Origin of the sequence: Pseudoalteromonas sp. OF7H-1 (assembly GCF_022347825.1) — a bacterium.
Classification (GTDB): Bacteria; Pseudomonadota; Gammaproteobacteria; order Enterobacterales; family Alteromonadaceae; genus Pseudoalteromonas; species Pseudoalteromonas maricaloris.
On the sequence record NZ_JAKRFX010000012.1, the window covers coordinates 57,672 to 115,342 of the forward strand.

Annotated in this window: 54 protein-coding genes, 4 pseudogenes and 1 CRISPR repeat array (2 of these 59 cut by a window edge); of the genes and pseudogenes, 27 read left to right on the top strand and 31 right to left on the bottom strand. The window is 42.2% G+C overall.

Features of this window, described 5'->3' with window-relative positions; all coding sequences use genetic code 11:
• Positions 1-257 carry the 5' portion of a DUF2846 domain-containing protein gene (locus tag MHN30_RS15295; RefSeq protein ID WP_130165872.1) on the bottom strand. The gene continues 202 nt to the left of window position 1, outside the view, so the window shows 257 of its 459 coding nt (coding positions 1-257); the start codon lies at positions 255-257; the stop codon falls past the left edge of the window.
• 183 nt (positions 258-440) lie between these two features.
• Positions 441-656 (bottom strand): annotated as a pseudogene (locus MHN30_RS15300) (hypothetical protein).
• Between the two features lie 159 nt (positions 657-815).
• On the opposite strand from MHN30_RS15300, the gene MHN30_RS15305 reads away from it, so the two are divergent.
• The 12 genes from MHN30_RS15305 to MHN30_RS15360 all read left to right on the top strand — a co-directional run bounded on the left by MHN30_RS15305 (position 816) and on the right by MHN30_RS15360 (position 12,517).
• Entirely contained in the window at positions 816-1,265 is a 450-nt protein-coding gene (locus MHN30_RS15305; RefSeq protein WP_099031235.1) for a hypothetical protein, read from the top strand.
• An 85-nt stretch (positions 1,266-1,350) separates the two neighbouring features.
• Positions 1,351-2,181: a DUF692 domain-containing protein gene (locus MHN30_RS15310; RefSeq protein ID WP_239360213.1), complete on the top strand. Its 831-nt coding sequence runs from the start codon at positions 1,351-1,353 to the stop codon at positions 2,179-2,181.
• Positions 2,174-2,959, top strand: coding sequence for a putative DNA-binding domain-containing protein (locus MHN30_RS15315; protein WP_239360215.1), 786 nt, complete (start codon positions 2,174-2,176; stop codon positions 2,957-2,959). Before MHN30_RS15310 ends, MHN30_RS15315 begins: the two co-directional genes overlap by 8 nt.
• 816 nt (positions 2,960-3,775) lie before the next feature.
• Positions 3,776-5,641, top strand: a complete 1,866-nt coding sequence (locus MHN30_RS15320) for a S8 family serine peptidase (protein ID WP_130165869.1) — start codon at positions 3,776-3,778, stop codon at positions 5,639-5,641.
• A 93-nt stretch (positions 5,642-5,734) separates the two neighbouring features.
• Positions 5,735-6,577, top strand: a complete 843-nt coding sequence (locus MHN30_RS15325) for a response regulator transcription factor (RefSeq protein WP_130165868.1) — start codon at positions 5,735-5,737, stop codon at positions 6,575-6,577.
• Positions 6,578-6,642: 65 nt separating this feature from the next.
• Positions 6,643-8,748 carry a TonB-dependent siderophore receptor gene (locus MHN30_RS15330; RefSeq protein ID WP_239360217.1) on the top strand — a complete coding sequence of 702 codons (2,106 nt, stop codon included), beginning with the start codon at positions 6,643-6,645 and terminating at the stop codon, positions 8,746-8,748.
• A 161-nt stretch (positions 8,749-8,909) separates the two neighbouring features.
• Positions 8,910-10,043 (top strand): PepSY-associated TM helix domain-containing protein, encoded by a 1,134-nt coding sequence (locus MHN30_RS15335; protein ID WP_239360219.1) that lies wholly within the window; start codon positions 8,910-8,912, stop codon positions 10,041-10,043.
• Positions 10,044-10,106: 63 nt separating this feature from the next.
• Entirely contained in the window at positions 10,107-10,823 is a 717-nt protein-coding gene (locus tag MHN30_RS15340; protein WP_239360221.1) for an aspartate/glutamate racemase family protein, read from the top strand.
• 110 nt (positions 10,824-10,933) lie between these two features.
• Positions 10,934-11,158, top strand: coding sequence for a DUF4177 domain-containing protein (locus tag MHN30_RS15345; RefSeq protein ID WP_010369821.1), 225 nt, complete (start codon positions 10,934-10,936; stop codon positions 11,156-11,158).
• On the top strand, positions 11,151-11,375 hold the full coding sequence (gene yidD / locus MHN30_RS15350) for a membrane protein insertion efficiency factor YidD (RefSeq protein WP_083229856.1): 225 nt from the start codon (positions 11,151-11,153) through the stop codon (positions 11,373-11,375). Before MHN30_RS15345 ends, yidD begins: the two co-directional genes overlap by 8 nt.
• 19 nt (positions 11,376-11,394) lie before the next feature.
• Positions 11,395-11,781 carry a membrane protein gene (locus MHN30_RS15355; protein WP_045988345.1) on the top strand — a complete coding sequence of 129 codons (387 nt, stop codon included), beginning with the start codon at positions 11,395-11,397 and terminating at the stop codon, positions 11,779-11,781.
• Positions 11,744-12,517: a M48 family metallopeptidase gene (locus MHN30_RS15360; protein ID WP_239360223.1), complete on the top strand. Its 774-nt coding sequence runs from the start codon at positions 11,744-11,746 to the stop codon at positions 12,515-12,517. Before MHN30_RS15355 ends, MHN30_RS15360 begins: the two co-directional genes overlap by 38 nt.
• Positions 12,518-12,597: 80 nt before the next feature.
• Here MHN30_RS15360 and MHN30_RS15365 read toward each other — a convergent pair whose 3' ends face one another.
• The 3 genes from MHN30_RS15365 to MHN30_RS15375 all read right to left on the bottom strand — a co-directional run bounded on the left by MHN30_RS15365 (position 12,598) and on the right by MHN30_RS15375 (position 15,852).
• On the bottom strand, positions 12,598-13,941 hold the full coding sequence (locus tag MHN30_RS15365) for a glycoside hydrolase family 55 protein (protein ID WP_239360225.1): 1,344 nt from the start codon (positions 13,939-13,941) through the stop codon (positions 12,598-12,600).
• A gap of 243 nt (positions 13,942-14,184) precedes the next feature.
• Positions 14,185-14,850: a hypothetical protein gene (locus tag MHN30_RS15370; protein ID WP_239360227.1), complete on the bottom strand. Its 666-nt coding sequence runs from the start codon at positions 14,848-14,850 to the stop codon at positions 14,185-14,187.
• A gap of 9 nt (positions 14,851-14,859) precedes the next feature.
• Positions 14,860-15,852 (bottom strand): RHS repeat-associated core domain-containing protein, encoded by a 993-nt coding sequence (locus tag MHN30_RS15375; protein ID WP_239360229.1) that lies wholly within the window; start codon positions 15,850-15,852, stop codon positions 14,860-14,862.
• A gap of 267 nt (positions 15,853-16,119) precedes the next feature.
• Between MHN30_RS15375 and MHN30_RS15380 the strand changes: the two genes are divergently transcribed.
• The 3 genes and pseudogenes from MHN30_RS15380 to MHN30_RS15390 form a co-directional block, all read left to right on the top strand.
• Positions 16,120-16,590 (top strand): hypothetical protein, encoded by a 471-nt coding sequence (locus tag MHN30_RS15380; protein WP_239360230.1) that lies wholly within the window; start codon positions 16,120-16,122, stop codon positions 16,588-16,590.
• Positions 16,591-16,599: 9 nt separating this feature from the next.
• The gene (locus tag MHN30_RS15385; RefSeq protein ID WP_239360231.1) at positions 16,600-18,039 is read left to right on the top strand and encodes a hypothetical protein; all 1,440 of its coding nucleotides are present in this window, start codon (positions 16,600-16,602) and stop codon (positions 18,037-18,039) included.
• Between the two features lie 234 nt (positions 18,040-18,273).
• Positions 18,274-18,552: pseudogene (locus MHN30_RS15390) on the top strand (integrase core domain-containing protein); the annotation flags it as partial.
• Between the two features lie 123 nt (positions 18,553-18,675).
• Here MHN30_RS15390 and rsgA read toward each other — a convergent pair.
• From rsgA to MHN30_RS15405, 3 genes are all read right to left on the bottom strand, one after another.
• On the bottom strand, positions 18,676-19,719 hold the full coding sequence (rsgA, locus tag MHN30_RS15395; protein ID WP_239360232.1) for a ribosome small subunit-dependent GTPase A: 1,044 nt from the start codon (positions 19,717-19,719) through the stop codon (positions 18,676-18,678).
• Between the two features lie 392 nt (positions 19,720-20,111).
• On the bottom strand, positions 20,112-21,266 hold the full coding sequence (locus tag MHN30_RS15400) for an iron-containing alcohol dehydrogenase (protein ID WP_239360233.1): 1,155 nt from the start codon (positions 21,264-21,266) through the stop codon (positions 20,112-20,114).
• A gap of 10 nt (positions 21,267-21,276) precedes the next feature.
• Positions 21,277-22,140 (bottom strand): type 1 glutamine amidotransferase domain-containing protein, encoded by an 864-nt coding sequence (locus tag MHN30_RS15405; RefSeq protein ID WP_239360234.1) that lies wholly within the window; start codon positions 22,138-22,140, stop codon positions 21,277-21,279.
• A gap of 110 nt (positions 22,141-22,250) precedes the next feature.
• Between MHN30_RS15405 and MHN30_RS15410 the strand changes: the two genes are divergently transcribed.
• Both MHN30_RS15410 and MHN30_RS15415 read left to right on the top strand, forming a co-directional pair.
• Positions 22,251-23,150, top strand: coding sequence for a LysR family transcriptional regulator (locus MHN30_RS15410; protein WP_010369842.1), 900 nt, complete (start codon positions 22,251-22,253; stop codon positions 23,148-23,150).
• An 88-nt stretch (positions 23,151-23,238) separates the two neighbouring features.
• Entirely contained in the window at positions 23,239-23,472 is a 234-nt protein-coding gene (locus tag MHN30_RS15415) for a hypothetical protein (protein ID WP_239360235.1), read from the top strand.
• Between the two features lie 161 nt (positions 23,473-23,633).
• Here MHN30_RS15415 and MHN30_RS15420 read toward each other — a convergent pair whose 3' ends face one another.
• Positions 23,634-24,125, bottom strand: coding sequence for a hypothetical protein (locus tag MHN30_RS15420; RefSeq protein ID WP_239360236.1), 492 nt, complete (start codon positions 24,123-24,125; stop codon positions 23,634-23,636).
• Between the two features lie 231 nt (positions 24,126-24,356).
• Here MHN30_RS15420 and MHN30_RS15425 point away from each other — a divergent pair, with 231 nt between their 5' ends.
• Together MHN30_RS15425 and MHN30_RS15430 are read left to right on the top strand one after the other, a co-directional pair.
• Entirely contained in the window at positions 24,357-24,512 is a 156-nt protein-coding gene (locus MHN30_RS15425) for a hypothetical protein (RefSeq protein WP_017217632.1), read from the top strand.
• 224 nt (positions 24,513-24,736) lie between these two features.
• Positions 24,737-25,087 carry a Fic family protein gene (locus MHN30_RS15430; protein WP_239360314.1) on the top strand — a complete coding sequence of 117 codons (351 nt, stop codon included), beginning with the start codon at positions 24,737-24,739 and terminating at the stop codon, positions 25,085-25,087.
• A 71-nt stretch (positions 25,088-25,158) separates the two neighbouring features.
• Here the strand turns inward: MHN30_RS15430 and MHN30_RS15435 are convergent, their stop codons facing one another.
• The 14 genes and pseudogenes from MHN30_RS15435 to MHN30_RS15500 all read right to left on the bottom strand — a co-directional run bounded on the left by MHN30_RS15435 (position 25,159) and on the right by MHN30_RS15500 (position 41,756).
• Complete coding sequence (locus MHN30_RS15435) at positions 25,159-26,037, bottom strand: helix-turn-helix transcriptional regulator (protein WP_239360237.1); 879 nt, start codon at positions 26,035-26,037, stop codon at positions 25,159-25,161.
• A gap of 57 nt (positions 26,038-26,094) precedes the next feature.
• Complete coding sequence (locus MHN30_RS15440; RefSeq protein WP_239360239.1) at positions 26,095-26,964, bottom strand: helix-turn-helix transcriptional regulator; 870 nt, start codon at positions 26,962-26,964, stop codon at positions 26,095-26,097.
• A gap of 46 nt (positions 26,965-27,010) precedes the next feature.
• Positions 27,011-27,874 (bottom strand): helix-turn-helix transcriptional regulator, encoded by an 864-nt coding sequence (locus MHN30_RS15445; protein WP_239360241.1) that lies wholly within the window; start codon positions 27,872-27,874, stop codon positions 27,011-27,013.
• Between the two features lie 247 nt (positions 27,875-28,121).
• On the bottom strand, positions 28,122-28,742 hold the full coding sequence (locus MHN30_RS15450) for a hypothetical protein (RefSeq protein WP_239360243.1): 621 nt from the start codon (positions 28,740-28,742) through the stop codon (positions 28,122-28,124).
• 154 nt (positions 28,743-28,896) lie between these two features.
• Positions 28,897-29,163: pseudogene (locus MHN30_RS15455) on the bottom strand (helix-turn-helix transcriptional regulator); the annotation flags it as partial.
• 271 nt (positions 29,164-29,434) lie between these two features.
• Positions 29,435-30,310, bottom strand: coding sequence for a helix-turn-helix transcriptional regulator (locus MHN30_RS15460; protein ID WP_239360247.1), 876 nt, complete (start codon positions 30,308-30,310; stop codon positions 29,435-29,437).
• Positions 30,311-30,627: 317 nt separating this feature from the next.
• A CRISPR array of direct repeats spans positions 30,628-33,230; the repeat unit is 32 nt; unit sequence GTTTCAATCCACGCGCCTGCGGGAGGCGCGAC.
• Between the two features lie 176 nt (positions 33,231-33,406).
• Entirely contained in the window at positions 33,407-33,700 is a 294-nt protein-coding gene (cas2, locus tag MHN30_RS15465) for a CRISPR-associated endonuclease Cas2 (protein ID WP_010603689.1), read from the bottom strand.
• Positions 33,701-33,712: 12 nt separating this feature from the next.
• Positions 33,713-34,744 (bottom strand): annotated as a pseudogene (cas1c, locus tag MHN30_RS15470) (type I-C CRISPR-associated endonuclease Cas1c).
• Entirely contained in the window at positions 34,741-35,364 is a 624-nt protein-coding gene (cas4, locus tag MHN30_RS15475) for a CRISPR-associated protein Cas4 (protein WP_239360249.1), read from the bottom strand. Before cas4 ends, cas1c begins: the two are co-directional and overlap by 4 nt.
• 64 nt (positions 35,365-35,428) lie before the next feature.
• Entirely contained in the window at positions 35,429-36,301 is an 873-nt protein-coding gene (gene cas7c / locus MHN30_RS15480) for a type I-C CRISPR-associated protein Cas7/Csd2 (RefSeq protein WP_343224348.1), read from the bottom strand.
• A complete protein-coding gene (gene cas8c / locus MHN30_RS15485) occupies positions 36,298-38,157 on the bottom strand; it encodes a type I-C CRISPR-associated protein Cas8c/Csd1 (protein ID WP_239360251.1) in 1,860 nt (619 codons plus the stop codon). The genes cas7c and cas8c overlap by 4 nt, the downstream gene beginning before the upstream one ends.
• Complete coding sequence (cas5c, locus tag MHN30_RS15490; protein WP_239360253.1) at positions 38,154-38,834, bottom strand: type I-C CRISPR-associated protein Cas5c; 681 nt, start codon at positions 38,832-38,834, stop codon at positions 38,154-38,156. Before cas5c ends, cas8c begins: the two co-directional genes overlap by 4 nt.
• Positions 38,835-39,198: 364 nt before the next feature.
• Entirely contained in the window at positions 39,199-41,469 is a 2,271-nt protein-coding gene (gene cas3, locus MHN30_RS15495; RefSeq protein ID WP_239360255.1) for a CRISPR-associated helicase Cas3', read from the bottom strand.
• A complete protein-coding gene (locus MHN30_RS15500) occupies positions 41,466-41,756 on the bottom strand; it encodes a CRISPR-associated endonuclease Cas3'' (RefSeq protein ID WP_239360257.1) in 291 nt (96 codons plus the stop codon). The genes cas3 and MHN30_RS15500 overlap by 4 nt, the downstream gene beginning before the upstream one ends.
• 241 nt (positions 41,757-41,997) lie before the next feature.
• On the opposite strand from MHN30_RS15500, the gene MHN30_RS15505 reads away from it, so the two are divergent.
• The 4 genes from MHN30_RS15505 to corA all read left to right on the top strand — a co-directional run bounded on the left by MHN30_RS15505 (position 41,998) and on the right by corA (position 45,015).
• Positions 41,998-42,858: an alpha/beta fold hydrolase gene (locus MHN30_RS15505; protein WP_239360259.1), complete on the top strand. Its 861-nt coding sequence runs from the start codon at positions 41,998-42,000 to the stop codon at positions 42,856-42,858.
• Positions 42,859-42,861: 3 nt separating this feature from the next.
• Positions 42,862-43,485, top strand: a complete 624-nt coding sequence (locus MHN30_RS15510; protein WP_045965554.1) for a TetR/AcrR family transcriptional regulator — start codon at positions 42,862-42,864, stop codon at positions 43,483-43,485.
• A complete protein-coding gene (locus MHN30_RS15515; protein ID WP_130165852.1) occupies positions 43,482-43,973 on the top strand; it encodes a GNAT family N-acetyltransferase in 492 nt (163 codons plus the stop codon). The genes MHN30_RS15510 and MHN30_RS15515 overlap by 4 nt, the downstream gene beginning before the upstream one ends.
• 85 nt (positions 43,974-44,058) lie before the next feature.
• The gene (gene corA, locus MHN30_RS15520; protein ID WP_045988330.1) at positions 44,059-45,015 is read left to right on the top strand and encodes a magnesium/cobalt transporter CorA; all 957 of its coding nucleotides are present in this window, start codon (positions 44,059-44,061) and stop codon (positions 45,013-45,015) included.
• A 12-nt stretch (positions 45,016-45,027) separates the two neighbouring features.
• On the opposite strand, the gene MHN30_RS15525 is transcribed toward corA, so the two are convergent.
• Positions 45,028-45,480, bottom strand: a complete 453-nt coding sequence (locus MHN30_RS15525) for a GNAT family N-acetyltransferase (RefSeq protein WP_239360261.1) — start codon at positions 45,478-45,480, stop codon at positions 45,028-45,030.
• 123 nt (positions 45,481-45,603) lie between these two features.
• Positions 45,604-46,956 carry a hypothetical protein gene (locus tag MHN30_RS15530; RefSeq protein ID WP_239360263.1) on the bottom strand — a complete coding sequence of 451 codons (1,353 nt, stop codon included), beginning with the start codon at positions 46,954-46,956 and terminating at the stop codon, positions 45,604-45,606.
• Positions 46,957-47,174: 218 nt separating this feature from the next.
• Here MHN30_RS15530 and MHN30_RS15535 point away from each other — a divergent pair, with 218 nt between their 5' ends.
• Entirely contained in the window at positions 47,175-47,780 is a 606-nt protein-coding gene (locus tag MHN30_RS15535; RefSeq protein ID WP_130165848.1) for a LysE family translocator, read from the top strand.
• Between the two features lie 45 nt (positions 47,781-47,825).
• Here the strand turns inward: MHN30_RS15535 and MHN30_RS15540 are convergent, their stop codons facing one another.
• Positions 47,826-47,984 (bottom strand): YqaE/Pmp3 family membrane protein, encoded by a 159-nt coding sequence (locus MHN30_RS15540; RefSeq protein ID WP_010369885.1) that lies wholly within the window; start codon positions 47,982-47,984, stop codon positions 47,826-47,828.
• Between the two features lie 102 nt (positions 47,985-48,086).
• Here MHN30_RS15540 and MHN30_RS15545 point away from each other — a divergent pair, with 102 nt between their 5' ends.
• A complete protein-coding gene (locus tag MHN30_RS15545) occupies positions 48,087-48,527 on the top strand; it encodes an MgtC/SapB family protein (RefSeq protein WP_239360265.1) in 441 nt (146 codons plus the stop codon).
• A 391-nt stretch (positions 48,528-48,918) separates the two neighbouring features.
• Here the strand turns inward: MHN30_RS15545 and MHN30_RS15550 are convergent, their stop codons facing one another.
• Both MHN30_RS15550 and MHN30_RS15555 read right to left on the bottom strand, forming a co-directional pair.
• The gene (locus MHN30_RS15550; RefSeq protein WP_239360266.1) at positions 48,919-50,625 is read right to left on the bottom strand and encodes an alkaline phosphatase D family protein; all 1,707 of its coding nucleotides are present in this window, start codon (positions 50,623-50,625) and stop codon (positions 48,919-48,921) included.
• 168 nt (positions 50,626-50,793) lie between these two features.
• Positions 50,794-51,696: a LysR substrate-binding domain-containing protein gene (locus MHN30_RS15555; RefSeq protein WP_239360267.1), complete on the bottom strand. Its 903-nt coding sequence runs from the start codon at positions 51,694-51,696 to the stop codon at positions 50,794-50,796.
• A gap of 486 nt (positions 51,697-52,182) precedes the next feature.
• Between MHN30_RS15555 and MHN30_RS15560 the strand changes: the two genes are divergently transcribed.
• Positions 52,183-54,771 (top strand): M1 family metallopeptidase, encoded by a 2,589-nt coding sequence (locus MHN30_RS15560; RefSeq protein WP_239360268.1) that lies wholly within the window; start codon positions 52,183-52,185, stop codon positions 54,769-54,771.
• Positions 54,772-54,833: 62 nt separating this feature from the next.
• Positions 54,834-55,580 carry an alpha/beta hydrolase gene (locus MHN30_RS15565; protein WP_239360269.1) on the top strand — a complete coding sequence of 249 codons (747 nt, stop codon included), beginning with the start codon at positions 54,834-54,836 and terminating at the stop codon, positions 55,578-55,580.
• A gap of 73 nt (positions 55,581-55,653) precedes the next feature.
• Here MHN30_RS15565 and MHN30_RS15570 read toward each other — a convergent pair whose 3' ends face one another.
• The 3 genes from MHN30_RS15570 to MHN30_RS15575 form a co-directional block, all read right to left on the bottom strand.
• Complete coding sequence (locus MHN30_RS15570; protein ID WP_239360270.1) at positions 55,654-56,136, bottom strand: hypothetical protein; 483 nt, start codon at positions 56,134-56,136, stop codon at positions 55,654-55,656.
• A gap of 63 nt (positions 56,137-56,199) precedes the next feature.
• Complete coding sequence (locus MHN30_RS23925) at positions 56,200-56,397, bottom strand: hypothetical protein (RefSeq protein ID WP_010369908.1); 198 nt, start codon at positions 56,395-56,397, stop codon at positions 56,200-56,202.
• A 178-nt stretch (positions 56,398-56,575) separates the two neighbouring features.
• Positions 56,576-57,671, bottom strand: the final stretch of a protein-coding gene (locus MHN30_RS15575) for a methyl-accepting chemotaxis protein (RefSeq protein WP_239360272.1). The gene runs 1,670 nt beyond the window's last position; the window shows 1,096 of its 2,766 coding nt (coding positions 1,671-2,766); its start codon lies off the right edge, out of view — the gene reads right to left on this strand; the stop codon is at positions 56,576-56,578.

The following is a 57,671-nucleotide window of genomic DNA, read 5'->3' on the forward strand; positions in this document are numbered from 1 at the left end:
TTTTTGCCACCTTCCACTTCTTTATAAAAGAAAACTTTGGGTGCAGTTTCACCTACACAATCATCATTAACCCAAACGTCTTTCTTTAGCGCAGCACCAAGCATTGAGTCTCTGTAAATGTATAGACCAGCCATGCCATCTTTCGGTGCATCATACTGCTTTGCTTTATCAGAAAGCTCTTTTGTTTCAAGAGGAACTGAGCTACAACCGGCAAAGAATAACGTTGCGATAATACCCGCGCTTAGTTTTTTGATCATTACTACTCCATTTGATCTTTATCATTTTTTTGGCCGGCAATGATAGTGTGTAAGCTTCATTGACTCAATAACTTCCTCGACACAAACGTAATAAACTGTAAACAGGTTTTTCGTAGATAGAGCATGAAGCATTCCTGAGCAAATTTAATGATCATTTATTCGGTTAGATTGTCATTTTTTCTTCTACACTGAAATGGATCTTGCGGTTACTAGGTCTTTTATAACGTGACTGCGTTTCGATAATCCCAGGGGCTGCTTACCTTTGCTGTTTGATTTTTGTTCTCCTGAGTGAGTTTTGATCGCGGCGCTCGACTTGCCGCATAGTGGGCTAAGCTAAAGTTGAGCAACAAAGAACGAAGCACACTCAGGTGAACCCGAAGGGCAGCGCTTGATTGGCATTTCTACTGTGTTATCGCCAGACTTACATAGAACAACTATGCTACGCTGGCTCTGCCTTGTATAAATGGCAATCAAACTGCTGCAAAAACAAACTTGAAAGATAAGCAGCCCCTTGGCCGAAGCTAAGCACGTTAATAGATAACAAAGAGGATTAAAAACATGAAAGCATTAACGGGCGCTGCGATGGCGATGATGGTAGCGGGTTTAGTGGGTTGTAATAGCACAGAGAACAATTCCACGAGTGCACAAGCTGCGACAGCTGAAACAGATTTAGTGCATTGTTATGATGTCAATGTTTGTGGTGGACATAACGATTGTAAAACAGCGAGTAATGCCTGCTCAGGACAAGCTTCTTGCAAAGGCACTGGCTTTGTTGCCATGCCGAGTAAAGCGTGTAGTGATGTCGGTGGCAATCAAAAAGACGCTTGGGTTGGCAGTGTCGCAAAGGCCGACCTCGTGCACTGCCACGATGTCAACGTTTGCGGAGGCCATAACGATTGTAAAACCGCAAGTAATGCTTGTGCGGGACACGCTTCTTGCAAAGGGACTGGATTTGTCAGCATGCCAGCAAAGGCCTGTGCTGATATTGGTGGCAAAGCGAAAAGCTAATAAGCTTTTACCTCGGCGCGTGTTTATCTATCAAGATTATTATTGCAATAGATAAACACGCACAATGCATTAAAAGAGCGCAATTATGTCAGTACCCTTTCTGGGCTTTGGTCTTGGCCTACGCACGTGTTATTTTGACGCTATTATCGACACCCGACCCCAAGTAGATTGGTTTGAGATTATCTCTGAAAATTACTTTGTCGACGGCGGCAAGCCTTGGTATTACCTCTCGCAGATTAAAGAACACTACCCCATTGTGATGCACGGAGTATCGATGTCGATAGGCAGTACTTCGCCCCTAGATATGAATTACCTTGCGCAACTTAAACGCACCATCGCACGGGTTGAACCCGAATGGGTGTCAGATCACCTCTGCTTTAGCAGCTTAGGCGAGTTTAATAGCCATGATTTATTGCCACTTCCCTACACCGAAGAAGCGCTGATACATCTCACCGCAAGAATCAATCAAGTACAAGATTACCTTGAGCGCCCAATGATCTTCGAAAATGTCTCAAGTTATTTAAACTACAAACAATCTGAACTGACAGAGTGGGCGTTTTTGAGCGAATTGCACCAACGTACCAGATGCCAGTTATTGCTCGACATTAACAATGTATATGTAAGCTCGCGCAATCACAAATTCGACCCAATGACTTACCTAAACGCCATACCAACACAAGCGGTCGCACAAATTCACTTGGCTGGTCATAGCGATTTTGGGACACATATTGTTGATACGCACGACCAACCTATTTGCGAAGAGGTGTGGAGTTTGTATCGCCAATACACTCAAAACAGATCCCCTATTAACACCATGATTGAACGTGATGATAACTTTCCTGAACTCGCGGGATTATTACAAGAGTTGAACTTGGCCAAAGGAATAGCCCCTAGCAGTTGGAGAACATATGGCTGATCTCGCCGCGCTGCAACTCGCCTTTATTGCAATGCTAAAAGGCGATGACAGCCAATTAATAGCTGAAATTGAATATCAAAGCGGCCTAAATGTCGCACAACGCGCACAAATATACACTAATGCTTATCACATCAGATTAAAAAAAGTGTTAGAACAAGATCATGAAATGCTTGGCTTTTATTTGGGTGATGCCCTGTTTGATGAGATGTTTTCTGGCTATCTAGAGCACTTTCCTTCGTGTTCGACCTCATTGCGCCAGTTTGGCGATTCGCTTCCTGAATATTTAAGCCAATTTGAGCCATTTAAGCTCTACCCTATTCTCACTGAAATCGCACAATTTGAACGTACATTACTCAGTGTATTTGACGCAGAAGATGCGCCTCAATTGGGACTTGTGCACCTACAAAAAATTGCAGCAGCACAATTTCCAAACTTGCAGTTTACTTTTCACCCCAGCGTTCATTTATTGGGATTTACACATAATGCGGTTGACTGCTGGCAAGCGTTAAAGAACAGTACAGCGGTCCCTGAAGTGTCGACAAAACCGAACTATTGGATACTCGCCCGAGAGCGCGATATGCGCACTGGGTATCACTCGTTAACGGAAGCCGAATTTGCTTGTCTACAAAGCATGAAGAACGCGCTGCCGTTTAGTTTTGTCTGTGAATACGCGGCTGAGCAAAGTGATGATTTAGCACAAGGCACAGCAATGGTGATGCAGTTACTGCAAAAAGGGCTTAACTTGGGATGGTTTAGTGGCTTTAAAGTTGCTATATAACCTGAGCTGCGGATAATTAATGCCTTTCTAGCAGCCAGTTTTAGCGCTAACTGCGTTGAATTCACTTCCAATAGCCAGCTATTGGTGCGTAAATTCGCCTTGCCTACAGGATGTAGGTACCTTAGCGAGAGCAGGACGCGGAAGCGGTGTTTTCCCTAAAACTCTCTGGCTAGACAAGGAAAAAACTAAGTTATTCTTTAGAAACAATAAGTTGGAACATTCCTTATCCAAACCTCAGGTTATATCACCGCGATATTCAACAAAGCGGCATAGAAAATGAGGATCAAAGAGAAGTTAAAGCTGTATCAACCAAGTTTAATAATAAGCATGGTTTTCACCTTGATTGGCTTTGTCCTTGTTTACAATTCAAAAGTCAAAAACCAAGCTTAAATGTAAAGATAAATTAACAAAAATCACATACCTTATACTCATTTGGAATTTTTCCAGCCTATTTATTCCTCTTACCCTGTCGCGTTACCCCTCTCTAAAATCAAAATTAACCAACTGTATTTATTGATAATATATAAAGAACAAGGATAAACCTCTCGCTTATTTGGTCAGCTAACCTATGCATTAAAAAACACATTGTAAATTTTTTTTGTATTTTTTGTTTATTTTTTAAGCTTTACTTCTATCCTAGTGTAACCAGTCGAAATTATGTGCAATTTTTATTTAGCTGGCGTTGTTCATTATCTCAAAACAAACGCAATCAAGCGTTGAACTTTGGTGAATAACGCGTCTACAGCAGCTAGATAAGTTCATAACCTTGAGATTGGTAAACACAATTAAACAAAACAACATGCAAGGAACAACAAAATGCGTAAATTAAGTGCTATTAGTTTTGCAGTATTAGCGGGTTTGACCTCAGTCAACGCACAAGCCGCTAAAATACTTAGCGTAGAATCAAACAAAGCAATTAAAGATCAATACATTGTTGTATTTAGCACCCCTTCAGTCCTTAACGTTCAAAACAGCAAAGCAATTGCAGCCTTTGCTAATAAGCAAGCAAAAGCATTAGAAAACAAACATAACGTAAGCATTACAAAAGAATTTGGTGGTGTACTAAATGGTGTGGTCATTAATGCATCTGCAAAACAACTAAAAGGTCTGCTTAATAACCCAAATATTGACTATATCGAACAAGACCAAGTGGTTACAGTGACCCCCGCTATCACAGCAAGCGGCGACCAAGCTAACCCTACTTGGGGTCTAGATCGCGTCGATCAACGTAATCTACCGCTAAACTCAAACTACCATTATGATTTTGATGGTACTGGCGTAACGGCTTATGTTATCGATACCGGTGTTCGCATTAGTCACAATGAATTTGGTAACCGTGCATCACATGGTTATGACTTTGTTGATAATGACAATGATGCAACAGACTGTAATGGCCATGGTACCCATGTTGCAGGCACAATTGGTGGCGGTGAATATGGGGTAGCGAAAAACGTCAATATCGTTGGCGTAAGAGTATTGGGTTGTAACGGCTCGGGTTCATATTCAGGCGTTATCTCTGGTATCGATTGGGTTAAAAACAATGCATCAGGCCCATCCGTTGCTAACATGAGTTTGGGTGGTGGCGTTTCTCAAGCGGTTGATGACGCAGTAAATAACGCAGTTGCCTCAGGCGTTAGCTTTGTTGTCGCGGCGGGTAATGACAATAGCAATGCCTGTAATTACTCACCTGCACGTGCAGCCGATGCAATCACTGTGGGTTCAACTACAAGCAGCGATGCCCGTTCTAGTTTCTCAAACTATGGTAACTGTCTAGACATTTATGCGCCAGGTTCAAGTATTACTTCTGCTTGGTATAACTCAGATACATCAACCAATACCATCAGCGGTACTTCGATGGCCGCACCGCACGTTGCGGGTGCTGTTGCGCTATATTTGGATGAAAACCCAAGTCTAAGCCCGTCACAAATTGATAGCTTGCTGAGCCAACGCTCATCAAAAGGTAAAGTCTCTAACCCACAAAGCGGTTCACCTAACGAGCTACTTTATACACTAGCTGATGGCACTGATCCGGACCCAGATCCAGATCCAATCACAGAGCTGGTTAATGGCCAAGGCGTCAGTGCATCTGGTGCATCTGGTCAGCAAACCTTCTATAAGTTGGTTGTTCCAGCAGGCGCTAGCGCGCTGAACTTCTCACTTGCTGGTGGTACTGGCGATGCCGACCTGTATGTACAGCAAGGCACTCAACCAACGCTAAATAGTTACGCTTGTCGCCCGTATCTGGATGGTAACAATGAATCATGCGATTTCACCAATCCAACTGCAGGTGATTGGTATGTGATGCTAAATGGTTACGCTGCGTATGCAAATGCGACCCTCACAGGTACTTACTCATCAGATCCAGGTGGCTGTGGTAGCAACTGCCTAGAAAACGGCATCCCAGTAAGTGGTCTAGCTGGTGCATCTGGCCAAGAGTTGCAATACACCATTGATGTTCCAGCCAATGTAACATTAACAGTTGCAAGCTCTGGTGGTTCTGGCGATGCAGATTTGTATGTTCGTAAAGGTGCGGCTCCTACGACATCAACCTATGACTGTCGTCCGTTCTTAAATGGTAATAATGAATCTTGTAGTTTAAGTTCAGGCCAAGGTGCAACCTATTACATCAAGTTACGTGGCTACTCTAGCTTCTCAGGTGTAACACTTGTTGCAAGCTACTAATTAGCTTAATTACAAATAAATCTCATTTCGTTTGGGGTTTATTGAAAAAACAAGTACAGTGGTGGCTCGTTTGAGCCGCCATTTTTGTTTTTAATGAGTATTGTATTAGATCTCTACAGCCAATTATTACATCAAGGGTTTTATGACCATGTGTCTGACGGTGAACTACACACCGAAGTGCCGCTCATCTGTAGTAGCATCTCGCAAGTAAAGCTCGATGGTATTATTTACCATCGCACTGCGCAAACTGCGGCGATGATGCCTGAAAACTATGGTAGTTTGATCCTTATCACTGAAGGAAATGGTTGGTGGCTGACTGAGCAATCCTTGCAGCGTGCTGATCTAACACAATTAATTTATCTTGAGGCAAATCAAAAACATGTGTTTCACCTTCCGACACAATACCACGCCGTTAGCTTCAACTTTCCAATCAATTGGCTAGCATCTCGAACCGGCAAGCGGCTTTTGCATGGACAAGCACTGACAATTCCCTCTGGTCTATCAACATTATTCAAAAGCGCCTTAACCGCCACAACGCTAAATTTAACAGCGGCAAAATGGCTTGAAGATGAAATTGTACTGCACCTAAGTGCTTGCCAGCCGACCCAATTACCAAGGTCGCCGCTAGCGGAGTTAAAACAGCTCATCTCTACACATGCAAATGATGAAGCATTTTGTATCGACATGCTATGTGACCATTCAGGCTGGTCAAAACGTTATATTCACAAACTATTTGCCGCATCTGATCTGAGTGCCAGTGAATATCTTATCCGCACTAGGCTCACTCATGCTTATTTTGAGTTACTTAATAGCTCTGCATCCTTAAATCAAATTGCTATTGATAGCGGATTTAAAAATCAGGCGCACTTCAGCCGTCGTTTTAAGCAATTATTTTCTCTTTCTCCCAAACAAATTTCACAACGAGTGCACTCTTAGACAAAACTGAACCGTGCAAAATATATATAATAAGAATCACTCTCATTATCCATAGTAGTAGAACAATGAAAATTAACACGCTCTATGCTGCAGTGTGCCTCTCACTGCTTTCTCAAACCACAAGTGCCAATGAAAACCAAAAAGATGAGTTAGAAAGAATAGAAGTTCAGGGCAGCCAATATAAAAGTACCGGAACAAAGTCGTCTTTAGCACCAATCAACGCGCCCTTTTCTATTTCTCATATAGATCAAGATACCCTGCAGCTACGCCAAGCTGACTCGGTCAATGCTGCGTTACGCTATGTTTCTGGTATCACACCAGAAAGCCGCAGCACGGTCACCATTTTTGACCAATACACTATTCGCGGTTTTGAATCTTATCGAAACTATTACGATGGCCTAGAACTGCAATCCAATAACCTTTGGAATTTATATCCTCAAGTTGATGCCTTTGCCACCGACACCATTGAGGTGCTAAAAGGCCCAGCGTCAGTACTTTACGGCTCAGCCCCGCCAGGTGGCATGGTGAATCAAATCGCAAAGCTTGCCAATGGCACTGAGCAAACACAGGTTCGCCTGAGAGTCGGTAGCAGAGCGCTCAAAGAAATCGGCGTTGATCATGGAGGTGTGATCACCGATGAGCTGAGCTATCGTGCCATTGCGCTATCAAGAACAAGTGATGGCCAGCAAAAAACAACTGAAGAAGAACGCACTGTATTTGCACCATCACTGCGCTGGCAACCGAGCCATGATACGGCTTTAACTGCACAGCTTTATTACCAAGACGATCCCAAAGCCATACCGTCCACTCCCTTACATAGCGTTGGTACGCTCACGCGTGCAAGTTACGGTTATCTAGATGCCGATGCATTTGCAGGCGATATCAATTGGTCTAATTTTGATAGAACAACGCTAATGGCAGGGCTAAAGTTGGAACACAATTTGTCCGACAATTGGGCTTTATTTGCCAACTGGCGTTACACCGATGCAGAAGGCCTACAGCAAAATACCTACAACCAAAACTTAATTGCAGATAGCGATACCATACTTGCCCGTGCAGCATATAAAACCGATGAAACGCAACATGGCTATGTTTTAGACAACCAATTGTCTACTCACTTTACGGTTGGCAACTCATCACATCACTTACTCTTGGGTTTTGAATACAAAACCTTAAGCTCAACCGTAGGGTATTGGGATACTCTCGGGACAGGCACACCAAACATTAATCTAGCAGCGCCCAATTATGCAGCGTTTGATGTCAGCGCTTTGCCACTTAACTTCTATACCGAAGCGCACGATATTGAACAGAGTAACCGTGCGTTTTACGTCCAAGACGAAGTGACAATATCAGCGCTAACCCTCTTGGCAGGTCTTAGATACGACAGTTTCACCAGTGATGTTACTGCTGATAAAAACTACGCTGGCACCGAGTGGCAAACGGAATCAACTATTGATGACACCCAACTCACCGGGAGGATTGCCGCACTTTATCAGCTGGACTCTGGTTGGCGACCTTACGTAAGCTATAGTCAGTCATTTGAGTCCGTTGCAGGAGAAGATAGCGTAACTCAACAAGCCTTCAAACCAACTGAAGCAGAACAATGGGAACTTGGCGTTAAATATCAATCTCGCGATACACAGCTAACATTTGCACTATTCGATCTCACCAAGCAGAACGAAATCATTAACAGCAAAGACTTTGTCACGAAAACTCAAGCCGGTGAAATCCAGTCCAAAGGTATTGAGCTTGAGGCTTCTCACACCTTTAACGAACAAGTTGATGTGCAGTTCAATGCCACGCATCTAGACCAGAAAGTCACTAAAAATGAATTAGATCAAGATTTGGTGGGGAAACGCTTAGTGTGGGTGGCTGATAACACCGCTTCGCTTTGGTTAAACTATTACCCAAGCCTGTTGAGTGCACTTAAAGTCAGTGTTGGTGCTCGGTATGTTGGCGAGAGTTATGTTGGTAAATACAACTCAGATACCGTGCCATCCTATACCTTATTCGACATCGCCTTTGATTATGAACTCAGCGAGCAAGCCAGGCTCACCTTTAGCATTAGTAACCTCAGTGACAAGCGTTACGTTGGCGCATGCTATGACGAAAGTAACTGCTGGATGGGGGCAGAGCGCAAAGCCGATGTTGGTCTTCACTACCGCTTTTAGTCACTCATCTAGGAGAATTTACGGAAGGACATAGACTGAAAGATTTAAACGGACACCCACCTTAACGCGCCTGCAAGCATTAAGGTGGGTGTCCTTGTTAATTCAGCCTGTTAATTCATCTCTTTATTCATTCTCATTTAGCTTTAACTCAAAGGAAAACAATGCGTAAAACACTATTTAAATGGCACAGTGCAATGGCATTAATCGCGATACTTCCGCTCGCCGTTATGTCAGTCACAGGTAGCATGTTGGTGTTTAAATTCGAGATAGATAGCCTATTACTCCCAAAGCAAGCGACATTGACTTATCAGGACCAAGGCGTCCAACGTCAGCCCATGAAGGTGCTCGTTAATTATGTCGCAGACACCCATCCAAATTATGAAATTGGTAGCTGGGAAATATTCGATGATGGCTACGAAGCTGATAGAGTCTATTTATTAAAGCATGGTACAGACACATGGTTCAAAACGTATCTAGATCCTTACGCAGGCAAAATGCTAAGCGAGCCTGTGGGTATTCACAGTGACTTTACTGATTTTATTCTTCACCTACATTACACCTTACTACTTGATGATGTGAGTAAAACCTTTCCACACATGGGTGTCGTTATCGGTTTAGCTGTGGCTATACTTTTTACGCTGCTCGGTGTTTCCGGCTTAGTGATATACCGGCGATTTTGGCGACGATTCTTTAGCTTTAGACGACAAGCCCCTCGGCTCGTCATGATGAGCGACCTGCATAAGGTAATTGGCATTTGGAGTGCGCCGGTATTGCTCGCGCTCGGCATTACTGGCGTTTACTTTAATGCAGTGGAGTATTATCACGAGGCTTTTGAACACCAAGAAGATGAGCACCATATTGTCAGCCACGCAATGTTTAATCACTCATTAGATTTTGATGCCATGATGACCCAAAGCCATCGTGCGGTTAACGAACTTAAACCAACCTACTGGCTATTTCCATTTGAGCCAGAGCAAACCAACATTACCATTTTTGGTAGCGTCGCCGATGCCAACCCGTTCATTAGTAACTATGCTGCAACGGTTAGCTTTGACGCGCAATCTGGTATACAAACCTTTGCCTACGATATTCGAACGGCGTCTACTGTAGACAGGGTAATCGACAGTTTTAGAAAACTTCACTTTGGCCACTTTGCAGGGCTTACCAGTAAAATAATTTGGTGCATTATGGGACTCGCCCCCGTATTGCTTGGTTTTACTGGGTTATATTTATGGTGGCAAAGAAAGCGTAAAAAACACAAGAGTAAGAAAAACCGTCAACTCGCCTTAAGCTGACGGTTCAAGTTTCAATCTAGATCCGTTATTGTCGTTATTATCAGCAAATAACGAGCAATCACTATGAAACAACTTGGGCTAATTGGCGGTATGAGTTGGGAGTCAACACAAAGCTACTACCAGCTTATCAATCAAACAGTTAAAGCAAAGCTTGGCGGACTACACAGTGCCAAGCTTTGCTTGTATAGCGTCGACTTTGCCGAAATTGCAGAGCTTCAAGCAGCTGGTGATTGGCAGAAAATGACCACCATTTTGGCAGGCGCTGCTACGTCGTTGAAGCTTGCCGGCTCAGATGCCATTGTGATCTGTACCAACACCATGCATAAAATTTCAGATGAAATTAGCGCAGCGTCAGGATTGCCTGTACTGCATATTGCCGACGCAACCGCGAAGCGACTTAAAAATGACGGCATAAAACGCATCGCGCTGTTAGGTACGAGATTTACGATGCAGCAAGACTTTTATAAAGCACGATTACAAGATCTTCACGGCATTGAGGTCATAACACCTGATGGGGACCAACAAGCTTTAGTTCACAACATAATTTATGACGAATTATGTCGTGGTAAAGTCAACGCAAGCTCAAGGCAAACTTATCTAGACATCATCGATGCACTCTATCAACAAGGGGCTGAAGGGGTTATTTTAGGTTGCACAGAAATCGGTTTGCTCGTTCAGCAAGTGCATACTCAAGTCCCTCTTTATGACACAACCAAACTTCATGCTGAAGCCGTTGTAGAGTGGTCACTCGGGGCTACATCTTGCTTTATTCATGAGTAATATCAAATTTTGTTGTAATTAAAATAATAACAACGAAATCGCTATTGTCGCGATTACTTGGCTACTATAGAATTAAATCTCACTTATTCTAATTAAATCAGGGATGTATTATGACCCAATACGACGAATATAAAGTTATCCATGTAGTTGAAGGTGGCTGCGGCACACTGTTACTTGGCTCAAGTGGATTACCGTTAAAAAAACTTGAAGCAACTTTAAACATGGAAGCGCAAGATGGCTGGCAGCTTGTTTTCCAAGTTATCGAAAACAAACGTTTTATGCTATTTTGGAGCCGCGAAGCCGTGATCTTAACACTTGGTCGTAAACGTGCTTAAACGCTTTGCTCTGTCTGCCATTCGCCGCTATCAAGCGAATGGTGGAGCAAAAGCCCACTTCAATATAAGTTGTAATTTTACGCCGTCATGTTCTGAATATACCTATCAAGCAATCGAAAAATATGGCTTCTTTAAAGGCGTGCGTATCGGTTTTTGTCGGATCAGGCGCTGCAATGATCCAGATTGTATTGAAGTAAAATCAGACCCCCTACCATAATCTAATCCTAGGAGTTTGCATGGACGAAATAGCATTAAGAGAACAAGAAGAAGCATTGAGAAATCAAGTTGCTCAGCTAAGTCCTGAAGCGCGCAAGCAGTACTACCAACTAGAAGAACAGCTAGTAAAAGATCCTGATACTTACGCCGTACTCAATTACTTCTTTGCTGCAGGTTTACATCACTTTTATCTGGGTAAAACTGCACGTGGTGCTATTAATCTAACCTTGATGCTAATAGGGCTTGCGCTTATTCTCTTTTATGGCTGGATACTGCTAATTTTAGTGTGCTTAATTGAGCTACCTCAGTTATTTAATAGCCAAAAAATAGTGAGAAAATACAACATCGATGTGATGCGAGAAGTGCTAGATGAGCTCAAAGATACACAGCAGAATCAAACAATCTAAAGAAACGCAGTGGCTTTGGATTATAGCGGCCACGGTAGTGGTCGTTTTATTTAGTGGTTATCAGTTTTATACCAAAGGCGTGCCTTACTTCGCTGAAGAGATCTCAGCCTCACTACCCAAACAAATCTACCAAATCATCGACGAAGGCAGCTTAAACGAGCTAGATAATTCGGAATTTTCTGAATCAAAATTAAGTGAAATCAAGCAGCAAGAGACTCGAGCTTTATTCGTTTCGTTGCTTGGCGCCAATGCATCGAGTGAACGTGAATTTAAACTTGAGTTTAGGCAGTGGAAAGATAAAGCCAATGCCATGGCACTGGCCAATGGTAGCATTGTGATCACCGATAACATGGTCGAACTGGCATCGACTCAGCAAGAACTTAGCGCAGTGTTACTCCACGAAATTGGCCATGTGGAGCATAATCACGTGATGGAATCCCTTGTAAGCTCGTCTATCGTATTTGTCAGTTTGAGTGTCGTACTGGGTGACATCTCTGCGCTCTCAGATCTTATGATGCAGGGCGCAATGTTAGGTATCAACCAAAATTACTCTCAGCAAGCTGAACTCGAGGCTGATTTGTACGCGCACAACAAGCTAATGGCGCTATATGGTAATAATGATGCGATGATCTCTATGTTCGAAAAACTCGCCAAGGAAAGCGACGAACAGCACAGTTGGTTAAGCACGCACCCAAGCTTTGAGCAACGCATTCAACGATTAAAACAAAAGCCATAACCATGCCCTGAGGTAATGGCTTAAGGGCTATTAATCTATTAAATTTAAGCCCTAACCAGAAAGCGCAAAAGACGAAAAATCTAGTGAATTCGCTCCAGAGTCACTTTACCACTTGAAAGACCACCACCGCCGTTGTAATCCAACTTCGCGTGTAGCTTCCCACCATCAACTTTAAATTTGACGCGACCAATACCAGATGTTTGGTGCACTTTTGCGTATGTGCTTGACCCATTCCAGTTATAAATAGCGTACTCTTCTAACACAGGTTCGTAGCCATCTCGAATACCAGAAACCACAACCTTATAGGCACTATTACCTGAAATACTCATATTGCTAGGTAGTTCTACCCAACTGCTATTCGCTGGTAAACTGATACTCGCAGTAATTTTTCCTGGCAAGTATGCAGAGGAAGAATCCGCGCTTTCTGAACCACCAATTGCAGGTACATTTCCTTTAACTTTGGTGTTTTTTAACACTACATTATGATTCCACCAATCTTGTCCAGTGAATCCATTAACGGTAATGACTCCACCATTGTCAGCATCAATAACTGTATTTGCTCGATTCGAATTTGGGCCGCCTTGCGCGAAAACGCCATTGATATCCAGCGTCCTTGAATTCTTAACCTTAAATACCGTTTTAACTCCTTCAGCATAGAAATTACTAATCTGGTTATTCCAAGTTTTATGATCTGCTGGACCGTAAATTTCCACACCTACTTGAGAGTTTTGCACTGTCGAGTTTGCAATCTCACTACCCATTGCAGCAAGTTTAAGGCCTGTATGTGAACCTTCTACATATATATTGTCAAAAACGTTAACATTATTAAACCAGCCATTAGGCTCGGTGTTCCAATATGCTGGATTTTCTCCGTTACCATGTAAATAAATGCCATAATTAACGTTGGCGATAAACAAGTCCTCGAAGCGGCTCCAAATTACCCATTTGCCGTAAATACCATTATTAAACCCCGAAATGTCTAATTTCGAGAAATTAGACCGATAAGAAGCAAATGGTATATCGATCCCTGTGCCCTGCTTAAAGCTCGCAGTTTGCATCAATGTCAAATCATGTACTTCGACATTATGTGCCACTTTTAACAAACTGATATTAGCATTTGTGGTTAAACGAGACAGGTTGCGTTTTTCACCATATAACTTAACGCGTGAGTTGTGCGCTCCCTTAATGCGCGTCACATCAAGCGTTTGAGATACATTGAATGTACCTGCTGGTATGTAAACGCTCTTATTGTTTTGCACGGCGTAGTCAATCGCAGCTTGTATCTGCGCCGAATCATCTCGGTTATCGTCTGCTATTGCACCAAAGCGAGGATCAGTAATGGAGACACTATCTACATCAAGTGCAAATACCGAAGCGGATGAAGTGAGTAAAAGTACCCCAACAGTGTGTAATGTATATTTCATAATAGTCCTTATCATCTAATTAAAAGCAAAATTAGTATATTTGAAATTTGCGCTGAAACAATGCCTTTCCCTTTACAAAACCAAGATATCATTCACAGAATAGGAGTATCGTGGATTAGCTTAAAAGCAGTTACAGACATAGCGTGGACAGCTATTCAAGTTTGAGTGGGTGTCTTTCAAAATTTCTGTGATGGCGGATGGAAGGCTGCCTCAGAATCCCACCGAGATCATGAGGCGGAATAATTAAACTTTCCACTTCTCAATCAAGGAAAGTAATTTGTTATTCACCTCTAACCACCTTGGGAGATATTTCTTATCGAATGATGCAAATATTCCTCTATTAGATTTACTATCGAGATATTCTAATTTGCATATACTATTCACCGGACCTTCAGTACAGTGAATTAGAACATCATCACCTTGATTATTTTGAGCGTGATATGTCACACCACTTTTGTTTGCATTCTTGTAGGCTGTCAACCCATCAATATCTAAGCTGTCATCTCTGTCTGATAGCCCATACTTTAATGCATTTTTAAGACTATTATTCGCATTTAGTCGACTGCCACCATTAACCATTGTCCAGAATGCTGTAATTTGATTTGGGTTATAAGGCCCAACCGTTGCGATGTTGTCTTTATCACCGAATCCTGAAAAATCTGGAAAAAATAAACTAATTTCAATCATATTTTCTTTTTTGATTTTATCGGGTAGCCCATCATTTGGCGAAAGGTAACTTTTAGGAATTTCAAAAGCTTCCCCTCCCATCAATACCATCGCACTTTTCCGTTCAGACATTCTGATCTCTTCTCCTGCATAACTGTAACTAAAGATGATGATGGTCAGTAATGATAAAATAAGCGCTAGTCTAAATTTTGAAAAATAATCAGTAAAAGCAAAGTTGTTCATAGCGTTCTCCTAAAACTCAATTAAACAGGTACCGCAAGCCCAGTCGGCTTGGAAAGCCCCCATACTACCAAAGGTCCTTGGGCCTTCTTTATACAAACTAGGGTTTGGCCAATGTCTTCCTACAGTTGTTTTAACTGCATGGCTGTAGCTTTGCCTAAATTTGTTTAATTCGTATGGACTGCTTTTTATTAGTTGTCCAACAGTTTCATTATTAGGGCCGTAAGGTAGATTCCAAAAATAGGATGAGCCGCCCCAGCCACCAATAGTCTGCCCACCGTTACTCAGAGCTACTCTAATGTCAGACACAACAAGCTGGTTAAATTGTGGAACACCACCACTTCTTAGCACATCTGATATGACATTTTGAGCGATGGAGTTCGAAATGCCTTGCAACATTTCCGGGGTGGCAGTAATACCATCTATGGCTAACCCTTTAGTGGTAAACGCCCTTATCCAAGTGTTGGCTGATGTGTCTTGGTTGAGGTTTATTTCAATCGCCTTCTCAAACCAATACTTGGTAACATCAGCGTCAACACCATCTAGTCCCTGAATTTCTCCAAGAATATAGCCGTAGGCACCTGCATAGTCTTCACCCTTGAAAAGACTAGCAATAATACCTAGTTGTTCACCATTAAAGGAGGCTTGTAACCCTTTGGCACGATTATCCCCGGTCTCGACCGTCACCCCAGACAACTCACCACGACTATTATAGTATCCGGTTTTCGTTGTCGTGCCACCGCTTGAATTGGTTGTGGTCTGAGTAATTTGCGATATCTGTTTTCGCTGAATTCGACTGCCAAACTTAGTAACTCGTTCTTCTCGCACTTGACACTCATCGGCACCTTCTTCGCAACCAACATAGCCCGTTGGATCTGTGCCCGCTAACGGGTTGTTCATCAGGTAGCTATATGGGTTTAAGCTTTGACTGTTACCAGGCGCTTGTATCACCGGGTCAACCGACATAAACCGACCAAGGTTATAATCGTACACCCGACCGTTCATATGAACGGGAACGCCATATGATTATGACATCATCTTTGAAAAGATTCTTAAAGAACAATTTATTGCACAGATAGTGCTCTACTTGATACTACAACTCCCCATCGCATGAATACAATTTATATAAGCAGGAATATGCTAATTTTTGCCCTTGAAGTCACCTAAAATAGCTAATTGCTTTACTAACCGATATCATTTAACCTAAACTAACTGTTCATTATTTGACCTAAACAAAAGTTTTATGGCATACATATACATTGGAGGTATATTTTGGAATACGAGGATATCGCCACGAGGTTTTTTGACTTTTTTAAAGCTCTAAACCTTACCGCTAACAACGGAAAATATGAATTTTACGCAAAAATGTTCATTGTTGATGACTTGTATTCACAAGTAAATCCATTAGACATTCAAGCTGTAGTTCGAACCAATCCTTTACTCCAATATGTAGAAAGTTTAGGGCAAGAGATCAATGATTGTGACGATTATGCTTTGCAGTTTAAAGGGGCGTTAACTGCTCTATATCGGCAAAGAATGCACGCTCAGCGACAAGTAATTAACCCTCCAGCAGTAGGCATGGTATTTACAGAAAACCATGCTCTAAACATCGTTATAGGAACTGATGACCAAGTATATTTGTTTGATACGATGACCGCAGCGCCAAGTTTAATTGGACTCGAAAACAAGGAAGCTTGTCTTGCTTTATTAAGACAAACAAATGTACGACACATTTATATATAGGAAATAACTATGAAAATATGGATTACCCCCATCATTTGTTTATTAGTCTTGGCAGGATGCAGTACTACAATGGAAGTAAAAAAATATAAATTCAATGAAGATAGCCTTAGTTCAGGAGTACTATTTTATTTACCGAAAACTGAGGTATGGATCGATTTTAAATACGCTATCTATGAAGACATTGTTTGGAATGTCGATAACGAAGGCAAAAAGACAGACAAGAAATCTACAACTTATAAAGCACAAATAGATGATCCAATTATACTAACGTCAAAAGTTGTTGCTGATTATGATAACAGCTTTGTTATCGATCTTGACTCAATCGAATCAGGATTTAAAGAAACTGAACTTACGATTGACTTAAGCAAATCTGGCTATTTAACAGGGATCAATGCAAAATCGACAGATAAAGCCGCTGAAGCCATAAAATCTACCGTGCAAGCCTTAGGAAACATAGCAAAAATAGCCGCAATTGCAGGTGGGGTAGTATTAGAAAGCAAGAAAATACAAGAAATTCCTGTCTCTCGCAGAGTTGGCTTAGACTCACTATTGAATTCGTGCAACAACAACACTTGCGACTATCCTGTTGATGTTAGCTCTCTAAATGTTGAATTACGTTCTTGTGTTGGAATTTCTAATGCTAGTGAATGTAGGGTTAGCGATAAAATGTTTCCTGCTGTAAACGCTTCGTTTCTTCTTGACGAAGATGCTTCTGTATTGAACACAAATCTAAGTAAGAAAAATTTAATTTTAGAGAACAAAGTATCAACACTAGATGGAATACCTTATCGGTTAGCAAGACATGTTACCGCTCAAATATCTGTTGACGGTCATATGGCTGGAAACACCAACATTCCAATTTTACAACTCGGAGACATTGCATATATACCAATCAATTCCAAAATATTTGAGTCCAATTCTCGGAAACTTACGTTTGATGCTAACACTGGAGCATTAACAAAATTGGAAAGTAAGTCTGACGCTAACGCCTCTCAGGGGTTAGAAGCGTTAAATAAGGGAACTTCAGAATTAGTTACAGCTTTAGAGGCTATGCAGACATACGAACAAGAGCGGGAAAAAGCAATTTTGACAGCGGATAAAGATGTAATAACGGCAGAAAAAGACATAATTGATGCTAAAGGAGCTTTAGAGTTAGAACCTATTTCGATTGAACTTGAACTGCTTAAAAAGCAAAAAGAAGTTGCTGATGCACAAGAACAATTAGCCAAATTAGAAGAAATTAAAGATGTTGATAGCTATGCATTTAAGCTTCAAAAAATTAAAGCTGCTCTTGAATTTAAAAAAGCTGAAAATGAACTAACAACTGAGCAAGCCAAAGCAGACCAAACTCCAAGCGAAGAAGATAAACTAAAAGCTGAATTAGAAATTTTGAAACTTAAGTTGCAAATAATAGAAGCTAAAGAAAAATTAAAAAAAGCAGAAGAATGATTGCAAACAGCATGCTGAGAAATAGGTGTTCACCGCATTGCTCTGCGCAATCAATATTAAGACTTAAGAACTAAAAATGAGGTTATCGGCAAAATAAAGATGAAAGCCCCTATTCAGGGGCATTTTTCATTGGGTGGTTTGGGGTATATAAATTCGGATTTTTAACCACTGGATGGAACTCCTGATGATCCTCACTCACTTTCTTAACAGCTAAATGGTAAGCGTGCAGCGAACTACACCAAGAGACTATGGCGATATCAAATAACACAAAGTATGAGCCGCGGAGGAAATTGTTGGGACAATGCCCCGATGGAGCATTTATTTAGAAATCTCAAAACGGAATGGCTTCCAAATACAGGCTACAGTTCATTTAAAGAAGCTGAACAAGACGTTAGCTTTTACTTGATGAACTATTACAACAGGAGAAGGCCGCATAGTTATAACGATATGCAAGCTCCAGCAGTAGTAGAAGAAAAACTTAATTCACTATTTTCACTGTACGGAATTAGTTGACCACTACATTAGCCGTACTTTAGCGTAGAAAAGCAAAAACCAAAGTGGAGCGAGTCCACTTTGGTTTAAGATAAAACAGAACTAGCTAGTACTGCCCAGTTGAATTAGCTCAGTTGTACTAGCTCAGTAGCCCTTTTTTAGTCTTCTAGTATCGGTTTGTACAAAACGATACTTCTTTGCAAGTGCTCTTTCCTTGTCTCTCTTATCTTTTAGGCTGGCGTTGTTTCTTTGATGTTCACTTCTTAGTTTTATGAAGTTGTTGAAGCGCCTAACTTCAAGTTCTCCACTCTCTATCGCTTGCTGAACAGCACATCCGGGCTCATTTTGATGCGAGCAATCACTGAAACGACAGGCGCTTTCTAACACTTCAATTTCCGCAAATGTTTTACTGATCCCTTGTTGGCAATCGGCTAGTTGGATCTCCCTCATTCCTGGCGTATCGAGCAGCACTGAGCCATTCTCCATAAAATGCAACGAGCGAGCAGTTGTTGTGTGCCGCCCTTTTGCATCATCTTCACGGATTGAACCGGTGAGCTGTTCTTTACACCCTAACAGCGTGTTCACCAAGCTGGACTTACCCACACCAGATGAACCTACAAATGACAACGTTTTTCCCGTGCTACACCAAGCTTTTAGACACTCAACGGAGCTCGGCTCCAACGCATTTATCGCTTCGACTGTCAAAAATGGGTCCAACTCCTGAACGAGTTGTACTTGCTGTTGCCAACCGTCAACCAAATCCTTCTTAGTCAAAACAACAATTGGCTCCACTTGCGCTTCATTAGCCAGTGCTAAGTAACGTTCGATCCGGTTTAGATTAAAATCCTGATTTAGCGAGCAAACAATAAACAGGCTATCGATATTTGCGGCTATCAATTGCTCCGCGACTTTACTGCCAGCAGCTTTCCTTGAAATAACCGATTTGCGGGATAATAGCCTAATAAATTGATAATTTTCATCCAACAAAACCCAATCACCAACCGTCATACTAGGCAGTGATACATGAGTAGCTAAAGAAATTTGCCGTGATTGCAACTGGATTAAATAATTACTTCTGTGGTGCGCTATCACGCGGCCAAGATTTGATGATTCCAGTTCTGTTAGTGTCAGTTGCTGTTGAAAAAATGCTTGCCAACCAAGCTGTGTTGGCGAATAAGATGTATTCATTATAAAATCTCAAAAATGCAGAAAGACTGCAAAAATCAAGCAGGGTTAATGAATATCATTGACCCCGGAGAAGCCCGTTAGGCATCACACCGGGTAAAAGGAGTAAAAATTTAGAAGAGACGAAAGTTAGCGTCTACTAATCACACCTAGCTACAACTTTTACCGGGTGGCTCAATAAAACAATCATCAAATTCTCCTTAAACTTTTTTTGAATACCGCCGTAGATTAGCACTGAAGATAGGCGAGGTAAACCAAGTATTTCACGCAACCAATTTCAATAATAGATTAAAGTTTTGTGTTTAAAGCGATATCAATCACGCAATTTTTGTATGTTATCTGGGCTAAAATAAGAGCAGACGCTGATCCGCCTGCTCTTGTGATTTTAATAAGCTTTACAACGCAAGCATCAAAATCTCTTTCGCCTTCGCTAAATCAATATCGCCGTGCTCACCTAGCGCCGTCATGCCGTTCTTTTCTAGATTAGCGATAACTTCTTGTACTGCTTTTTCGTCTAATTGGTAATCAGCTAAACGCGTTTGCACCGCCATCGACTCAAAAAAGTCTTGAACTGCTTTTATCGTTTGGTCAATTTGCTGTGCTTCGTCTGCGGCTGCAATACCAAATACACGCTCACCAAGTTGCTTGATTTTCTCGGCTTTTTTGTCTCGTTGCACATACATCACCGCAGGTAATACAATCGCAAGCGTTTGCGCGTGGTCAAGGTTATACAATGCCGTTAGCTCATGACCAATCATATGCGTTGACCAATCCTGTGGCACGCCTTGACCAATAAGACCATTTAGCGCCATAGTTGCAGACCACATAACGTTTGCTCTTACATCATAATTGTTAGGCTCGCTTAACGCCTTTGGCCCTTCGCTGATAAGCGTTTGTAAAATACCTTCTGCGAACCTGTCTTGCAGTGGCGCATTTACTGGATATGTTAAATACTGCTCAATCACGTGAACAAACGCATCCACTACCCCATTACTCACTTGGCGAGGCGGCAGTGAATAGGTGTATTCTGGATCGAGTACCGCAAACTGTGGCTGTACCGTCGGTGACGAAAACGCACGCTTTTGCGAAGTTGCCTTTTTAGTAACTACTGAGTTGCCGTTACTCTCAGAGCCAGTCGCAGGTAAAGTAAGTACAGCACCAATCGGCAATGGGTTGCTAAAGCTTGCGCCTTTTACCAAAATGTCCCAAGGCTCACCGTCAAAATTCACAGCTGCCGCCACAAACTTTGCGCCGTCAATAACACTGCCGCCGCCAACCGCAAGAATAAAGTTCACATCGTTTTGCTTTGCTGTCGCGACCGCTTGCATTAGTGTTTCATATGTTGGGTTTGGCTCCACACCACCAAATTCCACAACCTCAACACCTGTCAGCGCACTCATTGCTTGGTCGTATACACCATTGTTTTTAATCGAGCCGCCACCGTACAGTAGCAGCACCTTTGCAGCCTCCGGTAATCGTGAGGTGATTTCACGCATTTGGCCTTTACCAAAAAGAATTTCGGTTTGATTTTTAAATACAAAATTAAGCATACTCAATTCCTTACTGTTTAATATTCGGTTCTTTCGCTAACATTTCTAGCAGCTTTTCTGCTAGTAATGAGTCTGAAAACGGGTTTTGTCCTGTAATTAGCTCTCTATCAACAACCACTTTTGGCTGCCATGCATTTGCAAACTGCATTTTTCCTCCAGCCTGAGACATCGCGGCTGCTGGGTAAAAGTTGAGCTTTTCGCCATTTAACGTGCTTTCAAATACCTGTTCTTCTGGGTTCGAAAATATCGTCATTTGATATCCGTCATAAATCCAGTTTTTCGCTTGAACAGGTGACTGTGTTGTTAAACTCTTATAATACGCTTTTGGTTCACTTTGCGCCGACAGCAACGTAATTGGGCCGTGGCAAATCGCGGCTGTTGGTTTATTCTCGCGGTTAAAGTGGCGCAAAATTTCTCCCACCTGCGGATTATTCGCCAAATCAATTAATGGTGCGTGTCCGCCTGGAATAAATACCGCATCAAATTCGTCTAACCCCGCAGCAAGGATCTCGCTAAAACTTGCGGTATCATTAATATCTGGCAGGTTAGCAATAAATTTTTTGATGCTTTGTAATTTAGTTTCATCACCGCCAAAGTAATCAACCGTCACTGATTTTTGATCAACAGCAGGGGCATTGCCTTTTGGTGTTGCTAATACCAGTTTATATCCAGCATCCACCAATGCCTTTGCAGGTATACCGAACTCATTGAGGTAGTAACCTGTTTCTATTGTCTCACCACTGGCAAGTTCCATCGAGGTTTCGCTCGAAAGTAACACTAACACCTCATCTTCACTTGCATGAGCGCTAAGCGTAAGTGCTGCACCCAATAACGATGACACCCAGCCCAACGTATTCACTATACCCTTTTTCATCCCGGCTCCTCATACCAGTTCAATATCGACGAGTTTAGGCGATTTGCGGATACAGGAGAATTCGGATAAATTGGTAAGAGCAATCAGAATATTTATGGCTTGAATGTTTTATGTCTCATCTCACCCAACTAAAAACCTTTGTGGAAGTATACCGCTGCAAAAATATCACCAAGGCTGCAGCTAATTTGGGGATGTCGCAGCCGGCTGTCACGGCACATATTCAAACCATGGAAGCAGTAGTAGGAAAAGCCCTGTTTGAACGCCAAGCAAGAGGCGTGAAGCCGACGCCAACGGCACATGACTTAGCGCTGCAGGTATCTGGTCATATCGATATTTTAGAGCAGAAGATCACCTCAATTCGAGCACGCTCCAATGCGGTGTTTGGCACACTAAATATTGCCGGCCCCGCGGAGTATTTAAGCTTTGTCTCTGGTCCACAAATCGCCAACTTATTGCAAGCGGGCAACATTAATGTGGTACTTCATATTGGTAATAAAATTAACATTTTCGACGCACTAATAAACGACACCGCAGACATCGCCATTGCCGCCTCTGCGCCAGATCCCACAACCTTTGACTATCTCGTTCTAGACAAAGAGCAATTGTGGCTAGTGATGAACCGTTTAGAGGGCCGAGAAATTCAAGACAGCGATATTACCGCCGACTTACTCTCAAGCTATAACGTCGTCACGTACGATCAAGACTTACCTTTGGTAAGACAATACTTTGACCGTGTATTTAATGCGAGCTGCAACTCTAATGTGATCGCCATTTGTCCAGACATTAGAGCAATTGCTAACATTATTCGCTCTGGAATAGGTTACTCCGTCCTCCCCGATTATCTCTGCCGAGATCTCATTAAAGCAGGTGAACTGATCCAACTTGGCCCCGTAGGCCCCGAAAACAACATCTATTTGGTATGGAAAAAGGGCGCGTTAAAACACCCTCGCATTGCCTTTGCAAAGGATGTGATCTCCGCCTTTGCTAATATTAATTATCTTTCGAATTAAAAAGTTGTAAAAAAATTATTTTCCGCAGATTTCTGCTGAGAATTCCTGTTACTTTGCTGTAAATTAAAAGAGACGGGTTGGAACAACAATGGACTATCAAAGCCAATATCGTGACTTAACTATTTATTACGACGCACTAAAAAAAGCAACAAAGCAAAGTGAAGCGGTACCAGACACCATAGAAAAATGGCTGGCACTCGTAGAAACGACCTTATTTGAACTACAAGAGCTTGCCCATATGGAAAAGGCTTATATGCAAAAATCAAGAACGATGAATAACCTAATTGAGTTGGTGTACTCCAGTGCCCCAAGCATGGACTAGCAACTAAAGGTTATTGCTGTTGAGTTTTGCATTGACAAGAGTGCTACTATTAGCACTCTTTTTTCGCTAGAAATAGAGTTAAACAAATTTAAAGTTTGAAAAATTAGCAGCTTAAACTTAACGACGCAGATAGCCTGCGAAAACTCAGAATGTTATGTATGCTACTGGTACGCTTTCAATGTAGCAAAGATCTCCTCAGACAGTTCAGCAAACACACCGTGGATCCGCTCTGATAGCGCTTTTACATTGTCGAAGTCAGGGTTAGCAAGCATTAAAATTTCAAAGATTGACCACTCAGGCATAACCTCTTGATTCACCCATTTGATACCCTGTAACTTTGTCCAATAATCAATCTGAACATCCTTTGTTTGCCCAAGGAGCCAAAGTTCGAATTGCACCTCTTGATGGTTCAACACCACTGCCAATTTGAGTTTGTGTTTTTTAAGGTAATCGTTTTGTAGATAAAAGTATGTAAAGTCAATATATCCGTGTAACACGTTTGCGACTGTAAACTGGCCTTTATACTGCCTACTGAATTCAGCTCTGAGACTTTGAACAATAGAGACGAGATCCTTATAGGTTCTCTGCAGTTCGCCACTTGCAAATGCCATTTTATAGGCTGGAATTCGAGCACTAAGACTTTTATTAGACATGTTGTCCTCTGAGTTTTTTAGGCACATAGACAAAATGACCCACACACGAAGCTAGCTTTGCAAAGAGCCTAAGTCATCATTAATTGTCAAATATCATATCAAACTATCAAAGTCGAATGGTGCTTCATATACGCCAAGCTATGGTGTAAGTAAAAGAAGCGGGCTGTTTTGAACTATTGGCATAACTATAGTGCTAAGTTATACTTAAGAAGTCAGACAAGAGGTGTATTTATGGCTGTTACTTCGGTGAAAAAAGCAAAAAATGTTCAAACATTTATACCTAAAATGAGCAACTTTGAAATAAGCGCTAAATACGAAGGTCTAAGTTTTAAAAAAGAGAGCGTGAGCAAATCAATTGCTGATTTAAAAGCAAAATATGCGAGATAAATACGGCGTTGCTCAGGATAGCTATTGTTATCCAAAATCTGGCGTACTAGTTAATAAGCTTAATATTACAGATGCAGATGAGTTAGCAGAAGCTGAGCTAGCGTTTACCGCCTTTAGATATAGTAAATACTCTTCTACAATCAAATCCCTCCACGAATTTAGTTTAAATCATTTACGACATCTCCACTGATTTATTTCAAGATGTATATGATTGGGCTGGCGAGATTAGAACTGTTGACATTTCCAAAGGGGAAACTCGGTTTTGTACTTGTTCACGAATCAATGTTGAAGTACAAAAGCAGTTCCAGCAAATTGAAACATTGGATATAAACGCAGCTAAACCAGAAATCTTAGCCCAGCTTGCGGATATCTACTGTGAATTAAATATTATTCATCCCTTTAGAGAGGGCAATGGTAGAACTCAACGTTTTTTCTTTGAGAAGCTACTATTTTTCTTAGGCTTTTCTGTCAATTGGCCAGACATATCAAAAGATGAATGGGTTCAAGCAAATATGGATGGCTATTACGGTAATTTAAATCCACTAAACACCATCCTAACACTCGCGACGAGATAGCTTACCCCATACGTTTAATGCCTGAATTGTAGCGAGTGCTAATCCACATACAGCACGATATGTTAACAGCCCTATTTTGGTGCTGACTCAAGGTACCCAACTTGTAGCGGAGCATTTCTTCGAGCTATAAACCCGATATAAAGTACCGCGACACACAGCAACATAGGCACTGATTTCAAGTAAGCAAAATAGTCATAAAAAAAGGTTACTTCCCAGAACACCTTTGCGGTTTCTTCGTTTATACCCATTCTATCTAGGTTACGAAGAAAGTTTTCCATCAAGGCAAAAAAATCTATTAACGCTAAGGTCAAAACTAAGAAATGTAATGGCCCCTCCGCATAGTTTCTTTCAAACACAGAAGGACTTCTTCCTCGGGTAAGAAACACCGCAAAAGCCATCCGATGTTTTAGTAAAAAGAGTAATAAAAGGCTGAGTGAGAGCTGAATTGAAAACGCAAATATATTTTCTATAAAGTAGCTTTCCACAACAGGGAAGATCGCGATGCGAAGCGTATATATCGCTACAATTGCAAGAAAGTAAGGCACGGCAAAACATAACGTCAGTAGCTGACTATTTTTGTCTTTGTAAGAGTAAAAGAACAAAACTAACAATAAGATAAACAAAGTAGATTCAAAAATAATGACGCCAAAAGCCGATCCCAAGATTAGCGTAAGAATACTGCCTTTGTCCTTCATATTGTCTGGATACAGTCGTGAGAGCGCTTCGGTATCATCTAAAATATCGGCGAGTTTGACTCTACATAAGTCAGCAAACTTCATTAACGTCCCAAGCTTAAAAGAGCTAACGCCATTGAGGTAGTTGTCTAGCGTTCGCATGCCAATCCCGAGGTGGCAACATATATCTTCTCGAGACATCCCACGTTTATGCTTTAGACCTTTTATTAGCAACCCTATGCGCTGGCTTACTTCGTACTCTTCTGGCGTTTGCATCGCCTCGCGATCCTTCTATATAAACTATTATTAATACTGAATTCGTTATTGCTAAAGTTACAGTGTAGCTCTAACTTGTAGCGGAGCATTTCTTCGCGCGATAAACCCTACATAAAGTAAAGCGATACAGAGAAAAGCTGGGATCGTCTTGAGATATTCAAAATAATCATAAAAGAAGGTAACCTCCCAAAAAGTTTTAGCTAGCTCCTCACTCATACCTAAGCGATCCAAGTTGCGCAGAAAATTTTCCATGAGGGCCAAAAAATCGATAAGCACTAACGTCATTGCCAAAAAATAAATTGGGGCTTCTATGCCATTTTTTTCGAATACAGATGCAGATCTTCCCTGAGTTAAAAATACACTAATCATCATTCTATGTTTAAGTAAAAACAGTAACATGAGGCTAAGAGTTAACTGCAACCCAAAAGCATAAATATTCTCGAAAAAATAGCTTTCAACCGCTGGGAAAATAATGAACCTTAAGAGGTATGCGACAACGACCTCAAGTGCAAAAATAAAAAGGAAAATGCCTGTGATAGTTTGACTATTCTTATCTTTGTAACAGCAAAAAAACAAAAGTAATAGAAGGAGGAACACGATAGATTCGAAAATAAGAAAATACCCAGCAATAGATCCCAAGATAAGCGTAAGAATACTCCCTTTGTCCTTCATATTGTCTGGATATAGTCGTGAGAGCGCTTCAGTATCATCCAAAATATCAGCGAGTTTAACTCTACAGAGGTCAGCAAACTTCATTAACGTACCAAGCTTAAAAGAGCTAACGCCATTAAGGTAGTTGTCTAGCGTTCGCATGCCAATCCCGAGGTGGCGACATATATCTTCTCGAGACATCCCACGTTTATGCTTTAGACCTTTTATTAGCAGTCCTATGCGCTGGCTTACTTCGTACTCTTCTGGCGTTTGCATCGCCTCGCTATCCTTCTATTTCCGTGATTTACTTATCGACTTATTATTACGCGCTTTGGGGCTGCTGCGTATTTCTTTTCCGTGCGAGTATTCCTGCATAGAGGAGTACTAAACTGAGTAAGATCGGCGGGGCTTTAATGTATTCGTAATAATCATAAAAGAAAGTTAATTCCCAGAATGTTTTAGCGAAATCTTCATCCATACCGATATGCTCTAAGTTGCGAATAAAATTTTCCATCAATGCGCAAAAATCAATGAGCGCTATCATCATTGCTAGGAAGCACAGAGGTGCCTCGATAGGGTTTTTCTCAAAGACATCTTCAGACCTGCCTCGCGTGATAAATACAGCAAATTTCATTCTATATTTAAGTAAAATGAATAAAAGTAAGCTTAAAGACAAGTTAGTTGAGAAAGCACAAATATTTTGATAGAAGGCATTAGTAACCACGGGAAAAAGAACAAAATGCAGCCAGTAGTTAGCTACATTCGTTAACATATAAGCAGTGACAAAAATTGCGACCATGCATTGACTGTTTTTGTCCTTATATGAATAGCAAAGCAGTCCAATTAATAAAAGCAAGAAAACCGACTCGAACAGCATAGCGGTTGTACCTAAGCCGAAAAGCAATGTAAGAATACTGCCTTTGTCTTTCATATTGTCTGGATATAGTCGTGAGAGCGCTTCGGTATCATCCAAAATATCGGCGAGTTTAACTCTGCAGAGATCGGCAAACTTCATTAACGTACCAAGCTTGAAGGAACTAACGCCATTAAGATAGTTGTCTAGCGTTCGCATGCCAATCCCGAGGTGGCAGCATATATCTTCTCGTGACATCCCGCGTTTATGCTTTAGACCTTTTATTAGTAGCCCTATGCGCTGGCTTACTTCGTATTCTTCTGGCGTTTGCATCGCCCCGCTTTCCCTTTAACCAAAACACCAAATTAACCCAAACATTACATTTTGTTTAATATAAAGACAAGTACATGTTCAGGTCGATTGATGTAAAAGTGGTATAGGATCTAAATGGGCATAAACTACATAACATTGTAATTAACACATAACTAGGAGAGTCAAGCACCTGTGTTCACTTTAATTATTACAAGAGCATAAAATAAAAACACAGTGTCGGAAAGATACTGTGTTTTAGGGTTTTCAATTAATTTTGGATTGGCTGTCTTTTTGTTCTAACCACTAACCCAACGTACAATAGGGTAACACACAGCAACATGGGAACCCCCTTAAGATACTCAAAATAATCGTAAAAGAAAGTTACTTCCCAAAACACCTTAGCTGTTTCTTCACTTACTCCCAGTCTCTCCAAATTACGCAGAAAGTTTTCCATTAATGCAAGAAAGTCTACCGATACCAAGATTATCACTAAGAAATATAGGGGTCCCTCAGCATAGTTTTTCTCAAAGACTGACGCTGATTTTCCGCGAGTAAGCAAGACTGCAACTGTCATTCTGTGCCTGAGCAAAAAAAGTAGCAGTAAACTAAGTAATAAACATATAGAAAAAGCAAAAATATTACCTATAAAATAATCATCAACAGCCGGATATATTAAAGTCTCGAGAACTAACATAGCAACTGAGGACAGAATAAACACAACTGCAAAACACAGTGTCAACAGCTGACTGTTGGCATCATTTTTTGATAGAAATACCAATAAAACCAAAGCTAAAGACATTATAATCTCAACGAATGGCGCACTAACCATTGTTACCAATACAGCCGCAGCTACACTGGTCGAAAAAGCTAATTTAAATAAACTTTTCATACTTCCCTCCTAGTTTACCGGCGCTTGCTTTGTTTCTGCTTTGGCAACTTTTGGACCTCCATCTTTAGAACTCCCAACACCTCCAGAAACCTGTTTACACAATGAACGACTAAGATCTATTTTTATTGGCTTTTTCTGTGCAGCCTTCATTGTTCTTTTCCTCACTTTTTTCTCCATACAGGCCAGAGAGCTTATCTGAATCTTCTAAAATATCTGATAACTTTACTTTACAGATTTCAGCAAACCGAAGCAATGTCCCAAGCTTAAAGGAGCTAGAGCCATTTAAATAGTTATCAAGGGTCCTGTCACCCACACCTAAACGCCGGCTAACCTCTTCTCGGGTCATCCCTTTTTTGCGCTTTAGCCCACGTATCAGTCGGCCGATACGTTGGCTTACCTCGTATTCTTCTGGCGTCTGCATCGCCCCACCATATCTCTCAATCACCCTAACCAAGTTAACCAAAAGTTTACATCCAGTTAAATATAAAGACAAGTAGATGACAGTACTATTTTTAGGTGCACACTCGCAAAACAACCCAAAACAGAAACAAACTTACCATTATATTTGAATTTTTGGTATCAATTGATTCAAGCAACCCTTTCTAAACTTGCTTATTTGTTATTTTGCAGACCATTAAAATCAATAATTAAAAACACACAGACTTCTCTATTTTTATGTGAAAATATTCACATTATTGTGTAGGCGCAGCATTTGCTTTATTTAAAACCTGCTTACGGCGCGCTGTTATTCCTGCGTATAAAACAAACATACAGAGCAGATAAGGCACGGCCTTAATATAAGCAAAGTAATCATAAATAAAGGTCAGTTCCCAAAATGGTTTGGCAACTTCTTCATCTATACCTAAACGCTCTAGGTTACGGATAAAGTTTTCCATCAATGCGGCAAAATCAATCAAAGCTAACGTACATGCGAGTGCATAAAGCGGCGCATCTACTTGGTTCTTCTCAAAAATGCTGGCTGAATTCCCTTTGGTAAACCACGCACCTAAAAACATTCTGTATTTGATCATTAGCGCAAGCAGTAAACTCAGTAAAAGTTGTGTCGCAAAAGCATAGATATTTTCAATGTAATAGCTTTCAATAGCTGGGAAGACGACATAATTCAACCAGTATGCAACAACGATTTCTAACGAAAAAGCAAATATAAAAATTGCAACAGTGCTTTGGCTATTCTTGTCATTACGCGCATAAAACAATAATAAAATAAGAAAAGCAAATAAGGTAAATTCAAGCACCATAACGCCGACAAAATAGCCTGTAAATAGCAAAAAGATATTGCCTTTGTCTTTAATATTCTCAGGATACAAGCGCTTCAGCGCCTCGGTATCATCCAAAATATCAGCCAGCTTTACCTTGCAAAGATCCGCAAACTTTAACAATGTCCCAAGTTTAAATGAGCTCACCCCGTTTAAGTAATTGTCTAACGTGCGCGAACCTATACCTAAACGTTTACAGACATCTTCTCGGGTCATACCTCTGGTACGCTTTAACCCAAGTATTAACCTACCTATCCGCTGGCTTACCTCATATTCCTCTGGCGTTTGCATCTGTCCACCATTGTTTTACGTTAGCTCCCTTGAAATTAACCCAAACATTACATTTAGTTAAATATAAAGACAAGCTTCTCTCGATAAATTGCAATGAAAAAACAATAAAACACTCAATACTTCACCAACTTTACGTAATTTAAAACATTTTCATCGTTTTTCACGCTTAACCGTTCTTTAAAGACAAACCTTATTAAGGGTACACCCCTCATAGCCCTGAGTAATCCGCAGCCGGCGTTTTAAAAAGATCGCTGGGTAAACCAGCTCCTACGCGGAGGTTCGACGTTATTGCTGGGATTGGTATCACGTCATTCTCAGCTTCAATCCACACGCCTGCGGGAGGCGCGAAGTAGTATCAGTTGCGCTCATTTCTCTTTCCTCAGTTTCAATCCACGCACCTGCGGGAGGCGCGACGTTTGGGATACTGCAGACTCAGAGCATGTGAAGCGTTTCAATCCACGCGCCTGCGGGAGGCGCGACAACTCCCCCCCACTTGCTCACCCTGAACAGCCGTGTTTCAATCCACGCGCCTGCGGGAGGCGCGACAATTCGTCTGATGTGTTTTTATCTAAAAAATTACGTTTCAATCCACGCGCCTGCGGGAGGCGCGACGCAATCACGACTGCGCCTATTTGGTGAGGGTGAGTTTCAATCCACGCGCCTGCGGGAGGCGCGACATCTAGTTCGTCAATGTTTACGACTTCGTTACGGTTTCAATCCACGCGCCTGCGGGAGGCGCGACATATAACTTGCCAAACTTTAAATTCAATTTCCTTGTTTCAATCCACGCGCCTGCGGGAGGCGCGACCAGCGACATGGATCGAGCAATTGCAGCTACACCAGTTTCAATCCACGCGCCTGCGGGAGGCGCGACTTGCTAGCCGCAATCATTCATGATGATGAGCTTAGTTTCAATCCACGCGCCTGCGGGAGGCGCGACTTTAATACCGCTGAGAACGTCATCACGCTTGTTAGTTTCAATCCACGCGCCTGCGGGAGGCGCGACCACAGACATTCATAGCTCCTTCCCCTACAGCATTGTTTCAATCCACGCGCCTGCGGGAGGCGCGACGTTTGGCTCTATATCTGGTTTGTCGCCTTTAAATTGTTTCAATCCACGCGCCTGCGGGAGGCGCGACTGGTGTTCCGCTAATTGGTGTCGTCTGTTCATGGTTTCAATCCACGCGCCTGCGGGAGGCGCGACTGTCCGGCCTGAATTGGCCCTGCGTAGTAGTATTGTTTCAATCCACGCGCCTGCGGGAGGCGCGACGTAGACTGTAGTGCTTCACCAGAGCTAACGTACTGGTTTCAATCCACGCGCCTGCGGGAGGCGCGACAAAAATCTGTCATGGTATTGTTGCGCTTTCATACGGTTTCAATCCACGCGCCTGCGGGAGGCGCGACTTGAGAATGGTGCAAGCATAATGCAAGACCTAAAAGTTTCAATCCACGCGCCTGCGGGAGGCGCGACCAAGCTTTGCAAAGTATCGCTCTATGTGGTCGGGTTTCAATCCACGCGCCTGCGGGAGGCGCGACTCAGCAGCAATCTACTGCAACACTGATATCATGGTTTCAATCCACGCGCCTGCGGGAGGCGCGACATTGATGAAGATTTAAACCTTACATACTTACCGTCGTTTCAATCCACGCGCCTGCGGGAGGCGCGACTGTAAGTTATTTTAGCTGTTCTACCTATCACTCGTTTCAATCCACGCGCCTGCGGGAGGCGCGACATAACAGACCCGCCACCATGTGACCCTGAAAAGGTTTCAATCCACGCGCCTGCGGGAGGCGCGACTGTCCGGCTTGAATTGGTCCGGCGTAATTGTATTGTTTCAATCCACGCGCCTGCGGGAGGCGCGACTTTTATACGCTTTTGCTATTTGCCTCATTGTGTAGTTTCAATCCACGCGCCTGCGGGAGGCGCGACTACCGTTGTGGATAGCGGCATTACGAGCACTAGTGTTTCAATCCACGCGCCTGCGGGAGGCGCGACTTGGATGCCATGTGGCGCACTCATCATCATGGATGTTTCAATCCACGCGCCTGCGGGAGGCGCGACAGGTAAAACAACACTAACAAATGCAGTTATAGCAGTTTCAATCCACGCGCCTGCGGGAGGCGCGACTACAGGGATAATAGTTTGTTTGTATGCTTTAGTTGTTTCAATCCACGCGCCTGCGGGAGGCGCGACGTTGTCTGTAGCTGTGAAATGACGCCGTTTATATCGTTTCAATCCACGCGCCTGCGGGAGGCGCGACAAACCCAGATGTTGCATTTGCTGCGTTAGCCCTGTTTCAATCCACGCGCCTGCGGGAGGCGCGACCGTTATTGCAGGGATCGGTATCACATCATTTCCCGTTTCAATCCACGCGCCTGCGGGAGGCGCGACGTACTTGGATGTGGTTGTATGGTTTACGTGACGCGTTTCAATCCACGCGCCTGCGGGAGGCGCGACGTCTACTTCTCCATGGAGATGACCAAAGACAGCTATGTTTCAATCCACGCGCCTGCGGGAGGCGCGACATAGGAGTCCAGTCCTATTTTTATCTGGCAAAAGTTTCAATCCACGCGCCTGCGGGAGGCGCGACTGAATATGTGCAAAAATTTACTGATGCGCCAAATGTTTCAATCCACGCGCCTGCGGGAGGCGCGACATATTTGGCAAGTAACCAAAGTGTTTACTATCAGTTTCAATCCACGCGCCTGCGGGAGGCGCGACAAAACGATGGGCAAAGATCCCCGCCATTGTTGAAGTTTCAATCCACGCGCCTGCGGGAGGCGCGACAGATGATGAGCAAATAAGTATCGCAGACAAAATGGTTTCAATCCACGCGCCTGCGGGAGGCGCGACTTAAAACAAACTGATCTATAAATTCTATTGGCGAGTTTCAATCCACGCGCCTGCGGGAGGCGCGACTGCCTTATTTCAAAGGCACGCTTACACTAACATAATGCATTATTTCCCGCTAACGTTATGCAAACAAAAGCCGTTCGCTTGCAATACTTAGTCAAAAAGTAAATTTATCTATATTTTTAAAGAACTTATAAAATCGCTAGATCACTAGGGTTTTCATGAGAACTACACCCTAGCGATTATAAAATTAAGGTATCTCTGAATATATCAAGGGCAACTTTAGCACCATGGTGCTCAACTTTGTTTTGCCAGTTTCTGCCAAGCTTATAGAAGCGTAGACTGTCTACTTTAGGATCATAAATAGACAAAAGTTTGTCTTTAAAAATCAGCCATTGCGTTGAGTCTATCTCACATTCAAATACTGAATACTGCACACGCATACCATAATCTAGACATACTTTAGCCAATTGTCGAAGTCGCTTTTGTCCATCTTCACTAGTAAATGATACATCGTATGTTACTAATACCATCATTGATAAAACTCCTTATTTTTTAATGACAAAAGGAGGGTAATAATCAAGATCTCCTCGCAGGTGTCGCGCCAATAGCATAGCTTGTATATGAGGAAGTAAACCAATTTGCACTTTCTCTTTTAAAAATGGATGCATTAACTCTTCTTGTTTTTTAGCCTGATATGCTTGAAACACTTGCTTACGCGCATCATCCTTTATTGTGACTCCACCTACACAGTCCGTTTCAAAGTCTTTAATCGTTAGAGTTTGGTTATTAAAGAGTTTTAGTACGATACTATCGACGATATAGGCTCTAAATTCTTCTAAGAGGTCAAGTGCTAAACTGTTTCTGCCGGGTCGTTCTTTATGTAAAAAACCTACTTGTGGATCAAGCCCTACGCCTTGCAATGCGCCACTAATTTCTTGCCCAAGCACTGAATAGAGTCAGGAAATCACGGCATTGACTGGATCTTTAGGTGGCCTGCGCGTGCGCTTATCAAATAGCTGTTTATTACCATTACCTTTAAACATATCAGCAAACGCGGCGAAATAATGTGATGCGGCTTCACCTTCTAGCCCTAAAATTGTGTCGTAGGCAGTCACGCCTTTAAGTTGCTCAATAATTTGTTTTAAGCGCTCTACGGCTTTTTCGATTTGTGTTGTCGCTATGTGATTGCGTCTAAAACGTAATAGCAACATACGTGATGAACGAATTTTTGCGGCCACAATATGTTTTGCTAGTTCGTTTGCGGTTAACTCGTCGACATTAAACTGCTGCCTACGCAGCAATACATTACCAGTTTGTTTACCTACTACATTTGCTAAAAATCGACCATGCATATCGAAAAAAGCCAAGTGTGTGCCGTTCTCACCACAAAAACCGAGCAGCTGCGGCGAAACCATGATATTACCAAAGCAAAATATACTGCCAATGGAATGGATTGGGAGCTGCATCAACTTTTGCTTTTCGCCAGCTACTTTTTGCTCAATCAACAAGGTTTCGCGTTGTTTATGCAAATACACACCATCTTTGGTGATATAAAGTGAATTTTGCAGTTTTTTCATTCAGCCTCCATGTTGAATAATTCTGCTACGTAACGATTAGAAGCATCATGTTCTGTTAAATTTGGTTGGCAAATATCAATAAGTGAGCAAGCTTTACAGTGTTTGCCAGTTGTCGGTGATGGAGTTTTGCCAAGCTTGAATAGTTTCTGCACTTGCGTAATAAGTGCATGGGTTTGAGCGCGTAATGATTGATCAAATTCAATCTCAATACGTTTTCGTGTTTGCCAATACCACAGCGCGCCCTGTTTCACTTCAACGTTAAGCATCTCTTCAATGCACAGTGCTTGCGCACAGAGTTGCACTTGGTCTATATCATTAGTTTTTGGCTTACCCCGTTTGTATTCAACGGGTATAAATTGATTACTAGCTTTATGGTGTTCTAGCAAATCGAGTTTGCCTGTTAAGCCTAGTTGTGGCGCAGAAACTACTACGCCACGTTCAAAACGCACACCTTTGCGCGTTTCTGGCTCGCCATTGTCTACCCGCTCGTGCAACTGCCGACCATGTGCGGTAAGGTAATTTTCTTGCCATACTTGCTCGAGGTGGATCAGCGCACACTGGCGCTGACAAAAAGCAAAGTGCTGTAATGCAGAGATGTTGACTAACTTTTGTTCGTCCATGATTTAAACATCCAAAATCAGAGTAAAGTCCATTAATCATAGACCTTACTCTTTAACTCATCGGCTAAAAATATTGTTTGGCTTCAACGCCCAAAGATTCCAACCCATCTGCATTAAAACTAATTTTGTAGTCAGAAAATGCTGCAGCTGGAGTACTTTCTTCCCCATTTACCCTTTCGACTGTAACACGCTCAAACAATTTATGTGCTGGGGCATTTCCTAAAGCATTTTCATGCTTAAACACAATTAAACTACGTCCTACCATTTCACCTCTGGCCGCAGAGTGGTCATGCTCGAACATCATTTCCAAAGCCTTCCACACTTTCTCTAAATCTCCTTCAGAGAAGCCTGTTTTCTCAGCCAATTTAGCAGAAACAAAGCCATGCACGCGATAAAGTCCATATGGAACTATGTGTTTGCGACCCATTGTGCGTTCTTTTTCTAAATCCTTTTCGTTGGTCACAGCCATACGTGTAATGGAAATTTCCAGTGGAATAATCGGATCGATGGACTTCGCAAATGCCAACTGTAATGGCCCCCGAACTTGTCCTGAGTTCACTTCAGTGGTCATTACAGCGCCAAAAGCACGAACATCAAAGAAGTTAGCACACATCCAATCCGTTACTTCTTTTGCCTTAGCTTGATCTTTTGGCAGTTTTTTTGGCTCAGATTTAATTTCAAGCGCATCATACGCCTTTTGATTTTGTTGATTTAAAACACTCTTTTCCTGCACGTATATGTCATAACCTGGTGAATTTTCTTCACTGAGCTGAATATAGTTTCGGATCTTGCGTTTAAGACTCACATCCGTTACTAAGCCTTTACTCGATTCAGGGTCAAGACGCGGCATATTCCCTGCATCAGGATCACCATTTGGGTTACCGTTTGTTACATCAAAAAAATAAACAAATTCATAGCGGTTTTGGATAGTCATTATTCTGTTCCTTGAGAGTCGTAGGAATCAATTTCGTTACTGATGTTCTTTTTACTGGGTTTGTATTTTTGTTGATAGTAGCCAATTGAAAAGCGCCCTTGTTCTTCTATTGAAAAATGTTTTGGAAACTGTGCTTCTTTGAAGTGAATGATAATTTTTGAAATTTCGTTTTCGAAGTATTCCGCTAATTGGCGATTATCAAACTTTCTATTATGACCTGACTCTTTATTTTCATTTGGCAACTTCTTAATTTTTGATAAATGATGATTACTTCCTGTTAGCAATCGTGGAAAAACTGAATAAGGTACAGTCGAAGCCGCCGCAAAATACTTGTCCTTTATAGTCGAATTTATGTCTTTCCCTAATGCTTCTCGTTGAATGTTTTCAAGCAAGGCGAACATTCTGCCTAGTAAATACGCAGGATGATTGTTTTTGTCATCTAATTCCATAGCAATGTCCTCTTTTCCTAGTAATCTTTGCTCTCTTTGTAATACAGCTTTCACCATCGCGACCCGCAGCCTACTAATATCACCATCAGCCCTGAAGCGTGATAACAATTGCGCCAATATCGCTCTTGGATAGCACTGCCCCGTTAAAATAGAACGCATTAACTCACCCGCCAGATGTGCAGGTGCATCGTTAATATCTTTCTTCTTTTTGTTTCCTGCCGAGTCGTATCTTGTAGGTATTAGTTCCAAAATAATGCGCCACACTGTCGGCGCTGTTTTCCAAGGCTGTCGATTTAAAGCCAAATCTTGAAAGTGTTCAGCAAATCTCCGCTGAATATGCCCAAGGTCGGTTTGCAACCAAAACCGAATAGAAAGACGGGCAGCATTAGGTGCTAATCCTAAGATGAAAAATTGCGTATTGGGATCTAGATCCGGTGATATTTCTGCTAGTGGTCGCCCTTTTACCAGTTTTTCTAATTCGGCTCCAAGCGCCGCCACTTCGCTGTCATCGGTCGGCATTGGTGGGTTAAAACCCTTTATAAAAAATGCTTCCGCACTCTTAGCTTTTTGCTCACTCTCTGCCTGTGCCCAAAATACCACACTGGTGTCACCTAAATTGATGACCTGATCATTCTCTCTGCGTAGCAAGTAATTTAAAGCGGTGGTGTAAGCAAAGGCTGCCTTTTCAGATACCGGCGCATTGTCACCTTGCTCTTTACCAAAAGATTCAAACGATTCTTTATTAAAAGAAACAATCGAAACGCCGGAGCTCTGCCCACCTGAAACCCCTTTAATGGCAGGGTGTAACCTAGATATGGGCGCTTGCTCACCTGTAATTAAGCACATAGCTTGTTTAACATCATCCGATTGCAGCAAACTGCCCCAAATCCTTTTTGCTTCCGCTGATTCATGAATGTATTGACGGGTGCCATCTAATTGGAAAACGACATTGGCGTCCAAGATCTCTTGAGTAAGGATAGAGCCATCAAAGTTATCAGGCTGCCAGTTTTGTAGGAATATCACTAAGGCTTTTAGCCCCTTGTCCTCAGAATGTTCTAGCAGCGATAAATGCCATTTTCGACAGGCTTCAAAAGTAGGCAGGTTTAATTCAAAAAGCGCTTCGCTTTTTTTATCCTTTGGCAAAGAAATGCCTAATACATAAGCGGTTTTGTCCCATAGAAAGTTTGGTTTTATGCCTGAGGTTCTTTTTTCAGGACGAGGAACATTCATTAATTTTGGCTTTGGCTTTTTTTCATCAGTCAAATTTGGAACCTGATCAACTAACTCGCCTTGTTCTGAAAGCACCAAAACATAACTTATTTTTTCTTCACTAAATCCAAAAGCGGGCACTTTGCCTTGTTCATCATTATTAAGGCGCTCGTAGTATTGGTTTAAGGCAGATAGAATCATTTCACCACCTTCGAGGATTTAAAAGCAGGCACGTCTATCATTCCGTCCTTTAATTCCGCTCTGAAAAATCTAGGCTCAGCGCCGTTTGCAAAATCAATATCATGCAGCATCCAGCCAAGATCTTTATTGGCCGTAGACAATTCTGATTTAGGAAAATCGCCTTCATGCTCAATTAGAGAAAAATACGCTGGGAATTCACGGTTACCTAAACAAGGCTGATGGAAAAACTGCCCTTTACGAGCACGGCGATTGAATATATCCAAGTGTTTGCCAATAGAATCTTCTTCGCCAGCTTTGTCGCTTAGTACAAAATGCGCTTCAATGACATACCCGACATCACGTAGCAAGGTCGTCGCTCTTTGTTGACGATTATCACCATCATCAATCAAAAAACTTAAATCTTGAGTACTTCTTCGTTTTATAGCTCCACTGACTTTGGCTGCGGATATTTTACAATTCCCTAGTTCATTACGCCGAATAGACTCAAAACGAACAGGTCTCAATACGTGAATACGATCAATTACCCAACAGATGGCGGGCTTCCAATGAATAGCCTCCAAAATTCCCCTTGCAGCCGATGGGGTAATAACATCGTAAGAAACGCGTTCCACCTTCATTTCCGGTCGGGTAAAGCACGCATAGTCGCCCCATACATGCAATTTAATGCCATAAGCCATGATGCTCTCCTTTTGGCTTGATTTACCACACAAAATAATCCACGCCCCTGTAAAAGAGGCGACATCTCAAATACAAAACATACAAAGTTTCAATCCACGCACCTGCAAAGGGTGCGACACAAGCCTTTTAGAAGAGCAAACTGCCAGTAAAGGTCATCAATACAATACTTATTCCCCAGCCAATGACTTTGACCGAAAAATAAAATTGTCCCCCAAACTTGAAAACCTGTTTGTTGTTTTCATCTTTCTTAAGATGAATCACCCATCGACTGTTCACTTTAGCTCTCCTCAAAGTACCTTAAGGAAAAGTAGTACGCAGACGAGCACCTGTCAAAAAATTACTTCTATGTATGTTTAGTATTAATTACCAAACTGAATTTTCGGCCTTGATAAAATTAGGAGCAGCCCAACTGAGCCCCGATTCAGGATCGTATATGTCCATGTTTATTAACTCCCAAAACTGTTCTTTAAAACGATGCGGTGCAACTGTTTGAATCACTTTTGCCGATTGCAAGCTGTAAAAACCATTTTGTGGGATCTGGACAATATAGGGCTGTAGCTTTCTTAAAACGCGGCTTACGTCATCCGTTGATTCAAGTTGTTTTAAAAACTCTCTCGCTTCCTCGTTATATGGGATAAAGACTGGACACATAATGCTGTCAATCATTCTGAAATCACTAGCAATTTTCTGAAATGGGAAATCCAATCTCACTGCGCCATTTTTACAGACACTCAATATTTTTGCCTTATCGAGTTCTTCCCCTTTGCGCCAATAAACATTGGAGAAATAATCTTTGATAGCCATTTGGTCTAATAAGTTGTCATGACCTTTTCTCAGTACCGCTCGCATATCCGCAGAGAGCCCTTTCAATTCGGGTGGAATAGGCCAGTCGGGAGATCTGAAAATCCAAACATGGCTATCCGCTTTTAGCCATAACCGTTCACGATTACAGCGGCCTGCCGCTTGTGCAATAGAGTCTAAGCCAGCTTCAGCTCGCATCACACACGGGAAACTGACATCTACCCCAGCTTCTATGAGCGACGTCGAGATTACACGACATGGCTGAGGTTTTTTGGGGTTTAAACGCTTACGAATCTCATCCAAAGTTGCCGTTCGGTGTGCTGCACACATCAAGGTTGTTAAATGAAAAACCCCTTCTGTTTGCTGTGCTTTGAGTGCTAGGAAAAGTGACTGAGCATGACGGCGATTATTTACAATGGTAAGAGTCTGTTTGTTAGCTTGAATACGAGAGACTAGCTCATCATCACTTAATTCTCCCAAATGAGAGACATTCACCAAACTTAGTTCGTCAAAAAGTCTGGTTGGATCAGGGGCAATTTCGCGGACACCTTTAAATCCGTGAGTAAAATCAGGCTCACATAGTGCCGGTTGAGTCGCGGTGCACAGTACAACAGAGCAGCCGTAGTTGCGCGCCAACTCATCAATTGCGGCCATTACTGGGCGGAGAAATTTAAGCGGGAGAGTTTGTGCTTCGTCCAGAATAATCACACTGCCCGAGATGTTATGTAGTTTGCGGCAACGGGAGGGACGGTCAGCAAACAAGGACTCAAAAAACTGTACTGCCGTAGTCACAATCACTGGCATATCCCAGTTTTCCATTGCCAGTTTTAGTTTATCGCGAGTTTCCTCAACTCCTTCTACCTCCTTTATTTTACTATCGTCAAAATTACTGTGGTGTTCTAAAACGGCTGACTCGCCTAAATCACCAAATGCTTCACGAAACACTTTGGCATTCTGCTCAATAATACTGGTAAACGGGATGACATAAATAACTCTGCGCATGTTATGTGCTAGAGCGTGATCTAATGCAAAGGCCATTGAACTAAAGGTTTTTCCACCCCCCGTCGGCACAGTTAAAGTGAATAACCCTGAAGTAAGTTTCGCTTTGATACGAGCAGTATCAAGAATCTTTTTGCGAAGTTGATTAACGGTTTGGGTTTGGTCAGTACTTTTGATCTTGTCAGCTAAAGCTTGATCAAACTGTATTTTTAACTCTGCTAATTGAGGATAATCTCCACGCAATAAGGGCTTACCTTCAAGGTGTTTATAGAATTTATCAGTATCAATGAAATCAGAATCAACTAAACACGAAAATATCATTCGAATTAAAAATGCAAATTGGAAACCTTGCAGATCCGCATTAGGATTTGGTGATATTTCAGGAATAAGGGACTCGATAGGTGGCAAGACAAGTTCAGACTGCCAAGCTTCACCATCCAGCGCAGGTATATCTTTGCCAAATTGCAGGTTTAACCGGTCTTTAAGAGCACGACGTCCTGCTCCCTCACCAGAGCCATTGGCTAATCCTGTATGATGCCCTGCAATAGCATATGCGATCAGATTACCGTAGGGAGAAGGCAAAAGTTCCGCGGCAATTTTAGCGCCAGCCGTAGCATGATCTACTTTGTTTGTAACACCTTCTAGTCTCGCCTGAAACTCTGGACTATATTTACCCAAATCATGCAAAAGACCTGCAAGATACGATAATTTAGCGGCCTTGAAATATTTGGAATTCAGCTCTGCTCCAGAAGCAACTCGACATAGATGGTCTCTCAATGGCTGCCAGTCAGACTTATCCTCGTTATTCCCTGAATGTCCGAAATACTTACTCATTGAAAATACCCTTTGCGGATGTTGTTACCTTCATCATTATTAGGGTTGTAACCCTTTTGTTCTGTGATAATCAGTCGCGTGTACTCTTGAAACTCAGTGCTGTATTTACCAAAATCATGCAGCAAACCAATTAACCGGCCTTGTTCAGCAAAGCCAATCTTTGTGGCCAATTTGGCTGTTAGTGCACTTACCCCAAGTAAATGCTCCAAAACGCTTTGATGATTACCGAGTTGAATATCTGGGTGAGCGATATATTTGTTCCATTTTGACCAGTCTGAACTATCCACAACCCTTCCTTAGTTACATTTATTCATCAATTGTTATTACATTTTGAACATATCGACTTAATTGTGTCGTTACAAGTGAATTCTGTGGGTAAAAAAAGATCGCTCGGTAAACCAGCTCTTACATGGGGGTGTATCGCTCGGTAAACCAGCTGCAATATTAAAAGGTGATTGTTATGCTTTACAAAAAAGTACAAGTGTTCTATTTTAATAAAAGTACAAGTGTTCTTTTTTAGAGGTCAGGATGAAATTCAGCTACTTTAACGACAAAGACGGGTCGCTTATTACCAAGATAAGCCGGGGTGTCACAGGGCTTATGTGCACGCTTGCGCCACCTATTACTTCGAGGTTAGGTCAGGTACTACTGATGAGCCCGCATGGTAAGCGTCAATATCAGTTTAAAAATAAAAAACCCAATGGTGAGCTCAATATTCTGACCTCGCTTGGTCGCGTTCATGTAAATGTGTTTGGCCTTGGCCCGAAGACCGTTGTATTAAGTCATGGTTGGGCCGATAACAGCAGTTGCTTTGATACCTTGATCCCAGAACTCGTTGCAGCGGGATTTTGCGTTGTGGCAATTGATCATGTTGGTCATGGGCAATCTCATGGTAAGCGAGCACATTTGCTGGCTTTTGTTGAAGCGCTGGATACTTTGATTGAGAAGCTAGAAGCAGATCGCCATGATATCGTGGCTTTGGTGGGGCATTCTATGGGCGCTGTGGCGCTGATGAACTTACCGGATTATCGGCTAGAAAATCGCGTGGTTATTAATGTTGCAACTCCCGTGCAGTTTTTTGAGCTGATGTTTGAGCGCGTTGCGCGAGCGGGCATTTCTGAAAAAATGCTGCACCAAGTGTTAGGCGCTATCACCACAAGGTATGGCACGCATTGGCATTTGATCCGAGATAAATTCCACGACGGTGTACTTAAGTTTAAGCCGACATTTATTCACGATACCGAGGACCGATTTGCGCCATTTGAACACGTAGAGTCGCTTATCGCAGCCGCTCCTGAACGTTTAATCCAAACCTCAGGCCTTGGACATCGCCGCATTTTAGGCGATACTGGCGTTATTCAACATATTACTCAAAGAATAACTGCATAAGTGATGAATAAAGGCGAGAGAACGAGACAAACCATTTTAGAGCAAGGTATGCGCTTTAGTAGCCAATATGGCTTGATAGAAGTCACTATTGGTTCTATGGCCAAGCTTTGTGGCTTGTCTCGCAGCGGGCTTATCTCGCATTTTGACAGTAAAGAAGATATGCAGTTGGCGATCCTCGATTACTGTGAAGATCAATTTATGTTGCATGTCGTAGAACCTGCACGGCACCAAGATCCCCTTGTACAACTCAAAATGCTCTTTTCTATATGGGCAAACTGGACTCGCGAATTATTTAATGAGCCACATTCAACTTGCCCGTTTATCAAAGCATTGGTTGAATTTAATTGCTATACAGACAGCCCCATTCATACCAAGGTTACCGAGCAACATAATCGACTATTTAGCTATATCAAGCATAAAATCGGGCAAGGGATAGAAAGCGGTATTTTTCATCCTGAGCTTGATGCTCAGTGCGCGGCGTACGAGCTATACAACTTGTATCTAGGCCATGCGATAGCGAAAAATACGGTACTAACAGAACATGCCAGCGAGTTGTTTAAACGCAATATTGAGCACTTACTTGAAAGTTATCAAGCTGATCCAAAAACACGGAGCGTATCTGCATGATTGAAATAATCTCTACCCCAACCTGCGATATTGTTGAGCAGCTTACTGAGCTATACATCGCGACCTTTTCAGCGCCGCCACGCAATGAAGAAATAGACCAAGCAGCCATTCGCTTGCTTATGGAAAAGGAGATCGAAGAAGGCGAAGTGCGTGTTATTTTTGATGACTCAACAAAGCATCTTATAGGTAGTTTGTCGCTAGTGCCAATCGCCCATTTTAAAGATAAGGCGCGCTTTGATCTTACGTCAGGCCTGTACATTTCGAACTTTATGGTTGATGCGAATATTCGCGGCAAAGGAGTTGGCAAGCAATTACTACAAGACACCTTAGCCTCTACTCGCCAACCTATCCATACTCGTTGTCGAGTAGATGCCTTAGCAGTGAATCATTTATTTCAGCGCCATGGCTTTAAATTGATTGCTAATTACACAACAATCATGAATAACTCGGTTGCGGCGCGTAATATCTACACCTATCAAGCTGAATAATCTGCGGATAATCCTTGGATTATCATTGTTGATTAATACATTCACTCTTATACTTTGCCAAAGAGTCGTCGTGTAGAGTAATGAGATGCTAAGGTTTTTTTCGATTGAACACGGTGTAATTTCCGAAATGGAACCAAGCACCGACACCCCGATTGAAATAGCAATCAAAAACGCCCATTGGATAGATACTATTAATCCCACTGAGGAAGAGCGAGTTGCCCTAGCAAACACGCTAAATATTACCCTTCCTGGTGCGGATGACGTAGAGGAAATTGAAGCCTCTTCGCGCTGTTTTATCGACAGCGAAGGTCTGCATGTACACGCTTTGTTTATGTCTCCCAATGACGGGCGTTTTAATACGGTGACCGTGGCCTGCTTATTACAAAAAAACTGCTTATTAACCATTCGTGATGACGAACTTGCGGATTTTAGGTTGCTGCGACTGCGTGCGCGTAAAGGGCAAGTGGCGTGCGATAACCCAAAACAGCTGTTAGTGACTTTGTTCGACCAAAAAGTCGAAAACCATGCGGATATGCTTGAGGATATGCACCACCAGCTTGAAAAGCTCAGTGCCTATGTACTCGAGGAAGAAGACTCAGATCTAGAAGAAGCCGTTAGTCGTATTTCAAGGCTAGAAGATGCCAACGGTAAAGTGCGCTTATGTTTGATGGATACGCAGCGCAATATCTCGTTTTTAATGCGTCATGTGGGGGTGCAATCTGAAGAGCGAGAAACGCTACGTGAAGTCACACGAGATATCGAAACGCTAATGTCGCACTGCGCCTTTCTCTTCGATAAGGTGAATTTTTTGATGGATTCTACGCAGGGCTTTATCAATATCGAACAAAACCAAATTATTAAAACCTTTTCCATTGCCTCTGTCGTATTTTTGCCGCCCACTGTGGTTGCCAGTGTGTATGGGATGAATTTTAATAATATGCCAGAGCTAAACTGGGCATGGGGCTATCCTTTTGCCATTGCTATTATGCTGCTCTCTGGTTTTGCGCCTTATTTATTCTTTAAACACAAAGGTTGGCTGTGATCTTTGGTTAATCTAGAGGTGTAGCTTCATTTCCAGCAGGCAAGGTGTAAATCCCGCTTTTTCATACGCGCGAATTGCTGCGGCGTTACTACTGTATACATCAAGGTAAAAGTCGTTGACGTTTTGGGTTTTACACCAAGCGATTAAGTGCTCCATGATCTCTTGATTTAAACCTTTACCACGATGCTCTGGTGTTACATACATAAAACCAAGATAACCGTGCTGCGTGTGCTGTAACTGCTGTTTAGACGCCCTTATCTGCACATATCCTGTTGCGACTATTTGCTGTGACATTTCACCAATAACCACTAACGTATTCGAACAAGTGAGTAATTTCTCAAGATCATAGTATTTGGCGTCTTGCGATTTGATTGCTGCGTTATACGGACGCTCCGCTTCAACCACTTGCTGTTCTAAGTCTAGAAGTGTGGTTAAGTCGTTGATGGTGGCTGGTCTAATTCTCATATTTTTTCCTTAAAAAAAGCCACCTTAGCTTAACTAAGGTGGCAAAGCCACTATCTACAGTGTTAAAAATTGTCAGGGACTACATGAGTAGGCTCATTCCTTATCCAAACCTCAGGTTAAGTATTAATGGTCGTGAGGCTCCTCTGCTGCAATACCAAGCCATACTAGTTTTTCAGGTACATAATCTAGCTCAAATGTGTCTATCAGTTTGGCTTCTTCTAAATCAAACTTTTTAATTTGTTTTGCAATTGGGTCGCTCACATATACTGCTTGCTCTGAATGAGAAAATGTAATTTGGAAGCCATGACCTTCTGGCATCGTAGTTAAATCAGCATCACTTACTTGTACTTCACCTGCGGCTTCAAAATGGTGCTCGCCATCATGATCATGACCGGCAAAAATGCTGAGTTTACCTGAGGTATCCATCACCACAACATGCTCACCTGCAAAGCTAAATCCAAAACTAGCAATGCGATAGTTATCACTTACTTGCCATTCAAGCTTCTCGATATGGCCATGCTCTGGGTCAACCATCAGCACATCATTACCTGCTGATGCGATAAATTGCTCTGCATCATGGTGGCCTTTAAGGGTGCCAATTCGCTGCCCGTCAGCAAAGTAATCTGGGTTAGCTAGTTTTACTGCACTAAAGCTTTCACCTTGCTGAGTGATAAGCGCAACACCGTCACCGCAACCAAATGCCACAGCTTCTTCATTTTGCGCGCTGCCGTGAAGTGCTGGACAGCTTACGTTAAATACCTGCTCTTGATGAAAATGGTCACCATGCGCATGATACAAACCAATTTGCGAGGGTAGAGAAGTTTCAGTTTGAGGGTCTCTGATCGTGCTAATTAGAAATTCACCTCGAGCTTGCGCCGCACCGTGCATGTAAGTGTCGTAATGTAATGCAGCAACTTCGCTTTGCTCGCCGCTAATATGCGCTTCAGTGAACATTGCAGCACTGGCATTCTGTTGGCTGTCTTTGTCGCCATCAGAGAATACAGCAATACCCGACTCGCCCACTGTAACGTGTGTTGGCTTCACTGATTCTAAATGGAACGAAGCAAGTGCAGGCGCTTCTTCATGAGTATGGTGATGATCGCCATGCTCCTCTTCATATAAACCGCCATCAATAAATTCTACTAAACCTTGGTCACGTTGCACCAAGACAGCAAAGCGGTGATTTTCAGAGCTATATACATATTTTGGATAGTGGGTAACGCCAATCGAGTCGATAAGTGATTTATCCGCCGTTGAGTACACATTCACAACGTTACTTTCAGCGCTAGTAACTAACAGACGACCATTTGCGTCTGCGATCGTATCTCCATGATCGTGATCATCATGACCATCGTCATCGTTGCCATTATCTTGGGCTGGCGGGTCTACTTTTACGATTGTGTGTTCAGTACCACCACATGCAGAAAGAAGAATTGCAGAAATGGCAACTGCCAAAAGTTTACCTTTTAATACCATGAGAGAGATCCTATTTTTATTTATGTTATACCATAACTTTAAATATGTTATCTTATAACAAAACCAAAAACAACACCTCGACTAATCACCTATTGACTATTTTACACACAAACCCAATAGTGAAGTATGAAATCCAATTGGCATTACCAGACAAAAGACACTCTCAAGATAACAAATGCCTTGATGTAACACCCAGACTATTTAAAAAGGACTACTTAATGGACTATTTGGTTGCTATCACTTTATTTGCTATTGCGTCTTCCGTAACGCCAGGGCCAAACAATATTATGGTAATGACGTCTGGTGTTAATTTTGGCTTAAAGAGGAGCATTCCGCTATTAAGCGGTATTTGTGTGGGCTTTTCGATTATGCTTTTGCTGGTCGGCTTAGGTTTTGCGAAGCTTTTTGAGCTATTTCCTAGTTTGCACTTTATTTTAAAGTGCATTGGCGTCATTTATCTTCTATATCTTGCTTACCTTGTCGCGATGTCTTCACCCACAACTGATGCAGACTCAAGCCCTCAACCTTTTTCGTTTTTAAAAGGCGCACTATTTCAGTGGGTAAACGCAAAAGCATGGATTGTAGCAATAGGTGCTATTTCAACTTATACCTCCACTGGCGCAGATTTTATGAGTCAAAACTTGATGATCACCATTGTCTTTCTGCTGGTGTCATTTCCTTGTGTTGGGATCTGGTTGGTGTTTGGTTCATCGCTGAAACATGTATTAAAAAATGAGCAAAGTCGTAGATGGTTTAATTTTGTGATGGCTGCATTACTGGTGCTTTCAGTAATGCCAATTGTGCTGGAGATCTTTGCAGGATAATCCCCTGCAAAGATTACCGTGTTATTGTTACTTGTTGTCCGCTTTTTACCGACGGGCAATCACCCACACTGCATGCACAATTCCTGGTATATAACCCAACAATGTAAGCAAAATATTTAACCAAAAAGCCCCGCCAAGACCGACTTGTAAGAATACACCAAGTGGTGGAAGCAGAATTGCAATGATGATCCTCAATAAATCCATTGTTCTCTCCTAAAAGTTATAGACGCTTTCATTCTGCATGGGTTATGCCAATTCAAAGGAATGCCTTTTGCATTAACCCAATAACAGTATAGGAGATAAAAAATGCCAGATTGGATTAATCTTGATTTAGCACTCATTTGGTATCACTTTTACCAAATTATTTTTGCGTTTTTACTTACATTACCTTTGGCTATTAATAGAGAAAGTAGTTCCGATAGCGCGGGGCTTAGAACATTCCCATTAGTCGCTATTTCCTGTTGTGCTTTTATTTTAACAAGTTTGGACGTCTTTGAATCACATGAAGCGCAAGCAAGAGTAATGTACGGTGTCATTACTGGAATTGGCTTTATTGGTGGTGGCTCTATTGTGAAAAATGATAATTCCACACATGGCACAGCAACCGCTGCAGGTATTTGGTTAACCGGGGCAATAGGGATCTCAAGCGCATATCAACGATATGAAATCGCAATTGTATTAAGCGCGGTCGGGTTTTTGGTGTTTCGCTTACTTGAGCCTTATAAAAAGCCTTCGAGTTCTCAATAGACTTACGTTGAACCTTTCGTTCTTTTGTTTGAGACTTGGCGCTTGAGCTCTAACTTTTCACCAAAGAAGTACTCGTAAACTAAAATAGCGACAAAATAAAAAAACCCAAAAACGCTGATATCAATAAGCAATTTACCGAAGTCAAAGGGATCTTCGAATAAAAAATATTCGAAATCAGTAAGATAAAAAACTAATTTAGTCAAAAAAAGTGCGGGTAAAAGTGAAATAACAAATTTCAAATTAATGTCCTTTTAATTTGCCTGAGGTACTATCCGAAGTGCAGTTTACCTGCTTTCTTCCTTGATTGCACGCAATATACATTTTATTTCGATAGTTTACAAAGAGTTACTATCTTATTAGCTGAGCACTAAGCTCAGCTAATAACGAAACATCAAAACTTGATAATAGTTGAAACCGCTTCCTCGTTTGCCGTTTCAATAGACATTTTCAGTTCACGATTTTGCCAATCTATATCTATCAAGCCGTAGTTACTTCCCGATTTATTAATCAAATGGCGGTTAGATGTTGTTAACTTTGCGATGTCTTTGCTTATTGCACCAACTCGTCCGGTTGGAATACTGGCACCTGCTGGCGCACAGTTGCCCCACTCACCTTCGATGCCTTTTTGGTTATCATCCACTTGGGTATAACACCAAGGCTTATCGTTGTCTCGCGTGATACACCCTTGGTAGGTTACACCTGCATATTTGAACGGTAACTGACATGCTTTGGCAAAATTGCCATCCCCTTTGTCATCTGCGTAAATCGGTAACCTTAATGGGTTTTCGATATGATAAGGCCAGTTTTGACCAAACCCTGATGCCGTCACTTCGTAGACGTTAACTGCTTGACCATATGTGCTGCTTGCGGGAATAGTCTTTTGCAAAAGCTCTCCCCAATGTTGATCGCCAGACAAAAACACAACGGCCTTAGTCTTACCTTCGTTCACTGATTTCTGTACTAACCTAAGCAAACGCTCTCTTTGCGCTGGCATTTCAGCCCAAGACTCATAACTAGTACCAGACATATTTGTTTCTTCTAATGACGCGATGGCAGCATTAAATGTTTTGCCGTCTCCATAAGCACAGTAGTTAGTTTTACTTCTGCCTTGATGCAGCGGAGGCAGTACTTGAATACCGCTTGCAATCAGCTTGATTTCTGATGGTTTTTGTAACTCTTGCTCAAGCCATTGCCACTGCGCCTCTCCCAATATGGTGCTACTTTCACCTTCACACGCACCGTAACTTGAAAAGGTTGGAGAGCGGAAGTAACGGGCATCCAATGTGATCACATGTGTGGTTTCGCCCGAGCCACCCAGCATTTTGGCTTCGTAAATACCAGCTTGACCATTTACTCTTGGATCAGCCTTATCGACATCAAAGTGACGCAAGTATTCTTTCTGTGCGTTTACTCTCTGTGGATAATGTTTGCCTTCATTGTTCCAACCAAAATCGTGGTCATCCCAAGTCGCCATCACTGGGATCTTAGCCTCTAAAAACTTGCGATATTCACTATTGTTCTTTTTATCATCGTACTTCTGGCGCATCACTGCCATATCGGTGGTATCTGCGTAGATATTGTCCCCTAACCAAAGAAATAGGTCCGGTTGTTGACCAATTAGTTTAGCGAGCGCTTCGGGCATATCTCCTTTGGTTTTGAAACATGAGCCAAGTGCAACTCTATCTAATCGCTTACTTTGTAGGGGTTGAGTGTGAGCTAAAAGCGCTGGCGGCGCTTCTGGTTGGCACTCTTCCCAGCCACCTTCTTCAACATAGCACCAAGGTGCGGTGTGATTTCGGGTTGTACAGCCATAAAATTTTTCACCCTGATACTCCGATGGCGTTTTACACGCTTTTCCGGTTACTGTTTTGAATTCTGGGATGGTTTCTGTTCTAACATGACCCCATGTTGCGCCTTCAATGCTTTGTTTTAAATAGCACCACTGCGAACCTGAATTATTTTTATCCGTCGTCCCTTGATACTGTGCGGCTAGATAGTTAAAAGTGGATTTACAAGACTCGTAGTGAACTTCAGGTTCGGCATTGGCGACGCTGCTCATGAGCATCAACACGGCTGGCGTGAGAGTATAAGTTTTCATCGTTTCCTCGGTATTTGAATGTTGGCATCCTTGCTAGTTTTCCTTGCGGGAACGGAGTCTAATTCGGCAATGTTAAATTTTAGTTTAATATTTATTTCAAGTTCACATTTACTTCCGCATTCATGAAATAATACGAAAGTGGCTCAATTAATGAGCCATAACTAGGCCTTATGGCAAGTGGTTAATAAGCCAATCAATAAATACTTGGATCCGAGCTCTTTTTGGTGAATAGGGATCGAATAACACATAGCGTTGCCATACCACAGGGTGAGGGATATCAAAAAGCTGCACAATAAGTCCAGCTTGTTGAAAGTCTAAAAATAGCTCTTTGGAGACGATTGCAACACCTTGGCCTTTAAGCGCCGCACTCAATGCCATGTCATTAGAAGAGACTCGAGTGTGTGGACCTTTGGCACAAATACTTAAACCGCATATCCCTTGAGACTCAAACCACTGCTCCCAGCTTACTTTATCATCGTCGTGGTGAATAAGGTTGCATCTTGCTAAATCACTCGGAGACTTAATTTGCAGCGCTTCTTTGTAGCTTGGTGAACAAACAGGATAGTTGCTATCTTCCCCCAGATATAGCTGCTCAAGTCCGGCGGGACACGCTAATTCTTTCTGAGTAGAAAACCGGATCGCGATATCAATGTGATTTAAACGAATATCTTCAAAGCGATTAGAGCCAAGCACACGAATTTGGATGTCGTCATGAGACTCGTAAAACGAAGATAAGTTAGGCATTAGCCATAAAGAGCAAAAAGACTGGGTTGACGTTATGGTCAAGCTACCAGCCAATTCTTGCGTTTGAATTTGATTTAATCCCCCAATAATGCGCTTAAACGCACTTTGAGTAGACATTAACAACACTTCGCCGGCTTCAGTTAAGTGCATATTTCGGCCCTTTCTTACAAAAAGCTTAACTGCAAGTGCATTTTCCAGTTGCCGCATTTGTTGACTTACTGCCGCTTGCGTAATGTTCAATTCGAGCGCAGCTTGAGTGTAACTTTGGAGCCGAGCTGCACTCTCAAAACAGCGTAGTGCACTTAAGTGCCTTAATCTCTTATCCATAAGTTCAACTTATATTAATTGTAATTAACTATCGTTGGTATCCTGCCATATTTTGACCCAAGATACAGTCATAAATTACTTAACCTGAACTCAGGTTACTCACTACGACGACAGGAGCAACAATGAATTATTGCAAACCAAAGCCAAAGTCACGGTTATTACACTGGTTAAATATAATCGGAGCCTATCTGAAGTTAGAACACACAGTGAAACATAAGTAGTTTCAATATGTGGGAACATAATTAAGTCCGGTGGAGCCTGTTACAATTTTTGTTACACAAAAAGTCGACTAACCCACCGCTACAATTCGTTGATATTAATTAATATTTTAAATATTGAATGGATAGTAAACCTTTATCCACACTCTTTTTGCAACAAGTTTTGTTAAAGTAAATGGAACATCGCGCTCATTATGTGTTGTTCACACCTAGTGACAACATACAGCACATTGATTACAACAATAACAAATATGGATAAAGGATTTTTATGCTATCTAAATCTCTGATATGCAGTGCTATTTTACTAGCTACTAGCGCTTCTGTTGATGCCCAATCTAATGCTGAACTTCATCGTCTAGCCACCGTAGCTAAACCGATAGAACAAGCAGTCACATTTAACTTAGATCCATCTAAGGAGCGTTTTTCAGGACACACGACTATAAAACTTGAGGTGCTCAAAGCCACCCAATTTATTGAGCTCAACGGATTAGACTATGCAATCAACACTGCTGAGTTAGTCGGAAAAGCGTCGTGTGAGCTCAGAGATAAAATGCTCGAAACCGGTAAAGTGAGACTAAGTTGCGAAAAAACACTGCAACCGGGTCGCTACACGCTTACTATTGACTATACCGCCCCTTACAATCGCAATAGCGTCGGTCTCTATAAAACCATAGACAATGGCGTGCCTTACTTATTTACTCAGTTTCAGATGAGTGATGCAAGAAGAGCAATACCAACGTTTGATGAACCTGAGTATAAAATTCCATTTCAACTCACTATTACCGCCCCTGACGATCAAAAAGTATTCGCCAACACGCCTGTTTTAGAGACCAAAAAGTCAAATGGCATGACCACCCACTACTTCGACAAGACGCCGCCCCTTCCTTCTTATTTAGTTGCCTTATCCGTTGGCCCATTCGAAGTACTTGATGTTAAAGGGATGTCGGTTCCAGGGAACATTATTACCCCACAAAAGAAATCAAATCTTGCCGCTTATTCCATCGAAAACACGCCAAAGATACTCAAAGCACTTGAAGACTATTTTGACTTACCCTATGTCTATAAAAAACTAGACCAAGTCGCAGTCCCTGAATTTCCGTTCGGAGCAATGGAGAATGCAGGCCTTGTGACTTACCGAGAAGATATATTACTTATCGATCCAGCAACGTCGACAAGACAAGCGCAAACTTCGCATGTGAACGTTATTGCTCATGAGCTCGCACACCAATGGTATGGTAATCTAGTTACGATGAAATGGTGGAATGATCTGTGGTTAAACGAAGCATTTGCCACTTGGATGGCTGCAAAGATCACATTACAGTTGTTTCCTGAGCTAGAGACAAATTTATCCTTATCTCAACACAGTGCCATGCCCTATGATGCTCAAGCAACTACCTCACCGATCCGCAAACCGGTTATTACAGAGTCTGATGTAACAGACGGCTTGGGACTTGCGTACAGCAAAGGTAGCGCGGTACTTTACATGGTTGAGCAGTGGCTTGGGGAAGCCGTATTCAAGCAAGGCATGCGCAATTATATCCGTAAATTTGCTTATAAAAATGCAGAAGCCAAAGATCTTTGGAATGAGCTGGGTAAAGTGTCTAATAAAGATGTTGCGACAGTGCTAAACTCATTTGTATCACAAGCTTCATTTCCACTTTTGACGATTAAGTTAGATGGTCAGAATGCCACCTTATCCCAACAACGTTTTGTAATAAAAGGGCAAGAAGCGGCAGCACAAACTTGGCATATCCCCATAACATTGCGCTATGGTAAAGGTGACAAAACGGCCACTAAGACAATACTTCTAGACTCCAAGACACAACAGATTAAATTAGACTTTGAGCCTGAGTGGATCTTACCAAACGACAATGCGACAGGTTATTACCGCTGGGATCTTTCTGAGTCTCAACTCGCAAGCCTAATATCACATGCCCCAAACAAGCTAAACGAGCGGGAGAGATTAGACTTACTAAGCAATGTTGACGCGCTGATGGAGTCTGGAAAAATAAATGCCAATGCGTTGATGTTAACACTCAGTGAGTTTATTAACGACACTCATCCCAAAGTAGCAAAGGCCGCTCTTACTCAATTACTATCACAACATAAACAGTATGAAGACGATTCAAATAAGTTACTTTGGAAGAAACTTTATACCACGTATGTTGAGCCTACATTTTCTCGATATGGACTTAAGGCAAATGCAAATGAACCAGCTGCCACATCGGAAATACGTGCAGCATTGGTTAGAGCACTGGCTTTCGAGACCAAGCATCAAACCATTATTACGCATGCCAAAAAACAAGCGAGTTTATATTTAACGTCACCTGATAAAGTTGACCCCTACTTGGCGAGAAGTTTCCTGCAAATTGCCGCTTACTACGGTGATGCTGAGCTGTTGAAGTCGTACAAAAAGGTATTTGAAACTACTAATAACCCAACTCAGCGTACTAACCTATTGCTTGCCATGGGGTATTTTGGTCCTCAAGAATTGCAACAACAAGTACTAGATTATGCCCTAAGCGAGCATGTAACAGCCTCAGACTTTAATTACATATTAAGCGGGAATGGTAAAGGCGATGAGCGAAAAGCGCTTTATCAAAAGTGGTTTTATCAGCACTTTGAGCGCTTAAAGGAACGCTTCCCTCCTTTTGCCAAGTCACAGCTACCTTTTTACCTTTTTTCGTACTGTGACGCAGATGCGCTAAAACAGGCGCAGCAGTTTTTTGGACCAATGCAAAACGAGATAGAAGGCTTAAGTAAATCACTTAAACAACTGGAATTGGCAACAAATACCTGCATTATGCAAAAGCAAAGAGAGCTAGTATCAGTTAACCAGTTTTTGAATAACTTGTAAAAGACTCCAACCAGTTGTGGCGCTTTTGGCTTTTGCTGAGCGCCACTATTTTTAGGATAAATATGTTACGTTCATTTTTATTATTGCTATGTCTGCCATTCACCTTGGCCGCTGAATCCGTGATTGATCCCGCTCGTGATAGAGCAATTCCTGTAGAAATTCATCAACCATCCAATACCGATAACTGCTCAACTACAGCGCTTTGTCCCGTTGCTCTGCTAAGCGCCGGCTATGGTGTCTCACATACCGAATATCAATTCTTGGTCAAGACGCTAAACCAAGCAGGATATTTGGTTATTACTGTAGGCCATGAGCTTGCAACTGACCCTCCTCTTTCCGTCGAAGGGAACTTATACGAAACGCGCGCGGAAAACTGGCAGCGTGGCGCTGATACGCTAATGTTTATTCACGATTACTTTAAGCTGAAGTTCACCACCTTTGACTTTGAGCATATCCTCTTAATTGGCCATTCTAATGGCGGTGACATTTCAGCATGGTTAATCAATCACGGTGCTAAATTTGCAAACCAAATCATTACGCTAGACCATCGCAGAGTGCCATTACCGAGAAGCCTTGATGTAAAGGTATTGTCGATACGAGCAAGTGACTTTCCAGCAGACAAAGGAGTGTTGCCAAATATTGCTGAAAAGCAAAAATATCAGGATTGTGTTGTCACGATAGCGAATGCAAAACACAACGACATGACTGACGAAGGTCCGAGCTGGCTAACAGACAAAATAGCACAAATTTTGGCGGCTCATTTAGCTGGTAAACCTTGCCTAGAGAATGAGAAAGTAAAAGGCCAATAGTCGCAAAACGCAGAGAGAGAAGTGAGGAAATCTCACTCCTCTTTCTGTTTATATGTTCTATTTGAACTGAACTTTATTTAATTTCAGCCACAGGCATTGATAGCGGTTTTACACACATAAAATATGCCCAAACAATCAATATAATTTGCAGTGGTGCTCTAATTAGCAAATAAACGGGTCCCCACTGATGTCCTCCCAAGCCAACGCTGTTGAGCGCGGCATACACATTTGCGGGAAAAAACAGGATAAAAATGGCAATAGCCGCTTTTGCTGTAGATAATTGATATTTAGGTATAAATAACAGAATCGCTACGACGAGTTCGATGACACCAGTGAAGTACACCAAAGGAAGCCTATACGGCACCCAACTAGGTAACATTTCTACCATTCCCTGTGCTTTTACGATATGGCCAATAAAAAAGAACATAAATGCAATACCGAGACCCCAACAGGCAAGCTTTGTTGTCTCTACCTTTACGCCTCTTACCTTTGAATAGATAATACCGAGTAATAACGGGCTGCAAAGTAACAGTATAATAATGATTGGTGTAACCATGGTTTATGCCTCATCCCTAAACATTGTTAGCGGCTAAAAAGCCACCAAGTTTATCCAATCATGTCACGTGATGTTCCTAAAAACAATAAAATTAGCAACCGTATGTGCTAGGGCCTGTTGACCTTTGCTGTTTGATTTTTGTTCTTCTGAGTGTGTTTTGGTCGCGACGCTCGACTTGCCGCCTAGTAATCTAGGCAAAAGTTGAGCAACAATGAACAAAGCGCACTCAGATGAACCCAAAGGGCAGCGCTTGATTAGCATCTCTTCTGTGTTGCCCCACAAGGATGTGGGGTAAGGTGACTTTGCAGGAGCACAAAGTCTTTATCGCCAGACTTACATAGAATGACTATGCTACGCTGGCTCTGCCTTGTATCAATACCAATCAAACTGCTGCAAAAACAAACTTGAAAGATCAACAGGCCCTAGATTTTGCTGATCTTTAGCTCACCACTTTCATCAACTCCGCTTTAGTCTTGCCGATATCAAACTGCTCAACCATCTCTCGCAATTCATTGGCTTTACTCAACAATGACAGCCCCGATGCATTCGTCATCTCTACCAAAGTATTGTTTTGTTGCGTGATACCATCAATTTGTTTAATTGCTAGATTAATTTGCTCAATACCACTTGATTGCGTATTGCAGGCCTCAGCGATAGTTTGCACTTGCGATGCAAGTCCATACACACTTTCCACGATGGTTTTTAATGTCTCACCGGATTCTGACGCCAGCTTAGATCCTTGCTTCACTTTGATGTTACTGCTTCCCAACAACTCAGAAATGTCTTTTGAGGCGCTTGCACTGCGCAGCGCTAAATTTCTCACTTCTGAGGCAACGACCGCAAAACCTTTTCCTTTTTCTCCGGCTCTTGCAGCTTCAACAGAGGCGTTCAGCGCTAATAAGTTAGTTTGAAACGCAATAGAATCAATAACCTCAATGACGGTAAGTATTTCTTTGGCACTCTTACTAATTTCGGTCATTGCCTCAATCGTTGATTCAACCACCTTTCCACCTTGCTGTGCTTGCTGGTTCACTTCAATGGCCAACTGATTAGCAGATTGCGCATTACTGGCGTTCGAGTGCACGGTTTCGGTGATTTCACCAACTGATACCCGTGTTTCTTCAATAGATGCAGCTTGAGAAGAGGATCGTTCACTTAACTCTTCGATGCCTGTGGTGATCTGCTGTACCGAAACCGTGATGGATTCCGCCATGGCGAGTAGCTTTTGCATCATATTAGCTAAGTTGCCAACACTGGTATTCACCGATTGTTTCAGCAGCGCAAAATCACCCGCATAACTTTTTTCAACTTGGCGAGTTAAATTTCCCTGAGACAGCCCATCCATCACATTCATGCACTCCTTAAGTGGCGCTTCAATCGAGTCCAGCGTTTCATTCATGGCTGTAATTATGCAGGCATATGCGCCATGGTGATTGCTAGCGTCTGCTCTATGATGCAAGTCTCCTTCGCTGGCCGCTTCAGCAAGCTTTTCGGCATCGGTTAGCATCAATTTAATCGCACCAACACAAGCAAAG

What these genes read in the sequence shown, in the direction of transcription:
- MHN30_RS15305 (WP_099031235.1), top strand. Translation starts at nt 816, where the DNA reads ATGAAAGCATTAACGGGCGCTGCGATGGCGATGATGGTAGCGGGTTTA.
- MHN30_RS15310 (WP_239360213.1), top strand. Translation starts at nt 1,351, where the DNA reads ATGTCAGTACCCTTTCTGGGCTTTGGTCTTGGCCTACGCACGTGTTAT.
- MHN30_RS15315 (WP_239360215.1), top strand. Translation starts at nt 2,174, where the DNA reads ATGGCTGATCTCGCCGCGCTGCAACTCGCCTTTATTGCAATGCTAAAA.
- MHN30_RS15320 (WP_130165869.1), top strand. Translation starts at nt 3,776, where the DNA reads ATGCGTAAATTAAGTGCTATTAGTTTTGCAGTATTAGCGGGTTTGACC.
- MHN30_RS15325 (WP_130165868.1), top strand. Translation starts at nt 5,735, where the DNA reads ATGAGTATTGTATTAGATCTCTACAGCCAATTATTACATCAAGGGTTT.
- MHN30_RS15330 (WP_239360217.1), top strand. Translation starts at nt 6,643, where the DNA reads ATGAAAATTAACACGCTCTATGCTGCAGTGTGCCTCTCACTGCTTTCT.
- MHN30_RS15335 (WP_239360219.1), top strand. Translation starts at nt 8,910, where the DNA reads ATGCGTAAAACACTATTTAAATGGCACAGTGCAATGGCATTAATCGCG.
- MHN30_RS15340 (WP_239360221.1), top strand. Translation starts at nt 10,107, where the DNA reads ATGAAACAACTTGGGCTAATTGGCGGTATGAGTTGGGAGTCAACACAA.
- MHN30_RS15345 (WP_010369821.1), top strand. Translation starts at nt 10,934, where the DNA reads ATGACCCAATACGACGAATATAAAGTTATCCATGTAGTTGAAGGTGGC.
- MHN30_RS15355 (WP_045988345.1), top strand. Translation starts at nt 11,395, where the DNA reads ATGGACGAAATAGCATTAAGAGAACAAGAAGAAGCATTGAGAAATCAA.
- MHN30_RS15360 (WP_239360223.1), top strand. Translation starts at nt 11,744, where the DNA reads ATGAGCTCAAAGATACACAGCAGAATCAAACAATCTAAAGAAACGCAG.
- MHN30_RS15365 (WP_239360225.1), bottom strand. Translation starts at nt 13,941, where the DNA reads ATGAAATATACATTACACACTGTTGGGGTACTTTTACTCACTTCATCC.
- MHN30_RS15370 (WP_239360227.1), bottom strand. Translation starts at nt 14,850, where the DNA reads ATGAACAACTTTGCTTTTACTGATTATTTTTCAAAATTTAGACTAGCG.
- MHN30_RS15375 (WP_239360229.1), bottom strand. Translation starts at nt 15,852, where the DNA reads ATGAACGGTCGGGTGTACGATTATAACCTTGGTCGGTTTATGTCGGTT.
- MHN30_RS15385 (WP_239360231.1), top strand. Translation starts at nt 16,600, where the DNA reads ATGAAAATATGGATTACCCCCATCATTTGTTTATTAGTCTTGGCAGGA.
- rsgA (WP_239360232.1), bottom strand. Translation starts at nt 19,719, where the DNA reads ATGAATACATCTTATTCGCCAACACAGCTTGGTTGGCAAGCATTTTTT.
- MHN30_RS15400 (WP_239360233.1), bottom strand. Translation starts at nt 21,266, where the DNA reads ATGCTTAATTTTGTATTTAAAAATCAAACCGAAATTCTTTTTGGTAAA.
- MHN30_RS15405 (WP_239360234.1), bottom strand. Translation starts at nt 22,140, where the DNA reads ATGAAAAAGGGTATAGTGAATACGTTGGGCTGGGTGTCATCGTTATTG.
- MHN30_RS15410 (WP_010369842.1), top strand. Translation starts at nt 22,251, where the DNA reads ATGTCTCATCTCACCCAACTAAAAACCTTTGTGGAAGTATACCGCTGC.
- MHN30_RS15415 (WP_239360235.1), top strand. Translation starts at nt 23,239, where the DNA reads ATGGACTATCAAAGCCAATATCGTGACTTAACTATTTATTACGACGCA.
- MHN30_RS15420 (WP_239360236.1), bottom strand. Translation starts at nt 24,125, where the DNA reads ATGTCTAATAAAAGTCTTAGTGCTCGAATTCCAGCCTATAAAATGGCA.
- MHN30_RS15425 (WP_017217632.1), top strand. Translation starts at nt 24,357, where the DNA reads ATGGCTGTTACTTCGGTGAAAAAAGCAAAAAATGTTCAAACATTTATA.
- MHN30_RS15435 (WP_239360237.1), bottom strand. Translation starts at nt 26,037, where the DNA reads ATGCAAACGCCAGAAGAGTACGAAGTAAGCCAGCGCATAGGGTTGCTA.
- MHN30_RS15440 (WP_239360239.1), bottom strand. Translation starts at nt 26,964, where the DNA reads ATGCAAACGCCAGAAGAGTACGAAGTAAGCCAGCGCATAGGACTGCTA.
- MHN30_RS15445 (WP_239360241.1), bottom strand. Translation starts at nt 27,874, where the DNA reads ATGCAAACGCCAGAAGAATACGAAGTAAGCCAGCGCATAGGGCTACTA.
- MHN30_RS15450 (WP_239360243.1), bottom strand. Translation starts at nt 28,742, where the DNA reads ATGAAAAGTTTATTTAAATTAGCTTTTTCGACCAGTGTAGCTGCGGCT.
- MHN30_RS15460 (WP_239360247.1), bottom strand. Translation starts at nt 30,310, where the DNA reads ATGCAAACGCCAGAGGAATATGAGGTAAGCCAGCGGATAGGTAGGTTA.
- cas2 (WP_010603689.1), bottom strand. Translation starts at nt 33,700, where the DNA reads ATGATGGTATTAGTAACATACGATGTATCATTTACTAGTGAAGATGGA.
- cas4 (WP_239360249.1), bottom strand. Translation starts at nt 35,364, where the DNA reads ATGGACGAACAAAAGTTAGTCAACATCTCTGCATTACAGCACTTTGCT.
- cas8c (WP_239360251.1), bottom strand. Translation starts at nt 38,157, where the DNA reads ATGATTCTATCTGCCTTAAACCAATACTACGAGCGCCTTAATAATGAT.
- cas5c (WP_239360253.1), bottom strand. Translation starts at nt 38,834, where the DNA reads ATGGCTTATGGCATTAAATTGCATGTATGGGGCGACTATGCGTGCTTT.
- cas3 (WP_239360255.1), bottom strand. Translation starts at nt 41,469, where the DNA reads ATGAGTAAGTATTTCGGACATTCAGGGAATAACGAGGATAAGTCTGAC.
- MHN30_RS15505 (WP_239360259.1), top strand. Translation starts at nt 41,998, where the DNA reads ATGAAATTCAGCTACTTTAACGACAAAGACGGGTCGCTTATTACCAAG.
- MHN30_RS15510 (WP_045965554.1), top strand. Translation starts at nt 42,862, where the DNA reads ATGAATAAAGGCGAGAGAACGAGACAAACCATTTTAGAGCAAGGTATG.
- MHN30_RS15515 (WP_130165852.1), top strand. Translation starts at nt 43,482, where the DNA reads ATGATTGAAATAATCTCTACCCCAACCTGCGATATTGTTGAGCAGCTT.
- corA (WP_045988330.1), top strand. Translation starts at nt 44,059, where the DNA reads ATGCTAAGGTTTTTTTCGATTGAACACGGTGTAATTTCCGAAATGGAA.
- MHN30_RS15525 (WP_239360261.1), bottom strand. Translation starts at nt 45,480, where the DNA reads ATGAGAATTAGACCAGCCACCATCAACGACTTAACCACACTTCTAGAC.
- MHN30_RS15530 (WP_239360263.1), bottom strand. Translation starts at nt 46,956, where the DNA reads ATGGTATTAAAAGGTAAACTTTTGGCAGTTGCCATTTCTGCAATTCTT.
- MHN30_RS15535 (WP_130165848.1), top strand. Translation starts at nt 47,175, where the DNA reads ATGGACTATTTGGTTGCTATCACTTTATTTGCTATTGCGTCTTCCGTA.
- MHN30_RS15540 (WP_010369885.1), bottom strand. Translation starts at nt 47,984, where the DNA reads ATGGATTTATTGAGGATCATCATTGCAATTCTGCTTCCACCACTTGGT.
- MHN30_RS15545 (WP_239360265.1), top strand. Translation starts at nt 48,087, where the DNA reads ATGCCAGATTGGATTAATCTTGATTTAGCACTCATTTGGTATCACTTT.
- MHN30_RS15550 (WP_239360266.1), bottom strand. Translation starts at nt 50,625, where the DNA reads ATGAAAACTTATACTCTCACGCCAGCCGTGTTGATGCTCATGAGCAGC.
- MHN30_RS15555 (WP_239360267.1), bottom strand. Translation starts at nt 51,696, where the DNA reads ATGGATAAGAGATTAAGGCACTTAAGTGCACTACGCTGTTTTGAGAGT.
- MHN30_RS15560 (WP_239360268.1), top strand. Translation starts at nt 52,183, where the DNA reads ATGCTATCTAAATCTCTGATATGCAGTGCTATTTTACTAGCTACTAGC.
- MHN30_RS15565 (WP_239360269.1), top strand. Translation starts at nt 54,834, where the DNA reads ATGTTACGTTCATTTTTATTATTGCTATGTCTGCCATTCACCTTGGCC.
- MHN30_RS15570 (WP_239360270.1), bottom strand. Translation starts at nt 56,136, where the DNA reads ATGGTTACACCAATCATTATTATACTGTTACTTTGCAGCCCGTTATTA.
- MHN30_RS23925 (WP_010369908.1), bottom strand. Translation starts at nt 56,397, where the DNA reads ATGCTAATCAAGCGCTGCCCTTTGGGTTCATCTGAGTGCGCTTTGTTC.